47 protein-coding genes and 3 tRNA genes (2 of these 50 cut by a window edge) are annotated in these 57,671 nt (G+C 33.3%); 23 read left to right on the plus strand and 27 right to left on the minus strand.

The features are described 5' to 3' along the window. Positions 1-125 carry the 5' portion of a DUF2188 domain-containing protein gene (locus tag FEM21_RS06685; RefSeq protein WP_035659053.1) on the minus strand. It extends 64 nt beyond the left edge of the window, so only the first 125 of its 189 coding nucleotides appear in the window; its start codon is at positions 123-125; its stop codon lies beyond the left edge, outside the window. A gap of 295 nt (positions 126-420) precedes the next feature. Here FEM21_RS06685 and FEM21_RS06690 point away from each other — a divergent pair, with 295 nt between their 5' ends. The 3 genes from FEM21_RS06690 (at position 421) to FEM21_RS06700 (ending at position 1,957) form a co-directional block, all read left to right on the plus strand. Continuing rightward, the gene (locus FEM21_RS06690) at positions 421-693 is read left to right on the plus strand and encodes a YtxH domain-containing protein (protein ID WP_051627521.1); all 273 of its coding nucleotides are present in this window, start codon (positions 421-423) and stop codon (positions 691-693) included. A gap of 75 nt (positions 694-768) precedes the next feature. After that, positions 769-1,056 (plus strand): hypothetical protein, encoded by a 288-nt coding sequence (locus FEM21_RS06695; RefSeq protein ID WP_035659054.1) that lies wholly within the window; start codon positions 769-771, stop codon positions 1,054-1,056. A 310-nt stretch (positions 1,057-1,366) separates the two neighbouring features. After that, complete coding sequence (locus FEM21_RS06700; protein WP_051627522.1) at positions 1,367-1,957, plus strand: DUF4142 domain-containing protein; 591 nt, start codon at positions 1,367-1,369, stop codon at positions 1,955-1,957. Positions 1,958-2,016: 59 nt separating this feature from the next. Here the strand turns inward: FEM21_RS06700 and FEM21_RS06705 are convergent, their stop codons facing one another. After that, the gene (locus FEM21_RS06705) at positions 2,017-2,322 is read right to left on the minus strand and encodes a hypothetical protein (RefSeq protein ID WP_035659055.1); all 306 of its coding nucleotides are present in this window, start codon (positions 2,320-2,322) and stop codon (positions 2,017-2,019) included. Positions 2,323-2,562: 240 nt separating this feature from the next. Here FEM21_RS06705 and FEM21_RS06710 point away from each other — a divergent pair, with 240 nt between their 5' ends. Then, positions 2,563-5,007, plus strand: a complete 2,445-nt coding sequence (locus tag FEM21_RS06710) for a TonB-dependent receptor (protein ID WP_035659056.1) — start codon at positions 2,563-2,565, stop codon at positions 5,005-5,007. Between the two features lie 89 nt (positions 5,008-5,096). On the opposite strand, the gene FEM21_RS06715 is transcribed toward FEM21_RS06710, so the two are convergent. Further along, a complete protein-coding gene (locus tag FEM21_RS06715; protein ID WP_035659057.1) occupies positions 5,097-5,546 on the minus strand; it encodes an OsmC family protein in 450 nt (149 codons plus the stop codon). Positions 5,547-5,763: 217 nt separating this feature from the next. Here FEM21_RS06715 and FEM21_RS06720 point away from each other — a divergent pair, with 217 nt between their 5' ends. Both FEM21_RS06720 and msrB read left to right on the plus strand, forming a co-directional pair. After that, positions 5,764-6,213, plus strand: coding sequence for an META domain-containing protein (locus FEM21_RS06720; RefSeq protein WP_035659059.1), 450 nt, complete (start codon positions 5,764-5,766; stop codon positions 6,211-6,213). 6 nt (positions 6,214-6,219) lie between these two features. Next, the gene (gene msrB / locus FEM21_RS06725; RefSeq protein ID WP_035659060.1) at positions 6,220-6,666 is read left to right on the plus strand and encodes a peptide-methionine (R)-S-oxide reductase MsrB; all 447 of its coding nucleotides are present in this window, start codon (positions 6,220-6,222) and stop codon (positions 6,664-6,666) included. Positions 6,667-6,818: 152 nt separating this feature from the next. Here the strand turns inward: msrB and FEM21_RS06730 are convergent, their stop codons facing one another. From FEM21_RS06730 to FEM21_RS06815, 18 genes are all read right to left on the minus strand, one after another. Further along, positions 6,819-7,406: a LutC/YkgG family protein gene (locus tag FEM21_RS06730; protein ID WP_035659061.1), complete on the minus strand. Its 588-nt coding sequence runs from the start codon at positions 7,404-7,406 to the stop codon at positions 6,819-6,821. Then, positions 7,406-8,797 carry a lactate utilization protein B gene (locus FEM21_RS06735; RefSeq protein WP_035659062.1) on the minus strand — a complete coding sequence of 464 codons (1,392 nt, stop codon included), beginning with the start codon at positions 8,795-8,797 and terminating at the stop codon, positions 7,406-7,408. The genes FEM21_RS06730 and FEM21_RS06735 overlap by 1 nt, the downstream gene beginning before the upstream one ends. 67 nt (positions 8,798-8,864) lie before the next feature. Then, the gene (locus FEM21_RS06740) at positions 8,865-9,599 is read right to left on the minus strand and encodes a (Fe-S)-binding protein (RefSeq protein ID WP_035659064.1); all 735 of its coding nucleotides are present in this window, start codon (positions 9,597-9,599) and stop codon (positions 8,865-8,867) included. A gap of 175 nt (positions 9,600-9,774) precedes the next feature. Continuing rightward, positions 9,775-11,124: an FGGY-family carbohydrate kinase gene (locus tag FEM21_RS06745; protein WP_035659065.1), complete on the minus strand. Its 1,350-nt coding sequence runs from the start codon at positions 11,122-11,124 to the stop codon at positions 9,775-9,777. A gap of 140 nt (positions 11,125-11,264) precedes the next feature. After that, a complete protein-coding gene (locus tag FEM21_RS06750) occupies positions 11,265-12,539 on the minus strand; it encodes a TIM barrel protein (RefSeq protein WP_035659066.1) in 1,275 nt (424 codons plus the stop codon). A 14-nt stretch (positions 12,540-12,553) separates the two neighbouring features. Further along, entirely contained in the window at positions 12,554-12,868 is a 315-nt protein-coding gene (gene rhaM, locus FEM21_RS06755; protein ID WP_035659067.1) for an L-rhamnose mutarotase, read from the minus strand. Positions 12,869-13,046: 178 nt separating this feature from the next. Continuing rightward, positions 13,047-15,182, minus strand: coding sequence for a bifunctional rhamnulose-1-phosphate aldolase/short-chain dehydrogenase (locus tag FEM21_RS06760; RefSeq protein ID WP_035659069.1), 2,136 nt, complete (start codon positions 15,180-15,182; stop codon positions 13,047-13,049). Between the two features lie 32 nt (positions 15,183-15,214). Beyond that, positions 15,215-16,285: an L-rhamnose/proton symporter RhaT gene (rhaT, locus tag FEM21_RS06765; RefSeq protein ID WP_035659070.1), complete on the minus strand. Its 1,071-nt coding sequence runs from the start codon at positions 16,283-16,285 to the stop codon at positions 15,215-15,217. Between the two features lie 206 nt (positions 16,286-16,491). Next, the gene (locus tag FEM21_RS06770) at positions 16,492-17,523 is read right to left on the minus strand and encodes a winged helix-turn-helix domain-containing protein (RefSeq protein ID WP_035659072.1); all 1,032 of its coding nucleotides are present in this window, start codon (positions 17,521-17,523) and stop codon (positions 16,492-16,494) included. Positions 17,524-17,648: 125 nt separating this feature from the next. Then, the gene (locus FEM21_RS06775) at positions 17,649-19,016 is read right to left on the minus strand and encodes a TolB-like translocation protein (protein WP_035659073.1); all 1,368 of its coding nucleotides are present in this window, start codon (positions 19,014-19,016) and stop codon (positions 17,649-17,651) included. A gap of 11 nt (positions 19,017-19,027) precedes the next feature. Further along, complete coding sequence (locus FEM21_RS06780; RefSeq protein ID WP_236353556.1) at positions 19,028-20,521, minus strand: rhamnogalacturonidase; 1,494 nt, start codon at positions 20,519-20,521, stop codon at positions 19,028-19,030. A gap of 227 nt (positions 20,522-20,748) precedes the next feature. Further along, positions 20,749-22,770, minus strand: a complete 2,022-nt coding sequence (locus FEM21_RS06785; protein ID WP_035659074.1) for a DUF2264 domain-containing protein — start codon at positions 22,768-22,770, stop codon at positions 20,749-20,751. A gap of 148 nt (positions 22,771-22,918) precedes the next feature. Further along, positions 22,919-24,856, minus strand: coding sequence for a family 43 glycosylhydrolase (locus FEM21_RS06790; RefSeq protein ID WP_035659075.1), 1,938 nt, complete (start codon positions 24,854-24,856; stop codon positions 22,919-22,921). Next, complete coding sequence (locus FEM21_RS06795; protein WP_035659076.1) at positions 24,856-26,223, minus strand: glycoside hydrolase family 27 protein; 1,368 nt, start codon at positions 26,221-26,223, stop codon at positions 24,856-24,858. The genes FEM21_RS06790 and FEM21_RS06795 overlap by 1 nt, the downstream gene beginning before the upstream one ends. 95 nt (positions 26,224-26,318) lie before the next feature. Continuing rightward, positions 26,319-28,754, minus strand: a complete 2,436-nt coding sequence (locus tag FEM21_RS06800) for a sugar-binding domain-containing protein (RefSeq protein WP_035659078.1) — start codon at positions 28,752-28,754, stop codon at positions 26,319-26,321. 240 nt (positions 28,755-28,994) lie between these two features. Further along, on the minus strand, positions 28,995-33,050 hold the full coding sequence (locus FEM21_RS06805) for a hybrid sensor histidine kinase/response regulator transcription factor (protein WP_236353560.1): 4,056 nt from the start codon (positions 33,048-33,050) through the stop codon (positions 28,995-28,997). Between the two features lie 170 nt (positions 33,051-33,220). Beyond that, positions 33,221-34,906 (minus strand): sodium/sugar symporter, encoded by a 1,686-nt coding sequence (locus FEM21_RS06810; protein ID WP_035659081.1) that lies wholly within the window; start codon positions 34,904-34,906, stop codon positions 33,221-33,223. 421 nt (positions 34,907-35,327) lie between these two features. Further along, positions 35,328-36,056, minus strand: coding sequence for a biotin--[acetyl-CoA-carboxylase] ligase (locus FEM21_RS06815; RefSeq protein ID WP_035659082.1), 729 nt, complete (start codon positions 36,054-36,056; stop codon positions 35,328-35,330). A gap of 97 nt (positions 36,057-36,153) precedes the next feature. On the opposite strand from FEM21_RS06815, the gene rsfS reads away from it, so the two are divergent. The 12 genes from rsfS to FEM21_RS06875 all read left to right on the plus strand — a co-directional run bounded on the left by rsfS (position 36,154) and on the right by FEM21_RS06875 (position 48,680). Continuing rightward, positions 36,154-36,525, plus strand: a complete 372-nt coding sequence (rsfS, locus tag FEM21_RS06820; protein WP_035659084.1) for a ribosome silencing factor — start codon at positions 36,154-36,156, stop codon at positions 36,523-36,525. 15 nt (positions 36,526-36,540) lie between these two features. Then, complete coding sequence (gene ftsH / locus FEM21_RS06825; protein WP_035659085.1) at positions 36,541-38,466, plus strand: ATP-dependent zinc metalloprotease FtsH; 1,926 nt, start codon at positions 36,541-36,543, stop codon at positions 38,464-38,466. Positions 38,467-38,576: 110 nt separating this feature from the next. Then, a complete protein-coding gene (locus FEM21_RS06830; RefSeq protein WP_035659087.1) occupies positions 38,577-39,182 on the plus strand; it encodes a lactate utilization protein B/C in 606 nt (201 codons plus the stop codon). A gap of 1 nt (position 39,183) precedes the next feature. After that, complete coding sequence (locus FEM21_RS06835; protein WP_035659088.1) at positions 39,184-40,074, plus strand: phosphatidate cytidylyltransferase; 891 nt, start codon at positions 39,184-39,186, stop codon at positions 40,072-40,074. Continuing rightward, complete coding sequence (locus FEM21_RS06840; protein WP_035659090.1) at positions 40,064-40,723, plus strand: phosphatidylserine decarboxylase family protein; 660 nt, start codon at positions 40,064-40,066, stop codon at positions 40,721-40,723. Before FEM21_RS06835 ends, FEM21_RS06840 begins: the two co-directional genes overlap by 11 nt. Then, complete coding sequence (locus FEM21_RS06845) at positions 40,716-40,982, plus strand: acyl-CoA-binding protein (protein WP_035659092.1); 267 nt, start codon at positions 40,716-40,718, stop codon at positions 40,980-40,982. The genes FEM21_RS06840 and FEM21_RS06845 overlap by 8 nt, the downstream gene beginning before the upstream one ends. Positions 40,983-40,992: 10 nt before the next feature. Next, the gene (locus FEM21_RS06850) at positions 40,993-41,772 is read left to right on the plus strand and encodes a superoxide dismutase (RefSeq protein ID WP_035659093.1); all 780 of its coding nucleotides are present in this window, start codon (positions 40,993-40,995) and stop codon (positions 41,770-41,772) included. 172 nt (positions 41,773-41,944) lie between these two features. Continuing rightward, a complete protein-coding gene (locus FEM21_RS06855) occupies positions 41,945-43,579 on the plus strand; it encodes an OstA-like protein (protein ID WP_051627524.1) in 1,635 nt (544 codons plus the stop codon). Between the two features lie 97 nt (positions 43,580-43,676). After that, on the plus strand, positions 43,677-44,870 hold the full coding sequence (locus FEM21_RS06860; RefSeq protein ID WP_035659094.1) for an aspartate aminotransferase family protein: 1,194 nt from the start codon (positions 43,677-43,679) through the stop codon (positions 44,868-44,870). A gap of 126 nt (positions 44,871-44,996) precedes the next feature. After that, positions 44,997-46,394, plus strand: coding sequence for a tetratricopeptide repeat protein (locus FEM21_RS06865; protein WP_035659162.1), 1,398 nt, complete (start codon positions 44,997-44,999; stop codon positions 46,392-46,394). Then, positions 46,394-47,143 carry a shikimate dehydrogenase family protein gene (locus FEM21_RS06870; protein WP_035659096.1) on the plus strand — a complete coding sequence of 250 codons (750 nt, stop codon included), beginning with the start codon at positions 46,394-46,396 and terminating at the stop codon, positions 47,141-47,143. The genes FEM21_RS06865 and FEM21_RS06870 overlap by 1 nt, the downstream gene beginning before the upstream one ends. 76 nt (positions 47,144-47,219) lie before the next feature. Continuing rightward, the gene (locus FEM21_RS06875) at positions 47,220-48,680 is read left to right on the plus strand and encodes a sialate O-acetylesterase (RefSeq protein ID WP_081824660.1); all 1,461 of its coding nucleotides are present in this window, start codon (positions 47,220-47,222) and stop codon (positions 48,678-48,680) included. A gap of 77 nt (positions 48,681-48,757) precedes the next feature. On the opposite strand, the gene FEM21_RS06880 is transcribed toward FEM21_RS06875, so the two are convergent. The 5 genes from FEM21_RS06880 to FEM21_RS06900 all read right to left on the minus strand — a co-directional run bounded on the left by FEM21_RS06880 (position 48,758) and on the right by FEM21_RS06900 (position 51,240). Further along, positions 48,758-49,930, minus strand: a complete 1,173-nt coding sequence (locus FEM21_RS06880; RefSeq protein WP_051627525.1) for an iron-containing alcohol dehydrogenase — start codon at positions 49,928-49,930, stop codon at positions 48,758-48,760. A gap of 75 nt (positions 49,931-50,005) precedes the next feature. Next, the gene (locus FEM21_RS06885) at positions 50,006-50,878 is read right to left on the minus strand and encodes an AraC family transcriptional regulator (RefSeq protein ID WP_236353562.1); all 873 of its coding nucleotides are present in this window, start codon (positions 50,876-50,878) and stop codon (positions 50,006-50,008) included. An 80-nt stretch (positions 50,879-50,958) separates the two neighbouring features. Then, positions 50,959-51,032 (minus strand) — tRNA-Arg (locus FEM21_RS06890). Positions 51,033-51,065: 33 nt separating this feature from the next. Beyond that, positions 51,066-51,140, minus strand: a tRNA-Pro gene (locus FEM21_RS06895). Positions 51,141-51,156: 16 nt separating this feature from the next. After that, positions 51,157-51,240: transfer RNA gene (locus FEM21_RS06900), tRNA-Ser, on the minus strand. A gap of 247 nt (positions 51,241-51,487) precedes the next feature. Between FEM21_RS06900 and FEM21_RS06905 the strand changes: the two genes are divergently transcribed. Together FEM21_RS06905 and FEM21_RS06910 are read left to right on the plus strand one after the other, a co-directional pair. Next, positions 51,488-52,666, plus strand: a complete 1,179-nt coding sequence (locus FEM21_RS06905; RefSeq protein WP_035659098.1) for an acetyl-CoA C-acyltransferase — start codon at positions 51,488-51,490, stop codon at positions 52,664-52,666. Positions 52,667-52,679: 13 nt separating this feature from the next. Further along, entirely contained in the window at positions 52,680-53,441 is a 762-nt protein-coding gene (locus FEM21_RS06910) for a C40 family peptidase (RefSeq protein ID WP_035659167.1), read from the plus strand. 44 nt (positions 53,442-53,485) lie between these two features. On the opposite strand, the gene FEM21_RS06915 is transcribed toward FEM21_RS06910, so the two are convergent. Next, positions 53,486-54,139 carry a M15 family metallopeptidase gene (locus tag FEM21_RS06915; RefSeq protein ID WP_035659099.1) on the minus strand — a complete coding sequence of 218 codons (654 nt, stop codon included), beginning with the start codon at positions 54,137-54,139 and terminating at the stop codon, positions 53,486-53,488. Positions 54,140-54,261: 122 nt separating this feature from the next. Between FEM21_RS06915 and FEM21_RS06920 the strand changes: the two genes are divergently transcribed. The 3 genes from FEM21_RS06920 to FEM21_RS06930 form a co-directional block, all read left to right on the plus strand. After that, positions 54,262-55,065, plus strand: coding sequence for an endonuclease/exonuclease/phosphatase family protein (locus tag FEM21_RS06920; protein WP_035659100.1), 804 nt, complete (start codon positions 54,262-54,264; stop codon positions 55,063-55,065). Between the two features lie 130 nt (positions 55,066-55,195). After that, positions 55,196-55,645, plus strand: coding sequence for a YhcH/YjgK/YiaL family protein (locus tag FEM21_RS06925; protein ID WP_035659102.1), 450 nt, complete (start codon positions 55,196-55,198; stop codon positions 55,643-55,645). A gap of 248 nt (positions 55,646-55,893) precedes the next feature. After that, a protein-coding gene (locus tag FEM21_RS06930) for a PIG-L family deacetylase (RefSeq protein ID WP_035659103.1) crosses the window boundary here: on the plus strand, positions 55,894-57,671 show its 5' portion. It continues 751 nt past the right edge of the window; 1,778 of the gene's 2,529 nt are visible here — the first part of the coding sequence; it begins with the start codon at positions 55,894-55,896; its stop codon lies off the right edge, out of view.

Below are 57,671 nucleotides of genomic sequence, written 5' to 3' on the forward strand. Positions count from 1 at the left end.
ATCGCAGCTCCTTCATCTAATTTTCCATCTCTCAAAATAGCATTAGCAATTTCAATAGCTTTATTTCTAATTTTAACCGAAAGATTCTTCATTGCATCGGGATAATTTTTTTTTGTCCACGGCATAAGCTTAATTTTTAAATTAATACTAAAACCAAATATAATTGGAAGGAGTTTTATCAAATTACACAATTCATTTTGTCCTTTATATAATTAACACTTAAAGAGCTGTCTTTTCTCAATATGGAAATATTGAAATTTCTTTTAAAAATTATGAAACGAATTCTCTCTTAATGATTTATAATTTTACAAAACATCAAATTTGATTTTATAATGTTAGTAATAGATTATAATATTTAACTGAAATAGGAAATCATTTTTTTGAAATAAAAAATTAATAAACAATTAAAATCTAAAGATTATGAGCACAGCTAAAGTAGTATCAGGAGTAGCAGCAGGTCTTGCTATAGGAACAGTATTAGGAATTCTTTTTGCACCTGATAAAGGTTCAGAAACCCGCAACAAAATTATAGACAAGAAAAATAATCTTGTAGATAAAGCGAAATCTAAATACAATAATTTAGAAAGTTCTTTAAAGAATCAATTTCAAAACGTAAAAGAAAACGTAAAAGAAGAAGCTACAGACTTAGCTGAAAAAGCAACAGCTACTGTAGAAAAAAGAAATATTTATTAATATTTCTAACTACAATTAGTTGGAATTTTGTTCGTTATTAATAGAATACAATTAATGTAGTAAAAGATATAGATTATGACTGACAATGTAACAAATACAGCTACTTTTCTACAAAAAACAGAAAATTATAGTAAGGCATTTTTTGAAATGTTTCAACTAAACGCCATTGAGAAATCAGAAGATATAATTTATCTGCTAATTTTTCGATTTGCTGTTTTTATAACAATTGCATTGTCAGTTATAACTATTAGTTTTGGTATTACTTTATGGATTGATGAGCAATTAACAACATCTTTCCATGACTTTTTTATGACAGGATCAATCTTCACCTTATTATTAGCTGTAATCAATCTTTTTCGCTAATATCACTTTCATAAAATGTATTATCAATCAACATAGCTAATAAATAGTAGCACTATGTTATTCCTTAGTATAATCATATTCCATTTTACAAAAGAATAGTTTTCTCATTAAAACTGTAATCTTATTTTGTTCAAAACAGCAATATATTTCTTGATACTGCTGTCAATAATATTGAAAAATCTAATACGGTAATTTCACTAAAATAACATCTCTTAAAAATTGGAATATTATAAAACAATTGGCTAATTGTATAAATTCCTCATCAATAAATAGAATATTTTTATTCTATAACATAAAAATCTTAAATATTATGAAAAATTTATTTACTGTCCGCAAAAGTTTTTTAATAGCAGGACTTATCGCTTTAACATTTATTTCTTGTAAAGATGCTGCAAAACCAGAAGATACTAAAGATGCTGCTGAAGAAATTAACGAAACAAAATTTGAAGAAGTAGATTCTAAAGAAGATCAGGCATCGTTCTTTGTGGATATTGCTGAAATTAATCTGACTGAAATTGAATCAGCCAAATTAGCACAGGAAAAAGCGACTCATCCTGAAGTTAAAAAATTTGCTGCTATGTTAGTTACAGAACATGCTAAAGCAAGCAACGAATTAAAGATGTTAGCCGATAGCAAACAAATTACATTACCAACTTCATTGACTGATAAAGGTAAAAATGAGTATGACCAATTAAACAAAAAAACGGGTCATGATTTTGACAAAAAATTCATTGATGAAGTAATCAATGGTCATGAAAAAGCTATTAAAAAATTAGAAGATGCTTCGACTGATAATGATAATGACCAAAATGCAAAAACCTGGGCTTCAACTCAAATTACTGCATTAACAAAACATCTTCAGGAAGCTAAAATGATTAAAGAAAAATTAGATAAGAAATAATTTTTTTAGCTGAATTACCAAAAAAGGGAAAGTTTTAAACTTTCCCTTTTTTAATTTCCTTATTTCTGATCATCACCACTAGGATTTTGCCGCTCTATTCTCTGGTCCTTTTGAGGATGTTCATCGAGACTTCTATCCTTATCATTTTCTTTATCTCGCTCTTTTTCTTTAGGATTTTCTATTTCTCTGTCAGGTTGATTCTGTTCTTCACTGTTTAACTCAAAACTTTCATTTGCTTCATCAATATCTTTGAGTGCATCTTCATATTTATTATCGGATTCAATCTCATTATATTCTGTATTTCTTAATCCTTTGCTTTCTTCAGCACGATTATTTTGTTGTGATTTATCATATCTATTTTCCATAATAGTTTGTAGTTAAATGTTATACGTATTATAAATTTATTCAGATAATCAACTTAATTATTACAAAATTAACTACGATTTTTTCATAATTAGCACATCCATTATATAAAGCAATAACGCTACAAATAGACATTTAAAAACAAATTGTTTTTTTTAATTTTATTTAGAATAAGTAAAAATAATTTGTTTAAGAAAATTTTAGCATTTACTTTTGCCGAAATAATTCTAAACAAAAAATAAATGAAGATATCTTATCAGCAAAAAATTTTATTTACACTGTTTTTTTTAGTTTCATTGACTATGATGGGACAAAATTCAGGGAAAATTATTGGTAAAGTCACATTAAGTGATAATAGTCCTGCAGAAAATATTGCAGTTGCTTTAAGAAATACAAAATATAATACTGTTACTAATTTTAATGGCCAATATGAGTTTAAAAATGTTAAGCCGGGCAATTACATTTTAAGTATAAATGGTATTGCAATTAAAGCAATTACAGAAAATATAACGGTAAACAGTAACCAGACTATTACTAGAAATTTTAAATTAAATGAAAATAAGGAGGAGCTAAATGAAGTAATCATTAAGAAAAATAAATACAAACAAAATCAGCCTTCGTTGTCACTTCGTTTAAATACTCCAGTTTTAGAAATTCCACAAAACATCCAAATCATTAGTGGTCAAACCTTAAAAGACCAACAAATTACCAGTATGAGTGACGGTGTTATTCGTAATGTTAGTGGAGCAGTTCGTTTAGAACACTGGGGAGATATGTACACTAACATTAATATGCGTGGTTCTCAAATACAAGCTTTCCGTAATGGTTTTAACGTAGTATCCTCTTTCTGGGGACCACTTACTGAAGACATGAGTTTTGTAGATCATATCGAATTTGTAAAAGGACCTGCAGGATTTATGCTTTCAAGCGGAGATCCAAGCGGATTATATAATGTAGTTACCAAAAAACCAACAGGGATCACTAAAGGTGAAGTAAACGTTACAGGCGGAAGTTTTGACTTTTACAGAGCAAGTATTGATCTAGATGGAAAACTAGATAAAAAAGGGAAATTATTGTACCGCTTTAATGGTTCTGCTCAAAACAGAGGATCACATCGTAAATTTGAACACAATGATCGCTATGCAATTGCACCTGTAATTTCATATCAAGTTGATGATAAAACTAAAATTACTTTAGAATATAACTATCAACATGCTAACACTACCGAAGTAGGTTCGTATTATGTTTTTGGTCCTGCTAGTGGCGGATATGCAAATTTACCGGTAGGTTTTACTATGACACAACCTGGTGTACCAGATACAAAAATCAATGACCATAGTGCGTATTTAATGTTTGAACATAACTTTAATTCTAACTGGAAATTTACAGCTCAAACTTCTTATTTTAAATATCTACAACAAGGCTACAGTTCTTGGCCTAGTGCTGTAGGGCCACATTTTATTGATACCGATGACGATAAAATTCCAGATACACAAGTTTTAGACGCTGGAGAAGAAATTAGAAATGTTAGTATCTGGGATGCTGATGGTAATATGTATTTAGGGCAAATGTTCTTAAACGGAAAATTTAACACCGGTAAAGTTACTCATAAATTTTTAGGAGGAATTGATTTAGGTAGTAAAGATTACTTAGCTGATTGGGGACAATCACATGACCTTGATACATTTACTACACCATTTAATGTTTATAATCCAAATTATGGAACACCTGTTAATGGTTTACCTAATTTCGATCGTGAAACACCACTTAAAGAAAGAGCTGTAGCCACATATGGCTCTCAATATGCTGCAGCTTATGCTCAGGATGAACTGGGATTTTTTGAAAACAAATTAAGATTAACACTTGCAGCCCGTTATACCTGGATAAAACAAACAAGTACTTACAGTGATCCAGCCTCTGACGGTCATATCACTCCTCGAATAGGTTTAAGTTATTCAATTAATCCATCCACTTCTATGTACGCATTATACGACCAAGCTTTTTCTCCTCAGCCAGGGATTACCAGAAGTGGTAGTGTAAAACCTCTAACTGGTACAAACAGGGAGATAGGTATTAAAAAAGACTGGTTCAACGGAGCATGGAGCACTACTCTATCTGCTTATAGTATATTGAAGCAGAATGAATTAACAAGTGACCCTCAAAATACTCCCGGAGAAAATTACAGTGTAATTTTAGGTGAGAATAAAGCTGAAGGATTTGAGGTTGATTTAAGAGGTAAAATTGTAGAGGGTTTAAACTTAATTGCCAATTACGCTTTTACAGAATCTAAAGTAACTAAAATTTCAGATGCTATTTCTCAAGCTACAGGTATCAATAAAGGCGATATCATTCCTGGCTATTCAAAACATGTGGCAAACGCATGGTTAAACTATACATTCCCTAGCGGAATCTTAAAAGGTTTTGGCGCTTCTATTGGAGGAACTTATCTTGCCGGACGTCAAACTGATACCTGGAGTCCGGGATTAGAAAAATTACCAACCTATTTCAAAATGGATGGTGGTTTGTCTTATGAAACAAATAAATTTAAAGTAACAGCTAATGTATTCAACATTTTAGACAAATATTTATACAGCGGTTCCTTTTATCAATGGGTTAGTGAAGGAGTATACTATTGGCAAACCGAAGCTCCTAGAAACTTTAGAGTTGGTGTGACTTACAAATTTTAAAAATTACACTTTATAATGCTAAAAGGCTTGTTAATCTTATGGATTACAAGCCTTTTTTTCATAAAAGTAGTACTACTTCAGTTTTATACTTACTCTACCCTACATTCTGGAAAATGTAAAATGGGAAAATTACAAGAATTGGCTATAAAACAAAGTTCATTTGCTTTTGTGTGTAAACTTAAAGCTTCTTCTGTTTTTTCCTTTTCCTGAATAATTACTTTAGGAAACAAACGTATTTCTACAATTCGGCCTGAACCATTTTCTAAAACTTCAAGAGTTGCTTCGGCATTATCTTCATATGAAATTACAGTTATATTGTTTTGAGAACACACATACAAATAAGACATCATGTGACAGGAAGTTACACTGCTCAACAATAAGTCTTCGGGATTGTATAAATTAGGATCACCCTTGAATGCTTTGGCTGCCGAAACATCTAAAATAGCCTTTCCATCAATACTAATTTGGTGCGTTTTAATATATCTTTTGAAAACCAAATTCCAGTTTAATTTTGCCTTGAATAAATGCTTAAATCCCATATATCAAATATAAATCTACTTAACCGCAAAGGTCGCAATGTTTTTCGCAAAGGGCACAAAGATTTAAAAAAATTTAATCTGTACCAATTTCTTAAATCTGTTTAATCTGCGTTCCAATTTTTATACTAGACTTTGAAAAGAAAAATTAGGATATCATAAACAGCTAATCTGTATTTGCTTTATTATATTTGTAATAACAACCTTAAACTGCCCCAAAATGAAAAAGCACTTCAAAATAATTGGCTTATTCTCTTTTTCTATTTTATTATTTTCTTGTAATAGTACAAAAAATGTAAAAAACGAAAAAAGCTCTGAAATCACCGAAAAATATTGGAAATTGATTGAAATTAACGGTCAAAAAGTAACCGTAGAAAATTTTGCAGCCAAAGAACCTCATTTAATTTTAAAAAAAGAAGAAAATAGAGTTAACGGAAACGGTGGCTGTAATTCTTTTTTCGGAACTTATGAACTACAGGCAAATGTGAATCGTATTTCATTTTCAAAAATAGGTTCCACAAGAATGGCCTGTTTAAAGCCTACCGTTGAAAATGACTTTTTTAAAGTACTTGAAACAGTTGATAATTACACGATAAAAAACGATACTTTACAATTAAACAAAGCGAGAATGGCTCCTTTAGCCAAATTTGTAGCCGTATATCTTAAATAAAAAAATATGCTAAACTGGAACGACCTTATAAAATATGCCACACATGGCAATCCAACTCCACCAAAACGAGTAGAAAAAACTGCTCAGGAATGGAAAGCAATGTTAACTGACGAAGAATATTATGTAACGCGTCAGCAAGGAACTGAAAGAGCACATAGTTCAGAAATGTGTAATCTTTTTGAACCTGGAAAATATGCCTGTAAATGTTGTAAAACACCTCTATTTGATGCTACAACTAAATTTCAAAGCGGAACAGGCTGGCCTTCTTTTACGCAGCCAATGGTTGTTGAAAATGTTGCTTACAACAAAGATGTGAGTTATGGAATGATTCGAATTGAATGTGTTTGCAATATTTGTGATGCTCATCTAGGACATGTTTTTCCTGATGGACCTGAACCAAGCGGTTTACGTTATTGCATTAACGCAGTTTCTTTAGAAAAAATAAAAGAGTGAAAGTTCTTAAATCATTAAGAAATTTAGAGAATTAAGAGTTAAAAATTCCGAACATTAAAAACAAAGCCGACAGTCTTTAAAAAACTTGTCGGCTTATTTATTTTTAAAATAAAACTTAAATTACCTGAATTTCTTAATGGTTTAATAAACAATTAGTTCATTAAAAAAACAACTAATCCTCTGGCTCCATGAGCTCCAAGAACTAATGACTGTTCGATATCGGCAGTTTTAGAAGGTCCGGCTATAAAAGTACCAAAACCATAATCTAAATTACCAATACGCTCATAAGCCTGTTGCATTGTAGGCAAAATGTCTTTTTTATTTACAATAATAGATAAATATTGCGCGATAAAAGGAGAAACTCTTTGACCAAGAATTCCATCGGTCACCCAAAGTCCTGAATTTTCAGCCACACCAAAATGAGCTGTTACAATTGATAAATCAACATTAGCTAAACTATGCGGATCATCATTTGTCCAATCCGTTTCTGCAATATCTCCAAATTCCGGGATAGTGGTAATTATTCTTTTAGCGGTAGGATAATGAGTAGCAATGTAAGCTTTCACTTCTTCAATACTGTTCACTTCTTCACAAAAACCACCAATTCCCTTCAAAACCGTTTTATAAGTTTCAATTACATCTATCTTATCTAAACCTAAAAAGCTAAGACTAGGTAATTCATTTAGGTCTGTAGGCTGATTACTTTTTATTTTATTTAAAATACTATCTCTACTGCTCATTATTTCTTGTCTTTAGATTCTTTTGCTCTTTTAGCATACCATTCTCTAAATGATTCCTCTGGTGGTGCTGGCATTTCTCGTTGGTTGTACCAGGCATTCATACTATTATTAACCATAAACGGCATGTTTTTAATCACAAATCGGCCTGCTTTTCCTGCGATTTTAAAAACTGTAGGATTTGCTAAAACTGCCGACATTCCTTTCATAGCCATTGTTTTAGAAGATGGAGTATAACCTTCTTTAACTAAAACCTGACGCCATTTATACAACTGATCGTGAATATCAATTTTTACCGGACAAACATTAGTACAAGAACCACATAAAGTACTTGCAAATGGCAAATCGGCATTCTTTTTCATGTCTAAGTTTGGAGCCAAAATCGAACCAATAGGACCTGCAACGGCATTGTGATAACTGTGTCCTCCACTTCTTCGGTAAACCGGACAAGTATTCATACAAGCTCCACAACGGATACATTTTAATGAGTTTCTAAATTCTTCACGTCCTAATTGAGTACTTCTGCCATTATCAACAATTACAATGTGCATTTCCTGACCTTCTCTTGGTTTTTTAAAATGGCTTGAAAAAGTTGTAATAGGCTGTCCTGTAGCACTTCGGGCTAAAAGTCTTAAAAATACTCCCAGATGTTTACGTTCTGGAACCAGCTTTTCAAATCCCATACAGGCAATATGTACATCAGCAAGATGTGCACCCATATCGGCATTTCCTTCATTGGTACAAACCACAAACTCTCCTGTTTCGGCAACAGCAAAGTTTACTCCTGTCAAAGCTATTTTGCGCGTCAGAAACGTATTTCTTAATTCTTGTCGGGCAGCTTCGGTTAAATATTGAGGATCGTTATTCCCTTTTTCTGTATGTAAATGTTCATGAAAAGTATTACTTACATCTTCTTTTTTAAGATGAATTGCAGGCAATACGATATGACTTGGCGGTTCTTTTCTTAATTGAACAATAAATTCCCCTAAATCAGAATCAATTACTTCAATTCCATTGTCTGCTAAGTAATCATTCAAATGACATTCTTCGGTAAGCATTGATTTTGATTTTACCATTTGGGTAACACCATGCTTAGCAATGATCGAATGTACTATTTTGTTGTGTTCGGCTCCATCGGCAGCCCAGTGAACAATGATTCCGTTTTCTTTGGCTTTAGCTTCAAATTCCTGTAAATAATGATGCATGTTAGAAAGCACATTAAATTTTATTTTAGAAGCAGTATCACGTAATGCTTCCCATTCTGGTATAGCATGAGCTGATTTATCTCTTTTTGAACGAACAAACCAAAGTGTTTGATCGTGCCAGTTTACACGTTCTACATCTTTATTAAAAATAGCCGCTGCGTGACTATGATCTATTGTATTTTCTTTCATATATGTGAAAGTTTAATTTTTTATTGTCAAATATGGTATCACCTTGTATTTATTAATAGTGGCGATTTTATATTGAGTTTAAAATTTCTGCAATGTGAATTACTTTAATATTGCTTTTTTGTCTTCTTAGAATTCCTTCTAAATGCATTAAGCAAGACATGTCTCCTCCTGTAATGTAATCTACATTGTGTTCTTTGTGATCTTGTATACGATCTTGTCCCATTTTTACTGAAACTGCCTCTTCTGTAACACAAAAAGTTCCTCCAAAACCACAACATTCATCTTTTCTGTTTAAAGAAACTAATTCTAAACCTTTAATAGAACTTAATAACTGATTAGGTTTAGAAAAAGGAGCAGCATTAAGCTCACTCATTTGCGAAAGCTTTAATCCACGCTGCCCGTGACAACTTTGATGCATTCCTACTTTGTAAGGAAAATTTCCTTCAATCGATTCTACTTTTAATACATCGGTTAAAAATTCTGTCAATTCATACACATGCTTTCTAATATGCGTAGCAGCAGCTTCATTCTCTTTAGAATGAAGGTGTTCCTTCACATGCATAGTACAACTTCCGGAAGGACAAACGACATAATCAAATTCAGAAAAATTATTTACAAAATTAGTATCACATCCTCCTGTTAAATGAGCGTAACCGCTATTAGCCATTGGTTGACCACAGCAGGTTTGATCCATTGGGAAACTTACTTCACATCCAAATTTCTCTAACAACTCTAAGCTTGCAATACCTATTTGCGGATAAAATTGATCCACATAACAAGGTATAAAAAGTCCAACTTTCATAGTGCTGATTTTTATTTTTTTCAAAGATACTATGTAATTCGCATAACTACTATTGGAATTTACATCCAACTTTAGTTTATACTCATTCCATAGAGTTTTTATTTATTGTTTAACACTTTAATTAAAATTGCCTATCAATATTCTTTTAAATTGAATGATGATAGGCATATTTATATTAATGTTTGTAAAATTTTAAATCTATTAAATCATTTTGAATTGGTTTTGCATTCCAATTCTTATGAATGGCCAGAGCGGCTCCCAATGAACTGGCTTGTGCCATCGATGCGGCATAAACTTCCATTGTTGGGAAAGCTTCGGCTAATAAATTCATATAAATTGAGTTTTTACTAAATCCTCCGTCAACAAAAACTTTCTTTACCGGACTGTTGTGAATCACTAAGTTAGTAGAAACAATTTGTTGAGCGATTAGATCTAACATCAATTGGTGATAAGCTACATCATAGTTTTCAAAAACCGATAAATCTCTCGTGTTGAAAGGACAGTCTTTTAAAATACTACTGTCTCCCTGATACTGAACAAATTTAGCTCTTAATTCATTAATAATATCCTTATCATAAAGAACGTGCTTGTATGAATCAACGGCTACATTAAAATGTTTTGCCAGTTTTAACGATTGAATTTCGTGTTCATTTCCTGCAAACAAACGAGAAGCTTTTACTGGTTTACCTTTATAATGTAAAAAGCATAAGCAATCGTTTTGTAATTCATCAAAGGTTAGCTTTTTATCATTAAACGGGTTCATTGTAATTACCCAGGTTCCTGTTGATAATAACACAAACGGATCTTCAAAATTGATAATGTAAGGAATCAAAGCTGATGAACTGTCATGTAAACCAATTCCTACTGCAATATCGTTTTCGATAATAACAGCGTCTTCTGAACTATGAATTGGAGCTAACTTTTCAGTAATATTTTGCTTTCTAATCCATTTGTGGTATTTCATTTTATTGAAATTCCAAAGATTAGTATGACATCCTATACTTGTAATATCAGTAAATCCTTCTTTTGTTAAGAGAAAACTCATGTATTGTGGTAAATGCAAACAGTATTTTACCTTGTCAAAAACCTCTGGGTTTTCTTTTTTCAAACGGTAAATTTGCATTCCGGAATTTAAGCTTCCCAAAACTGGTGAAGCAGTTTTTACTGCAAAAACTTCTTCTCCTTTGTATTTAGTATAAAACTTATTCTTAAGATTTTCAGGATATGGTTTCAGGTAATTGTACAAAGGCGTTAAAGGATTTCCTTCTTCGTCAATATACACAAAACTAGCACCATAAGTACTAAAATTAACGGCTTTTAAGTTATATTGGGTTTGAGATTTCATCTGTTCCCAACAGCCCAAAAACCAGTCTTTTAGCGCTACAATATCTTCGCATGGAAATCCGTCTTCATCAACTGTCTCTGAAAGATTTACTGAATTTTCCCAGACAATTTGATAGCTTTCGTTAAATAGAAAGGCTTTTTTATTTGTTTTTCCAATATCGAAAATGGCTACTGCATTCATTATTTAATTATGTGTTATATGTTATGAGTTATGGGTTATGGGTTTATTATTTTAGTCCGAAAGGGCTCAATCATATACAGTCAGTTTTTTTAATAATAAAAAAACTTCATAACTCATAACTCATAACTCCTAATTCAAAATTATAATCCTGTTGCTACAGTTTTTAATCCTCTTTCTCCAATTAAGTTCTCACGAACTCCTAATTGACGGTATAAAGCCACTGGATTAAGAGCTGCACCAGAACGTAAACGAGCTTCAGCAACTAATGCACGAACATCTGTACGGAAAGCATTTTGTAAAATTTCCTGAGCTTTCACTACATCATTTTCGTTTTGAGCAATTTCTAAAGCTTTTCTGTCAACAGAAAGAGCCTGAGCATAAGCAATCATAATCGCCTCAACAGATTGTAATAAATCTTCCATTGGATCTTTTATATTGTGAGAAGCATCAATCATCCAACCTAAATCAGTTGCATGGTTCATTCCTCTGGCGTCCATTCCTTCAACTAATTCGCTAAAGATTAAGAATAACTGATAAGGTTTTAATGCACCTGCAGTTAAATCGTCATCTCCGTATTTAGAATCATTGAAGTGAAAACCTCCTAATTTATCATCCATCAATAAGATAGAAACAATTTGCTCAATATTAGCATTTGGAAGGTGGTGACCTAAATCAACTAAAGTTTTCGCTTTATCACCTAATTTTTTTACATAAGAGTAAGATTGTCCCCAGTCAGCTACTGTAGTTGAGTAGAAGTTAGGCTCAGCACATTTGTACTCTAAGAATAATTTCCAGTCAGCTGGTAATGCAGCATAAATTTCCTGTAAACTTTCTAAAGTATTTTCGTAAGCTTTACGGAAATTCAATTGTCCTGGAAAATTAGATCCATCAGCTAACCAGATTGTTAATGAATTAGAACCTAATTCAGCTCCTTGCTGGATCACATCAATATTATGTTGAACCGCTTGTTTACGGATTGCTTTGTTTACATTTTGTAATGAACCAAACTTGTAAGAATGCTCACTATTAGCCTGGTCTTGAAATGTATTAGAGTTAACAGCGTCAAATTTCAAATCGTGTTGAGCTGCTAAAGCTTTGATAGACTTATAATCAGTCACAGTATCCCAAGGAATGTGTAATGAAATAGCTCCTGAAGCTTTGTTTAAAGCGTGTAGCAAACCTACATCTTCGATTTTTTCTTCTAATGAACGAGGCTCTCCACCACCTGCAAAACGACCAAAACGAGTTCCTCCTGTTCCTAAAGCCCAAGATGGAATTGCAATTTGGAAATCAATTAATTTTTGAATGATGCTTTCACTTTGAGCAATTTCTGATGCTGTGAAAACTAATTTGTTTTTATGTGCAGTATAAAGCCCTTCGTTGTGAGCTGCAATTTTATTAGAATCTAATATCATGATAATTTAAATTTTTAAGGTAAATAAAAAACTTCTTTAAGTGAAATACTCACTGGAGAATTGTCAGGATTGGCATCCATAATGTCTCCCATATATTTCCACCATTTTTGCATAACAGCATGTTTAGGTAGTTCGTCTAATCGGCTAGGATCTTCAATTTTTAAAACACCAAAAAGGGCATGTGTATCATCATCAAAAAAAATGGAGTAATCTTCTACTCCTACACTTTTTAGTAATTCGGCTAATTCCGGCCACAATTCATCATGTCTTTTTTGGTACTCTTGAACCTTACCCTGATGCAATTGCATTTTAAATGCTACTTTTTTCATACTAAATGGAAGTTATAAATTAGGAAGTCCTAAACAATTTTGAAACCCTAAATTGTTATAAAAAATTATTTTAAAAAAGGATAAAAAAATTAAAGATGCAGTAATCAGATTAAGAAAAATCTAACGCCCGAAAAGAATCGGACGTTAGATGAATCAATCTAAAAACTAACATCTAAAATTATCTATAAAAGCCCATAGATACTCCACCGTCAACATTTAATGCATTCCCTGTTGATTTGCTTAACAAACCTCCAACAAAAGCATAACATGCGTTAGCGATATCGTCTGGTAATATAATTTCGTTTAATAAAGTACGCTTAGCGTAGTAAGCTGGCAATTCAGCTACAGTAATTCCGTAAGCTTTAGCACGTCCTTCAGCCCATCCACCTGACCAAATGTTTGAATCAGAGATTACAGCATCTGGGTTTACAGTGTTCACACGGATTTTATCAGCTCCTAATTCAGCAGCCATCAAACGAGTCAAGTGAGCCTGAGCCGCTTTAGCTGAACCGTATCCAGGGTTGTTTGGTCCTGCAACAACTGCATTTTTAGATACGATGTTTACGATATCTCCACCAAAACCTTGCTTACGCATTACTTCGATTCCAGCTTTAGAAACAATAAATTGTCCTTTAACTAAGATATCATATAATCTATCCCACTCCTCTAATGAATGCTCAGCAATTGATTTAGAAATACTGATTCCTGCATTGTTAACTACAATATCAACTCCTCCAAATGCTAAACAAGCAGCATCTAAAGCTAAAGCTGTACTAGCATCATCAGTAACGTTTAATAAAGTACTAGAAACAGCATCTTTACCAAAAGTTTTTACGAAATCAGCAGTTGCTCCTTCTAAACGCTCTTCGTTAATATCATTGATTACGATACAAGCACCTTCTTCAGCGAATTTTTTAGCGATAGCCTTACCAATTCCTCCTGCAGAACCAGTAATTAAAGCGATTCTTCCAGATAATGCTTTTGGTTTTGGCATACGTGATAATTTAGCTTCTTCTAACAACCAATACTCGATATCAAAAGCTTCCTGACGTGGTAATGCAATGTACTCAGAAACTGCCTCAGCTCCTTTCATTACATTTACAGCATTTGTATAATATTCAGATGCCAAACGAGCCATTGTTTTGTCTTTTGCAAAAGTAAACATACCAACTCCTGGATATAAAATTACAACCGGGTTTGGATCACGCATTGCTGGTGAGTTCGATTTTTTGCAAGTGTTATAGTACTCAGTGTACATTTGACGATACGCTTCAAAAGCAGGAGCTAACTTCGCTTTGATAGCATCAACATCAGATAAATCTTCGTTTGGAGCCAATTCGATTACTAAAGGACTAATTTTAGTTCTCAAGAAGTGGTCAGGACAAGAAGTTCCAAGAGGAGCTAATTTCTCTAAATCATTAGAGTTGATGAATTCTAAAACTCTTGCGTCATCAGTATAGTGACCAATCATTTTACGCTCAGAAGAACAGAAACCTCTCAAGATTGGAGCTAATTTAGCAGCCTGTACTTTACGAGCTTCAACATCTAAACTTTCGATTTTTTGACCTCCAAAAACAGGACGTGTTTTTCCGTAGTTAGACTCTAAATACTCAGCACATTTCTCGATTACTTCAAGAGTGTTGATATAACTTTCGTATGAAGTATCTCCCCAAGTAAATAAACCGTGAGATCCTAACATTACTCCTTTTAATTTTTTTCCTTTAGCAGCAGCTTCTTCAAGGCAGGCACGCATTTGCAAACCTAAGTCGAAACCTGGACGTTGCCATCCAACCCATCCAATCTCACCATTGAATAATTCTTCAGTGATTTTTTTACCGTCTTTTGCAGCAGCAATAGCAATAGCAGCATCCGGGTGTAAGTGATCGATGTGAGCAAATGGTAAGAAACCGTGTAATGGAGTATCGATTGAAGGCGCTTTTGAAGCTAAATCAAAAATACAGTGGTTGAATAATTCCACCATTTCGTCTTCATGCTCGATTCCTCTGTAAACGTTTTCTAAGTTGCGTAATCTTTCTAAGTAAAGAGCAGCACAACCTGATTTTGTTAATGTTCCAATATCACCACCAGAACCTTTAATCCACATTACTTCAGAATCAGCTCCTGTTAATGGATCTTTATCAGTAATTTTTACAGAAGTATTACCACCCCCGTAGTTCGTTAATCTCAAATCAGCTCCTAATAAATTAGAGCGATAGATAAAAAGTGCTACTTCATCTCCTGCTAGTTCAGCAGCTTTTGCATCATCCCAAAGGTAACTTACGTGTTTAAAAGTCATTGTGTTTGTATTTGACATTGTTATATTAAATTTAAAATTGTTAATCTATTTTATAGTGAATTCCCTATACCAACTAAAACAATTGACAAGAACATTAATGAAATTCCGAAAAAGAAAACTTTATAAGTCTTATCCGAAACACCTTTCCATTCTTTCAAATAGAAGCCCCAGAAATTAGCTGTCAAGATAATTGTTGACATGTGTAAAATCCAAGATCCTGCTCCATTCCCCATTTTACTTTCTCCCATTCCATAGAAGAAAAATTGTAAAAACCACATTGTTCCGGCAATAGCAGAAAATATAACGTTTTTAGCAATAGGAGTATTTGCATTAGTATAATCGCTAAATGTTTTATTTTTAAAATTAAGGTACATACACCATAAGAAATTGGTTGTAAGACCTCCCCAAAGCAACACTACATAAGTAACGTTATTTTGGTACAAAAATTCTCCCTGTCCTGGATTTAATACTTTCCAAGCCTCATTAGCTGTATCAGCCATTGCTTTTCCTGCTTCAATTCCGAAATTAAAGAACGAACTTAAAATACCTGAAATAATAGCAATGATAAGACCTTTAACCAAGTTAAAATCTTTGTCTTTGTCCTCATGTCCTACAGCAAAGTCTTTTTCTTTAAGTGTTCCTGCTTTTCCTAAGAATACAATTCCTAAAATACAAACTAATACCCCTAACAAAACTAATTGTCCTCCTGAAGTAGAAGCCATTTCAGTAAATGATTCTTTTCCTGTAGTAGGATTAAAATTATAATAAATAGGCGGTACTAAAGCTCCAAAAGCCGAGCAAAAACCTAAAGTAATCGAATTTCCTAATGACATTCCTAAATAACGAACACCTAAACCGTATGTTAATCCTCCAATTCCCCAAATTAATCCCATTGTATAAGTAACGGTTTTAATTGATGGCGAAGCAGCAGCAATAATATCAGTGAAATTTGGAATCGTTAAGTAAGCTGCCAATGGCGGAACAATCAACCATGAAAAAAAACCTCCTACAATCCAGTAGCTTTCCCAAGCCCAACCTTTGACCTTTTTAAAAGGCATATAAAAACTTCCGGAAGAAAATCCTCCAATTGAGTGAAAAAGAATACCAAGAATTGATTCCATAAATAAATTTAAGTTAAAGGTTAATTAAATAGAAGTGTAAAATAAAAAAAAAGGAAATTTAAAACTGTCCTGTACAGTCCTTGTATTGGCAAGATTTATGAGTATTTTAAACATTTATTACAGATTTTATACTAATTGTTAAAAATCGATCAAAATTATCAGCATAAAAGATAATTGAAAATAGAGCGGTTAAACAACCCAAACACCTACAAAGAACCTCTGAGAATCAATTTAAAAGGATTTTCAATATGCTCTTTATTATTTTCTAACACTAAATTTGCTGCTGTAATTCCCATCATTTTAAAATCTGTAGAAATAGTGGTCAGTCCATTCATTATATAATTTTTTAATGGCGTTTCATTGTAGGAAATCAAACCTACCTGCTTTCCTACCGTTAAATTCAGGCTAATGATTTTATCGAGAATTTTAACCAAATCTTCTTCCATCAGGTTAATATAGACTTCTCCTTCGCTTACTTTTTCTTCATCAAGATTATTAACGATTTTAAAGTTAAACGCATAATTGTAACAAAAATTCTCAAAGCCTTTTACAATCTCTTTCGAGAAATAACTATTAACAGGGAAAATCAATTTTAAAGTATGGTATTTACTCAAAGGCTCTAAAGCTTCACTTAAAGCATTGTAGATATCAAGTTCAAAATTTTCATAAACGGCAGCATAATCTCCGCTAATATTTTTGATTTTTTTACCAACTAGGATTAATTTATCTTTTGGAATATCTTCAATCAATAATCGATAAGCATCTGATTTTTCGATAAAATGGGGGATAATAACATAATGAGTATATTCTGTTTTTTGTTGCTTCAGTAATTTTTTGAACAAAGCATAATCATTATTATAAATGTAAAAATCAATTGCGGCTTTATCTCCCAGAGTTTCAACAAAGGCATCATAAATTATTTTTTTATGCGCACTTAGTTTATTAAACATTAAAAATATCTTAATATCCTGCGAAACATCAGTATTGGCAATAAAATAACCTTTACCATGAAAAGCTTCTAAAATTCCCATTTTTCGGAGAATATTATAGCCTTTTTCAACTGTAACTCTCGACATTTCGTATTGAAAACTGAGTTCATTAATAGAAGGCATTGCATCTCCTGTTTTCAAAACTCCCTGCTTAATAGCATTTAGAATAGCATTTACTAATTGCTGGTATTTTGGCGTAGCCGAAAATTCATCAATAGTGAGACTATCTATTTTTGAAGTTTTTTTCATCTATTATGCACTGAAATTAAAAATCAGACGTCAAATATAGTATTAAAAAAAACTCTAATCTATAAATTTAGTATCGAAAAAATTAAAAGACTATATTTTACACTTTAATTACTAAATAGTATCTATTAGTACTTTCTTTTTAACCACTCTTCTGGAACCGGAATTATACAAATATTCATACTGCGATTATCTTCGCTCAACATAGCCGACTGAATTTGGATTTTAGTTCCGTCAGGACTCATCGTAGGATGTGGATGATCAGATGCTGTTGTTTTATGACCTGTAGAAAGCAATAACATTTCATGAGTATGGCGATCAATCAGATAAATACTTCTAGAAAAATCATCTCCTACCGCCCATCGGCCGTCCGGCGAACCACTTACATGCCATAAACCGCTACCTTTCTCGGTTTGACCTTCTATTCTCATTTCTCTGGTTCGAAAATTTACAATACCCAATCCCGTTGGTTTTTCTCTTGTTCCCGAAATTCCCCAGGCTGCTTCCTGCCCAGGATTAGCTCCGCTTACTGCCGTACCAGTGGTATCTAAACCTTGAATTTTTCGGTGCCCCATAATCGCAAATGCTACTTCGTCTTTACTAATTACCGCTTCATGCGTTACCCATTCGTATTCTGATTCGGGATATAATGGTCGAAGTCCTGTTCCGTCACTCAACACAGTCCAGGTACGTTGTGGAGATTTCCCTCCTGTTTCCCAGCAAAAAACAATTTCGCCCGCTACCCAAGGATTGGTTTGTATGTGTCCTACTTGAAAAGGAACTGATATCACATGTTTTAACTCGGCAGTATGTACATTCATAGCTGCAATTCCTGAAGGCCCTGCTCCCATTTTTCTGGGACCATAACTTTCTTCCAATTTTGTATCAGGAGCCAAATGTCTCGCTGCTTCTTCTTTTCCTACTCTAAAATAAGCCCAGTTTTCATCACCATCCAAAGCCAAATCACCACCTGCTCCTATCTCTGGTTTTATGGTGCCGCAAATTCGCTGATAGTAATTTGCTTTTTTAAGTTTTCCAATTTCACTATCAGCGAATAATTTTTCCAAATCTACTTCTACAATTTGCATTGCTGCCGGTTCCGATTTATCAACTTTAGTTTTATTTACAGCCTTATCTGATGCTTTTCTCATAAAATAAAGCTTCATGCTATTACGTGCTACATTGAGCATGCCTACAAAACCACCTTCGGTTACCTGAACCATTTCACCAGTTTGCTCATTTACAGCCATCGCTTCACCTTCTACTCTATTCGAACGAAAAATAAGCCACTTCCCATCAGATGTCCATTGATTGTGTGTTTGATAAATTTTATTATCACCCATTGGTTTACTAGTCAAAAAAGTCAGCATCGTTCCCGTAACAGGATCTTTTACCACTTTTTGTTCCGAAGGAAATCGTTTTCCTATTTGCGCATTGGCATTCGCCGTTAGCAATAAAAAACTACTCAAAATGCTAATAATAGTAAACTGTTTCATATATGATAGTATTAATAGGTTTTGTTTTTTATTGTTTTCAATTCCAAATCTTTCAAAGGCTTGCTATCTTTTACTGAAAAATTATCAACGTTCTTCAACACAATTGATGACGAATTTTCTCCTTTATCCATGGTGACATTTCGAAGTTTAATTCCATTTACATCGTTTACTATTATCGCGGGACGTGTTTCATTCCCCATCAAATAGAGATTAATATTATTCAATTCTATGTTTTTAACATGCCGGATAAAAAATCCGTAGGCAGGAATTATTCCGAATTTTTGTGGCTCCGGATATGCTTTTTCAAATTCCGGAACTTGTTGCTGAATATTTTTTATCGAAAGAGAATCAAGCGGACGGTACCAAATACTGATATTACTCAAACGTACCTCTTCAATATCATGACCCGGAATTCCGCTAATTAGTGTTGCAAAACGGGAATCGGCATTGTACACATTGATGTTACTGATATTAATACGCTTCAAAGATCCTATTGGTGTGCCTTCTGGTGCCCGCATTCTACCACCAAGGCGTAAAAAAATAGGTGAATTAATAATATCCCGCATGGTAATATTAGTAATCGTAACATCTTCCAGCAAACCACCATCGACAGTTTCAAGTGCTAATCCGCGGCAATATTCGAAAATACAATTACTTATTGTAATATTTTTAAAACCACCATTCGATTCGGTTCCAAATTTAATACGGCCTGTTGGTCCTTCTTTATCTGGCACTAAATGAGCTTCATTACGCTGATACGTTCCATTGTAAAAAGTACCACGATCAAAACCGCTTACGCTACAATTAGTAATTGTTACATTTTCGGTTGGTCTGGCATAGCCCAAAGCAAAGGAACTTTTTAAACAAATTCCGTCATCCCAAGGAGAATTAACAGTGCAATTTGAAACACGAACATTTTTACAGCAATCAATATCAATTCCGTCCCGATTAGTATCAATCTTAAGATTATCAATTGTTAAATTATTTACTCCTGTTGCTAATATCCCAAAATGACCGCCATATAAAATCGTAAAATCTTTCAATATTACGTTTCGGCATAATTTTAAAGCAATGGCTTTGTTGCCTATTGGCGCCCGCAATGGTCCATGTCTGGTTAGTCCTTTACCATGAATTATTCCCGGACCAAGAATAGAAATGTCTTCTAAATTCTCGCCCCAAATTAAGCTGTTATGCCAATGACTGTGTCCAAAATCCTGAAAAGTATCATTAATTGCGGTTTCGGGTGCATCATAACCCAAATCTCCTGAAAGTGTTGCCGCTTCAATTGTAGCCCCCTGATCTAAATAAAGTGAAATATGACTTTTAAGCCGGATTGAAAAACTAAGATAAGTTCCCGCTGGAAAATAAACCGTACCTCCGCCTGCTTTGGCAGCAGCTTCAATAGTTTTATTAATAGCTTGGGTGTCTAAAGTTTTACTATCACCTTTAGCACCAAAATTCCTAACATTAAAAACAGTTTCCTGTGCCGCCTGAATAGTACTCAAACTTAAAAATATAAAACAGAAACACAGTAAATATTTCGGCAAAAATAGTTTGACAAAGCCAATGCTTTTTTTCATAACCCTAAAGAAAATTGATTGATAATTCTATGCAATTTACAAATTCAAAATAAATAGTCATCCTGCTTCATCCTGTATTGAAAAATGTTTTTAAATAAAAAAACTAGTAAACTTTATATTTACCGGCTATATTATACAATTCGAATGTAATTCTAATACTTCACAACTTTATTTTCTCCATTTGCAAAAGATACTTTTACTGTATTTTCTTCCGAAGAAAAATCAATCTTTTTAACAGCTAATAATTCTTTATCAGACCATTTTTCTCCTGACTTTTTCCAAAGCATTAAAGTAGCATAAATAGTGGATTGTTCTTTTTGAGGAACATAGTTATTCGAAAGATTAATAACCGAACTTTCATCAGCTTCGGGATGCAAACCTTTGGCTGTAACAACTTCTGATTTATCCCAACCCAGAAGCGGAATCATTGCTAATTGGTATTTTCCATTATCAATAATTGTCACTTCATGATTTTTTATTTTTCGAATAGTAGTTTTAATTTCACCATTCAATTTTGGTAAGGCATAATGTCCTAAACGCATTGCTAATGGCACAGTACTATTATTTTTATCCACTCTTAAAATTCCGTTTGCCAATGGAATATCAGCAAGATTGAATTTTACATTTGCATCGGTTTCTAAAACTACATCTCTGTAATAAATGCCATCTTCAAACTTTTTAAAATTGTACAAACGAAAAGCTTCCCATTTATCTGATTTATTTTTGATGACATAATTCATCGCTACTTCGCCATTTTCACCATCAGCCTGCCAGAGAAAAGCGCTGTTATACGAAAGTCGGTTGTAGTTTTCGGTCGATCTGAATTTTTGCCAGTCGTCTTTTACTTTGGCATTACACCAGGCTCTTACTTCCGAAGCGCCAATATTTGGATAATCAGTAATCAGAATTTCAGAAATGCCCTGAAATTTATTGTACACCTTATTTTTCCTGAATTCGGTTTCCCAGGCACCATTATTTTCTTTGGCTGTCCAAAACGGATTATCATCAGGAACTAATAAACCGAAAAATATTTTTCCCATCCAATACACACTTCCGCGACAGCTGTAAATTTGTACCGCAGGTTCGAAAGGTCCATAAACGCCCAATGTAGGAACATTATCCTGCATAAAATCAGGATGTGTAAAAAATTGTTTTATCACTCCCGAAGCTATTCTTCGCATCCAACCGTAATTAATCGATGCATCTTTTTGAAATCCCATTAATGGAAACGGAATCACAGCTCCTACTCTGTAACTCATGCTTCTGCCCCACACAATCATTTCGCCATTCTCACTAAATAAATACGGATAATTATTGTTTAAATCGCTAAAGTTTTTTTCAAATTTGGCAGCATATTCCGGGTAATATTTCTTTCCAAAATATTCTGACCACATCATACCATACATTTGAAAAGCCCACATACTGTAATAATCATACGCCGGACTGTCGTTGTACCAACCATTTCCACGATAATCTAACAACGATTTATCTAAATATTCGACCAATAATTTTTCGTTGACAGCATAACCGTGTTGTTTAAAGAAACTCAGCACAAAAATGTTGAAGAATTTCCAATTCGAATTCACCGTAGGTCCATCGCCATAACTCAACATTGATTTTGCCAAAGCATCTTTTTGTTCCTGAGTCAAAGGATTCCACAATACTTCAGGGTTAACCAATAACGAAATGGATAAAGCACCAAATTCTACTAAATTCTGACTTGGCCCGCCATTTTTAGAACGAGGAACAATATATGAAGCACTTTTAGGATTAGTTAATTGCGTAATTTGGTGTCGGTAATAATCGGCAACTTTTATGTTATTGATTACTAATTCCGGATTTTCTTTTAAAAGAGGAGCTGCTACAAATAGCGTTCTGCATAAGCCTTCCAGTTTTTCAGTTGGAACTTTAGACTCATCCTGCGGATAACTTTTCCCTTCTTGTTTTGGGAATTTCATTGGATCATCTAATGAATGAATGTAACCGAAAGCACCTTCCAGAAGATACATCGCAGCATCTTTCCAGTGCTGTTTTGTCATTCCTGTTTCAGGACTTAATTTAAAATCAGGATTCTTAATTTCGAATACTGAATTTGTTGGTTTTTCAACTGCTTGTTGCGCCCAGATGGGTAATCCAAAAAGTAATAGTAAAACTAAAAGTTGGTGATTTTTCATAAATTTTAAACGAAATTTTGGTTTGGTTGTTTCAAAGATAAAAAGTCAATCTATCTAATAGCACTACTTCCTACCAGTTTGTTACTAACTTTAAAAACAAAAAGCACTTATAAAAGTGCTCTCTGTTCTTTAGATGATAGTTGTATTTTTAATTCTTCTTCACAGGATTAATTCCCTCATGAGTAGGAACCACTTGCTTTATAGTTCCGTCAGCATTGAATTCTAATTTATCAATGGCGACTTCACGATGAAAACCTGCTGCGCCACCCATACTTATTCCTGTAGGATATGAAAAACGATGATACACAATATACCATTCGTCTTTTTTAGGTACTTTCACTACCGAATTATGTCCAGTTGCATAAATTCCATCTTCTTTTTTTCCTTGTATAACAATATTGTTTTCAGGAAATTCTAAAGGCCCAACAGGAGAATTTGAAACCGCATATCTCACTTTATAGTTTGGACTTCTGGTATCGTCTTCGCTCCACATAAAGTAATATTTACCATTTCTGTAAAACACATAGGTTCCTTCGCGGTAACTATTATTTACAGTAATTATTTTAGTACTTCCCGGTTTTAACGAAACCATATCCGGATTTAACTCAGCTACAGCCATGTACATATTTCCCCAGTACAAATAACTTTTTCCTGTTTTTGGATCAGTAAAAACATCGGGATCAATTTCCTGACCGTCTTTTATGCCTTCAGGTCGGGTAGCTACAATTGGTTTTCCGCTATCTTTAAATGGACCTGTAGGATTGTCTGAAACGGCAACACCTACTTTTTGTGCGCCTGTATAATAGTAGAAATACTGATATTTACCTTTTATTTTTTTCTCAATAATACAAGGTGCCCAGGCATTTCTTCCCGCCCAGGGAACATCTTTTTTAAGGTCTAAAATAACTCCTTCCGGTTTCCAATCGACTAAATTATCTGATGAAAAAGCTTTAAAATAGTAACCTCCCCAACCATCAAATCCGTCACTGGTTGGGTAGATATAATATTTCCCTGTTTTCTCAGCGTACAAAACTTCAGGATCAGCATGATAACCTTCCAGAACCGGATTATTGTTGATTTGTGGATAGTCTTTTGGCTTGCCCCATTTGGCAATTAATCGTTTTAATTCGGTACGGGTAATCGGTAAAATCGTTCCGTGACGCGGATGAAAATCCATGGATATTTCGCTATCAATTACGGTGAAATTTTCTAAATCTTTCGTTTTTGTAAATTGGTATTTTCCTTTGGTATAAACATCATACATCAGGATGTACTCGTCAGAATTATTTAGTTTGAATACACTAGAACCTTCGACCCCATCTTTTGTTTTTTGTAAATAATTATCGTTTTCTTTCCAATTTCCAGAAGTTAAATCAGTCGTTGTTGCCACTTTAATTCCTGGTGTATTGGTTTCTGTTTTATAAAAAAGATGGTAAACGCCGTCTTTCTCGATAATATCACCATCAATACAAGCATTTTTAGCCTTTGGAACAAACAATACTTTTGGCTCAGATTCTAAGGCTGTAAAATCCTTATTAGCATAAGCATAATAAATAATATCAGGGCCACCAGCGTGTTGCATACTGAAATAAATCATGTATTTACCCGCTTTAGCATCATAGATAGTTTGTGGCGCCCAGACACGTTTTAAGTTTTCGTTTCCAGGAAAAGTCTTTTGGATATTGACTATGTTGCTTTTCCAGTTAACCAAATCGGTGCTTTTTAATAACACCATCGCCCGATTAGAATCCCAACCTTTGGAAGAAGTCATATCAGTCAACACCATGTAAAATGTTTTGCCGTCGTCACCTCTTAAAATATGCGGATCACGAACACCACCTGTAGAACTGATTATTTTACTATCCAAAATAGGTTTGTTATCATTAAGATGATAATAATGATAGCCGTCTGCACTAATGGCGTAACGCACCGCTTCTTCTTCGACAGCATTTCCTGTGAAATACACAAACAAATAAGCTGTCAAATCTTTTTCGGCAATAACTGGCGGAACTCCGTTTTTATTTTGAGCTTTTGAAAAACTAATTACTAGTAAAAACAAAAGCAAACTGAATTGTACTTTACGCATTATTTTTTGACTTTTAATTTATACAAAACAGAAGCGTGTTTGTTTAATGTAGCCGAAACTTCATTAGTAACTGCACCTACTTTTTTCCCTGTCCATAGATTAGTAACTTCGGCATTTTTAATTCCTAAATCAGATAAAGAAACGGTAACATTTTCAGTCTTTTTATCTGAGATATTAAACAATGCTAAGTAAATACTTCCGTCTTTTGGATTTTTTGAAGTCACTGCCACTTTTCCGTCTTTTTGAAAAAGTTGTTTTACATCAGTACTTTCACGGTGCATTTTTAGGACTTCTTTATTGGTCAATAATGATAATGTAAACGCATCATTACTTGGTAAATCTCCACCAAAGAACAATGGCGATTTAAAGATGTTGAAAAAGGTAATCAAAGTATATTGTTCATCTTTAGTTAAACGGGACATTCTGTCTTCGCCACGTTCTCCTCTTAACGAAATTCTTCCTAATGGAATCATATCACAATCAGGCCAGGTTCCCGGAGCGATATACGGATACCATTTTTGAGCAACATCCATTAAATGCGTGATGTGTGGCCAGGTATCCCAAACATCATCCACCATACGCCACATATTAGCATTGGTACTTACATGAGCAGCAGCCGAAATTGGCGTTTCTCCTGGCGAAGTGCTTAAAACTATTTTACGCCCGCATTTATCAATGGCTTTTCTAATCAAATTGATTTCTGCTTCGTGATACGGTCTTGACAAATCGTCAATTTTGATAAAATCTACTCCCCATTGTGCGTACAATTCGAACAAAGAATCATAATATTCCTGAGCTCCCGGTTTATCAGCAAGAATAGTATAATTGTCTTTTAACCATTTACATTGTAAATCGGTAGTGTAAATTTGATCGGCAGTAATTCCGTTAGCACCTTTAATTGGTAACTTTTCTTGTACTGCTTTTTTAGGAATTCCACGCATAATATGGATTCCAAATTTCAATCCTTTACTATGAACATAATCTGCAAGAGGTTTAAATCCCTGTCCGTCTTTTGCAGAAGGAAAACGGTTTAATGCAGGCAGATACCTTCCGTATTGATCCATTACATAACGTGGATCTGTCTGATTGTAGCCTCCCGCTTTATCATTTTCTACAAACCATCTAATATCGACTACAATGTATTCCCAACCTGAACTTTTAAGGTTCTTCACCATATAATCAGTATTGGCTTTTACCTCATGTTCTTCGACTGTTGATCCATAACAATCCCAGCTGTTCCACCCCATAGGTGGCGTTTGAGCCCACTGTTTAAATTCTTCTTTTTTGAACACTGATTTTTGTGCATTGGTATTGACCGATACCAATACTACTCCTAGTGCAAGAGCAATTTTGTTTTTTAATTTCATTTTGGTTAATTAATATGTGTTAATATTACACTTCAAATATAATTAACTTTTTTTAGTATAAAAAGTTAAGCAAAAACTATATTGTAAAAAGTGCTTTATTTAACATTAATAGTTACTTCAACGGGTTTTAACCAAGGGCTTGAAAACTGAACTTTTATAGGTTCGTTAGCTCCATTAGCCTGAATATAAGCTAAAATATGTCCGTTAAAAACGCGTTGTACATTATCTGTATAATCAGTCATATCTGAATTATTTCCAGCTTCTAATCCTAATAAACTGGCTGAACCACTTAGAATTTTACAAGTAATTTCGTTATCAGAAACCATAACCGGAATTCCGTTTTCATCTACAATTTGCAACAAAATTTCGGCTACTCCTTTGTCTTTATTGATGACTTTATCAGCATTTTTTACAACAATAGCATGAGGCTGTTTTGACGAAGTAATAGCATAACGACTTACTTCTTTATTGTTTTTATCCAATCCTACTGCTTCCAGTTTTCCTGATTGAAACGGAATATCCCAAGAAATAATTCCAGTTTCCTGATCGTAGTTTTTCACTTCGCCAACAACTTTTCCGTCTAATTCAAGACGAGCTTTAGCTGCATTGGTATAACAAACCACTTTTACTTTTTGACCATCATTGTAATTCCACAATGACCAGGCATCCATTGATAAATCTTTTTTGTTTGGATTATTCGAAATATAAGTTCCAATATAAATCATTGGAGTATCCGACCAAAGTGACTGACGGAAATAACCTCTTGGCTTAATCAATCCAGCAAAATCAACCAATCCAGAATAAAATCCTCTTGATGGCCAGCGTCCTGATTCTCCTAAATAATCAATTCCTGTCCATAAAAATTGACCAAAAATATGTTCGTTGTTTTTTACCGCTAACCAGGCTTCATAATCATGACGGTTTTCGCTACCAAAAATTACTCTTTTAGGATATTTTTTATGATCGGATTGGTATTTACTTTCTGTATAATTATAACCTGTAATATCCAAAGCACCCGGATATTCCGTTTCATTAGACATTGCAACACCAGCTAAACCAGCCGTTGTAGGACGGGATTTGTCGTATTTTTTTACCGCTGCAACCAAACGTTTTGCAATTGCTCCCAAACGCATCGCATCCGGAGCATCTTTTTTATAACCACCATAAGCCGCTTGCGAAAATCCAGTATCACCACCACCAGCTAAAACCGGATGCGAATATGGATCATTAGGATAATCTACCTCGTTACCAATACTCCATGCAAAAACAGAAAGATGATTGCGATCACGACGTACAAAATCTTCCAAATCTTTTTCGGCCCAATCGGCAAAAATATCAAACGAACCTTCAAATCCCGGAGTGCCCTGATTCCAGCCTTCTAACCATTTACGCTTAGGGAATTCCCATTCGTCATAAGCTTCGTTTAAAACTAACAATCCTAATTGGTCGCACAATTCATAAAAATCCGGAGCTTGTGGATTATGACTTGTACGCACTGCGTTTACTCCTATTTCTTTCAGCGTTTTTAATCTGCCTTCCCAAACTTCACGAGGAACTGCTGATCCTAAAACTCCTGCATCATGGTGCAAACAAACTCCTTTTATTTTCATCCAATTGCCATTTAAAGCAAAACCTTTATTAGCATCGAAAGTAAAATTTCTAAAACCGGTTTGCGTTGTAGAATGATCAATTACTTGTCCGTCTTTTAAAACTGTCGTTTTTAACTGATACAAATTAGGATTTTCTAAATTCCATAATTTAGGATTATTTACGTTTAATTTTGCGGCAATTTTTCCTGATTGATTAGCTGCTATAGCAACATTATTACTAGTCTTCGCAACCGTTTTTCCATCATTCGAAATCAATTCATTAACAACAGTCAAATTTGATTTTTCAGCAGAACCGTTTTCTACAGCAACTTCAACATTCAAAGTTCCTTTGTTTTTATTTACTTCCGGATAAGCGTAAACTCCCCATTGCTCAATATGCACGGGATTAGCATATACTACCCAAACATCTCTGTAAATTCCTGAGCCTGTATACCAGCGAGAATCAGCACTTTTACTATGATCAACACGAACAGCTATCGTATTTTTTTCTCCATATTTAATGTATTGAGTAGCATCATAAGCGAAAGAAATGTAACCATTAGGACGTTTTCCTAAAGAATGTCCGTTGATAAAAACTTCGCTTCTATTGTAAACTCCTTCAAAATACAAGTACACTTTTTGCCCTTTCTTTGCCGATGGCACTTCCAAATTTTTTCTATACCAGGCAATTCCTCCCGGTAAAAATCCTGTTGCACTTGCCAGAGTAGGACTCAATTGCCCTTTAATACTCCAATCATGCGGAAGTTGTACCGATTGCCATTTATTGTCATTAAAAGAAGCATCCTGAAATTCTTTATTGTCCTGCAGAATAAACTTCCATTGATTATTAATTTTTTGAGAATCTCCAAATGCTATCTGGCTAAAAGCTGATGCATACGAAAACATAAGAATGGCTAATGCACTTTTTTTGATTGTAAACATATATTGTATTTTTAATAGAATGAACTCAAAACAGATTCAAAATTTTTATTCGAATAGCAAAGAAATGATTTAAAGCCTAGAATTATGAGGGGCAAATTCGCAAAAAATGAGGATAAATTCGTCAAAAACGACTTTTTATTAAAAAATAAGCTTACTTTTTTTGTTAAGCATAAAAAAACTCAAAATTATCATTCAATAATTCTGAGTTTTTATCAATTAGTTATTTATTTATAAAATGGACTATTTTATAATATTCAAATCTTTATTAAAAGAATCTTTATATTTTTTTACATACAAAGAAGGCGTCATTCCAAAGAGTTTGACAAATTGCTGTCTGAAATATTTTTGATCTTCAAATCCTACTTCGGTACTGGCTTGTGCAATATTCATATTTTCGGTAAGTAACAACAAAGCAGCTCTTCTTAATCGAATAGAACGAATAAAAGCATTCAAAGTTTCTCCCGAAATAATCTTGATTTTTTTATACAAACTACTATGACTCATTCCCATTTCGTTAGCAAAAATTTTAATTGAAAAATCCCTGTTTCCAATATTCGCCTCTACAATATCAATACATCTTTTTAGGAAATCCTGATATTCTGCCGGAACTTTTTGAGCATTTTCTTTTAATGTTATGCTGTCTAAAAAGTACTTTCTCAAATTGCTTCTGTTTCTCAATAAAGTATCAACACGGGCCATTAAAATAGCATCATCAAATGGTTTTGTAATATAATCATCGGCACCATCAGTTATTCCTTGTAAATGGGTTTCCGGATTATTAGAAGCCGTTAACAAAATCACCGGAATATGCGACAACTCTTCACTTTCTTTGATTCTTTTACACAATTCCAGACCATCCATGACTTCCATTGCAATATCAGAAATTACAATATCCGGCATGTGTTTTTTAGTCAGTTTTAATCCTTCGTGACCATTTATAGCGCTGTAAACCAAATGAGTTTCCGCAAACAACTGAATCAAATAATTTCTAATTTCGGCATTATCATCAATTATTAAAACTGATTTTTTTTCGGTAAGCAATTCTTTGTTCAGTTCTTCATCTAAATTAGCAGTATTTGAATCTTTGTTTTCATTCAAATCTTCGATCAAAAGTTCTTCAACTAATCCACTCATTTTAGGAACATTTGGATTAATTGATAAATTATCAAAATGCGTGTTTCCTTTTAAAAATGTTAATGTAAACGCACTTCCTTTACCTGGTTCGCTTTCGCAAAAAACAGTTCCCTTATGTTTATCTACAAAATATTTCACAATGTAAAGGCCAATTCCGAAACCGGTACTAATGGAAACATTCGAATCTAATTGCTTGAATTTTTCGAAAATAGCTTCGATATTTTTTTGCTCAATTCCGGTTCCTGTATCCGAAATAACTACAGAAATTTCAGTTTCAGTTTCGCTTAACTTCACAGCAATTGCTCCTCCGTCAGGCGTATATTTAAAAGCATTGGAAACCAAATTGAATAACGAAATTTCTATTTTTTCGTAATCCCCAATGATTATAAGTGTTTCCTGAGGAGCTTCAATTGTATAAGCAATATTTTTGTCTTTAGCCTGCGTTACAAAACATTGATAGACTTCCTGACACAAATGATTCATATTGATTTCAGACAATCGTAAAACATCAGCATCATTTTCGGCTTTTCGAAAAAGCAATAATTGATCTACCAAACTTAAAAGTCGCCTTGCATTGCGATAAGCAATTTGCAAATCAGCTTTTGAAGGATCATTTTCCGGACTTTCTTTCTTAATTACTTTTTTTAGCGGATTTATAATTAACGAAAGCGGCGTGCGGAATTCATGAGAAATATAAGTAAACATTGACGATTGTTTTTCGGCAATTTCTTTTTCTTTTTCCCTTTCTAATTCGGCTATTTTAACCTTGTATTTTAAACGCTCCTTATATTTATTGTACTGAATATAATTGTAAATAATTGCGATTCCGATAAACAGATACAACAGATAAGCCCACCAGCTGCGGTACCAGGGCGGTAAAACTAGAATTCGGATTAAGGTTTCTGCTTTGCTTGATTTATCCTGAAAATTAGAATTTTTTACTTTAAAAAGATAAGTTCCTTCGGAAAGATGCGGATAATTTGCCTGTCTATTTTGTCCTACATTACTCCAGTTATTATCCCAGCCTTCCAAAAAATAAGCGTAATTAATGCCATTTGCATTCGAATAATCCAAAGCTACAAACTCTATTGCCAATGTAGTTTGATCGTATGGTAATCGAATTTCTTTGATTTGATTTTGATTATTCCATTCGGAAATTAACTCTGGTTTGGTTTCGATAGGCTCATTATTTACATTTAAACCTGAAAGAAGAATTTTAGAATTAGAAACCGTCTCTTTTATTGTTTCCGGATAAAACAAATTAAAACCATTAATCCCTCCAAATAAAAATTCGCCCGAATTCAGTTTCAAAGCGGCATTAAAACTAAACTGATTGCTTTGTAAACCATCATTGGTAGAAAAATTTCTAAATGTTTTTGTCTTGTAATTTAACCTGCTCAAACCATTGTAAGTACTCAACCATAAGTTCCCTTTTTTATCTTCTAATATTCTTAAAATAGTATTCGAAGGCAAACCATTGGCAGTAGTATATCTTTTAAAAGTATTTGTCTTTCGATTAAACAAAAGCAATCCACCTTCCTGAGTTGCCACCCAAAGTTGTTTATTTTTATCTTCAAGAATACAGCGCACAGGATAAGAAACATTTATTTTTCCGTGTTTTTTATTGTTCTTATCAATCCAGATAATCGAAGTATAATTTCCTCCCCACAATTTTCCATCACTGGTTTGGGTTAAACATTGTAAGTTAGTAATGGTTTTATCATAAAGCTGAAAAGCATTTTTATTTCGATCAAAAAGATACAAACAACCTTCATTTGTAGCACTTGCCCAAAGGTTTTTTTGAGCATCTTCATAAACCAGCCAAATGTTTTTTTCGACTTGTTTTGAATAAGGATTGTAACAGGAATAATGGCTTATCGTATTCGTTTTTGGATTAATTCGGTTTACTCCTCCTGCCCAGGTTGACAGCCAAATTTCATTATTACTATCACGAATAATATTGGTTATAAAATTACTCGAAATTGGATTAGGAGAATTAGTATTGTAAACGCTATAAATATTCTTTTTTCTGTTCCAAAAACGCAATCCTGCTCCATCCGTTCCAATCCATAAATTTTGGTTTTCATCTTCACAAGCTGACAAAATAAAGTTCTGAGCCAGATTATTGTCTTTTGCATTGTACTTTATGGTTTTAAAATATTTGGGAACAGCACTAATCATACTAATTCCGCCCCGAAGCGTTCCTAACCAAATATTTCCAAAATGATCCTCATAAACACTCCAAACCGAGCTGCTTTTGATAATTTGCTGCTGATTGTCTTTTCGATAAGGAACAAGCTGTTGGTTTGATTTATTTAAAGTATAAAGTCCCGATCCATCAGTAGCTACCCAAAGCTGGTCTTTTTTATCTCTAAAAATATTTGAAACAATACATTTAGTAGTAAAATAATTTTTTGAAATAGAATAAGTAGTTGTATCAAATAAAAAAAGTCCGTCGTCTGTTCCTAACCAGAGATTTCCTTTGCCATCCGTTTCCATACACTTTACTTCCATAAGTAAAGGTGTAATTAATTTGATTTTTTTAGAACTATAATTGTAATTACAAATTCCTAAGTTTCTAACATATAACCAAAAACCAACTCCTTTTTTATCCTTTTGAATTCCTAAAACATCATAATTATAAGGATTAGCCGAATTGATTATGGGAATGATTTTTCCAATAAAAGAACCTTTTTCAAAAGCTATTAAGCCCGAATTTTGTGTCGCCAATAATACCAAATCATCAGAAACCGACTTGATTTGGTGCACCACGTTTTTTAAAACTATTGGTTGCTGCCCTTCTTTCTCTTTGAATTTTACAGAATAAAATAAGGCTTTTGATTTATCATAAACACTGGCTCCTTTATTTCCACCTACCCAAATATGATGGTTTGCATCACCTTCTAAGCAATAAACCGTATTATTAGAAAGCGATTTTTCATTATTGATTTCGTTTTTAAAGACCTTGAATGAATATCCATCATAGCGATTCAATCCATCGTAAGTTCCAAACCACATATACCCTTCTTTATCCTGATAAATAGTAGTAACCGAATTGTTTGACAAACCATCCAACATATCCAGAAATCTCACTGAATTTTCTTGAGAAAAACTGATAAAGGGATAAAAAACAAATGCTAATAATAAGGCTAGCTGTTTCAAAATGAAAAATTTAATATTTTTTAATTCACTGGAGTCTAAAATTTTATAAAATTAATCAATCTTATAAAATTGTAAATACAACAATAAATACAATCTTTATTTTAGAATAAAAAAAAGTGCGAAATAATAAAATTAAATCGCACTTTTTATAATATAATTTTAAAAATCTGCTACCAGAACTTCACGTATAAAGCAGCGATAATTAATAAAGTAATGATGATTAATACTGTTGTTTGTGGTTTTACCTTGAACATTTCAGTATCTAATTCGAATGCTTTAGGGTTTACTTTTGGTCCTGCAAAACTAATTCCAATCATCAATAACATCGTAAACAAGAATGATAATCCCATACAAATGTGGAACGGAATTTCGAAACCACCTTTACCATTTGGCCATGCCGTGTATAAGAATGTTTCGTTGCCAAACAATGCAGGAGCAAATTCATTAAATAAAACCGATAATAAGAATCCTGCAATTACACCAACAATAGCGGCTGTTCCTGTTGTTCTCTTCCAGAACATTCCTAAGAAAAACATAGCAAATACTCCAGGGCTAATAAATCCTGTATATTTTTGGATATAGGTAAATCCTCCTACTCCGCCAATTCCTAAAACGTCATTCCAAGTAAACAATACAGCCAAAACCATTGAAGCAAAAACCGCATAACGACCAATGTTTACCTGAGCTCTGTCTGAAGCTTCTTTTTGAATGTATTTTTTATGAACGTCTAAAGTATAGATAGTGGAAATACTATTTACTTTTCCAGCTAATGAAGCTACGATAGCAGCAGTTAAAGCAGCAACTGACAATCCTTTTAATCCTGTAGGTAAGAATGTCAACATCGCTGAATAAGCTCCATCTTTTCCTCCAACTAATTGTGGTAAATGTCCTCCTTCGTATAAAACATAAGCTGCAATACCAGGTAACATTACAATTACAGGCATTAATAATTTTAATAATCCTGCAAATAAAATACCTGTACGAGCCGTTGTTAAATCAGCTCCAAGAGCTCTTTGCGTGATGTATTGGTTACATCCCCAATAGTTTAAGTTGATGATCCAGATACCCGCTAAATAAGATAAAATTCCAGGAAAAGTAAGGTATTTGTCAATCTCTAATTGAGTAGAATTCTCATTTGGTCTTGGAATAATCATTTTAAAATGTTCCGGTGCTTTTTCCATCAAAACATTGAATCCCGCAATAGCGTCCTGACCTACACCAAAATATTGTCCAACAGTTGTCAAGGCAATATAAGAAGTTACTAAACCTCCAATAATCAAAACCGCTACCTGAATAACATCAGTATAAGCTACCACTTTCATACCTCCAAGAGAGATAATCAAAGCAAAAATAGCTAATCCTAACATGATTACATGAAGATAATCGCCTCCTGCTAATCCGTTGATAGCAACTGCTCCTAAGTATAGAATCGAAGTTAAATTCACAAAAACATATAAAAACAACCAGAAAACAGCCATAATCAATGCTGTTGACTCATTATAACGTGTTTTTAAGAACTGCGGCATGGTGTAAATCTTGTTCTTTAAATAAACAGGAATAAACCAAATGGCAATAATAATCAAAGCAATAGCAGCAACCCATTCGTAAGCAGCAACAGCAATTCCTAAGAAGAAACCTTCTCCACTCATTCCAATAAATTGTTCTGCTGAAATGTTAGAAGCAATAAGTGAAGCTCCAATTGCCCACCATGTTAAAGTTCCTTCGGCTAAGAAATACGCCTTAGCATCGTGTTCGTTTTTCTCGCGTTTGCGATAAACGATATATCCGTAAATAGATACAATTAAAAAATAGATGATAAATACTGCATAATCTGCAAATTCGAGACTTGAGCTCATAAGAAAACGTTTTTTTTAGTTAGTTAATAATAGATTTTAGTTGATAATTTATATTTTTTTATGATAACTCAGTGTAATAATCATTCTAAAAACGCAATGAGAATAATTTATTCGTAATGATTTATCACCTTAGAATTTCGTTGCAAATACTGTTATAAAATAGTACATCAATTATATTTTTGTACATTTTTTATGAAAAACGAAATCCAAAAGTAAAATAAAAAAGCTTACCTACATCATTTTTTTAAATGTAATTCCAACATTTAATAAACAAACAGAACATAAAAACCTAAAAAACAACAATTTAACAATTAAAAAAACTGGTATGGTTCATTAAAATTTAACTAAAAACAGTCTAAATAATTTTAAAAAATCTTACATTATTTAATTGAAAACATAAAGAATTGCCGTTATTAAGAAATCAATACAACATTTGAATTTCTTTAATTCCATATTCTTCAATACGATCGTTTTCTAATAAAAGCACTAACTTTCCTCTATTCGAAACTCCTTTTATAATTCCCATAAAAGGTTTTTGATTAGCAATTGAAAAAGCCATTGGAATTCCTTTTTTAAAAAGTAAGTCTAAATAACTTTTCCATAAAACATCAGGATTAGTGCTAAGAAGTTCGAAATTTACTTTTAATCTTTCTACTATCAGTACTACCAATTCGTCTTTATCAAAAGTAGCATTAGCCACAACTGCCATCGACGAAGCTTTGGGTAAATTATCAAAATCAGTTTGATTAACATTTAAACCAATTCCAATAATTGTAGTAATGGAACCATCGCTTTTAAAACTATTTTCAATTAAAATGCCAGCCAATTTAAAATTATCTGACATAATGTCGTTAGGCCATTTAATGCTTAAATTCTTTATACTAAAAGTTTTCAGCACTTCAATCACTGCTAATGCGGTGGCAATATTGAGTTTATAAATTTCATCTGAATTCACTAACAAATCCTTTACAAAAACACTCATTATTAGATTTTTAGACTTTTCAGAATTCCAAACTGCCCCCATTTGCCCCTTGCCTTTTGTTTGATTTTCAGCAGTAACAACTGTGTAGTTTTCAAGTTCCTGTGTAGCTGATATTCCTTTGAGAAAATCATTTGTAGAATCTATGGCATCGAGTTTGATTAGTTTCATTAGCAATTATTTTTGTAACATATTTTAATATTATGTTAAGGTTCAAAAATAATGACAAAAAATGGTAACTTTACACACTTATTATTAAAAATAATTCATGGCAAAAAAAACTGTAAATAATGATGCCTTATTAGCAAACATTATCAAAGGAATAGAAGAAGTAAAAGGAAATGATATAGATATTCTCGATCTTAGAGAAATTGACACCGCAGTTTGCGACTATTTTGTTATCTGCAACGGAAATTCAAATACTCAGGTTAACGCAATTGTTAACTCCATTCAAAAAGTTGTTTCAAAAGAAATTAAAGATAAACCATGGCATGTTGAAGGAACTGACAATGCCGAATGGGTACTTATGGACTATGTAAACATTGTAGTGCATGTTTTCCAAAAACAAATTAGAGAATATTACAATATCGAAAGTTTGTGGGGAGACGCAAAAATAACTACAATTGTAAATAAATACTAAAGAAGACAATAAATAATGGCTAAAGACAACAACCCAAATCCTAATAAATTTAGAATAAGTCCATGGTTAGTATACACTGCCATTTTGCTTATTTTCTTATTTATCAGCTTTGTAACTGGCAGTTCCAGCTTACAAGAGCCGGCTCAATTAAAGTCCTCTAACATTGACAATATGTTAGCCAAAGGGCAAATTAAAAATGTTATTATTTTTAACAACAAAGATGCTGAAATTTACCTTTCGGATGCAGGATTAAAAGATCCGGCAAATAAAAGCGTAGCTAAAGATATCTTTGACAGACCAAACAAAGGACCACATTACACCACAAAATTTGGTGATTTAAAATCTTTTCAGGAAAAATTAGATCAGGCAAAAGCCGAGAAAAAATTAGTTGATTACGATTTTAAAGAAGCAAGCAACTGGTCTGACATCCTTATCAGTTTACTTCCTGTAATTATCATCATTGGAGTTTGGATTTTTATAATGCGTAAAATGTCAGGTGGTGGCGCTGGTGGTGGCGGACAAATTTTCAACATCGGAAAATCAAAAGCAAGACTTTTTGACGAAAAAAACGATGTAAAAACTACTTTTAAAGATGTTGCCGGATTAGAAGGTGCTAAAGAAGAAATCCAGGAAATTGTTGAATTTCTTAAAAACCCTGAAAAATTCACTAATCTTGGAGGTAAAATACCAAAAGGTGCTTTACTTGTAGGGCCTCCGGGAACAGGAAAAACATTGTTGGCTAAAGCTGTAGCCGGTGAAGCTCAGGTACCATTTTTCTCTTTATCAGGTTCTGATTTTGTCGAAATGTTTGTTGGTGTTGGTGCTTCGAGAGTACGTGATTTATTCAAGCAAGCTAAAGAAAAATCGCCAGCCATTATTTTCATTGACGAAATTGACGCTGTAGGTAGAGCTCGTGGAAAAAACAACATGTCAGGCGGAAACGACGAAAGAGAAAACACTTTGAACCAATTGCTAACCGAAATGGATGGTTTTGGCAGTAAAACCAATGTGATTGTCTTAGCAGCAACCAATAGAGCCGATGTACTAGACAAAGCTTTAATGCGTGCAGGTCGTTTTGACAGACAAATTTATGTAGACTTACCGGACGTTCGTGAACGTGCCGAAATTTTTCAGGTACATCTTGCTCCTTTGAAAAAAGTAGAAGGCTTAGATCTTGACTTTTTAGCAAAACAAACTCCAGGTTTTTCAGGAGCTGATATTGCTAACGTATGTAACGAAGCGGCGTTAATTGCTGCACGTAACAATAAAACCGCTGTTGACAAACAAGATTTCCTTGATGCTGTTGACAGAATTGTAGGTGGATTAGAAAAGAAAAATAAAATCATCACTGCTGAAGAGAAGAAAGCAATCGCTATTCACGAAGCAGGTCACGCCACTGTGAGCTGGATGTTAGAGCACGCTGCACCATTAATCAAAGTAACTATTGTTCCTCGTGGGCAGAGTTTAGGAGCTGCATGGTATTTACCGGAAGAACGTCAAATTGTACGTCCTGACCAAATGCTGGACGAAATGTGCGCTACTATGGGAGGAAGAGCTGCTGAAAAAGTAACTTTCAACCGTATTTCGACCGGTGCTTTAAGCGATTTAGAAAAAGTGACTAAACAAGCTCGCGCTATGGTTACTATCTATGGTTTGAATGACAAAATAGGAAACGTTACTTATTATGATTCATCAGGACAAAGCGAATATAGTTTCTCAAAACCGTATTCTGATGAGACCGCAAAAATCATAGATAGCGAAATATCAGCACTTATCGAAAGTCAATACGAAAGAGCGATTCAAATCTTAGAAGAAAACAAAGATAAATTAAATCAGCTTGCTGATATTCTTATCGAAAAAGAAGTAATTTTTAAAGACGATTTAGAAGCTATTTTTGGAAAAAGAAGCTTTGACAAAAATTTAGAAGAAGTAGTCTCTTAATTAAGTACTTAGTATAAATTATTTAAAATCTTAATTCAAAACAGCGTTTTGAATTAAGATTTTTTTATCTTTGAACGGTTACTAACACTATATTAAGTCACCTACAAAATATGAGTCTTTTTAGAAAACTTTTTGGATCTAGTATTTCGGCATCAGATGAGGAAAAAGAAACTCAGGAAAACAACTTCTTTCCTGAAAACAATAATATATCTGTAGACGAGCGATTTATCTTCAATTTTAAAAAAAATGGAGGTAAATTTTTATACTGTGAAAATGCTCAGGAAGTAAAAGACCAATTTGAAAACATACTCGAAGAAAATGACTGGTTTGAGAGCGAAGTACTTTGCTACGACTCCAACTTATTTGGATTATTAGACGAAAATAAACTAAGTTACAATAAACCATCAAATCCTAAATTCCTTTTATCGAGTTGTGAAAATTTAATTGCCGAAGAAGGTTCTATACTTTTTTCGTCAAAACAAATCAAACAACACAAGCCAAACGAACTACCAACCGACATTGTAGTTCTGGCAACAACAAGCCAAATCCTTGCCATGAAAAGCGACGGATTGAGCGCTATAAAAAAGAAATACGAACGAGATTACCCTACCAATATTACAGCTATTAAATATTTTGAAAAAGCAAAAGAAGAAGACTTTACCCAATATGGAAGTTCGGCTAAAAATCTTTATTTATTGCTTTTAGAAGATCTTTAAAATGAATGAAACTTTAAAAAGATCAATATCGGGTGCTATTTATATCCTTTTATTGATAGCTTCTATATTATTTTCGACCGAAAGTTTTTTTATACTTTTTGGTATATTTTTAATTATTGCCATTTACGAGTTTTGTAATCTTACACAAGTCAACAAAATACTACCATTAATTGCCGGAACTTTATTGTATTGCACCATAACATTAATTAGTCATTACAATAAAATAACTGCCGCCACAATTAGCGAATATCTAGGGACAAATATTGAAATCACAGTCAATATTCAGCAGCTCAACATTATATTATTAGCAGTTACATTAGTTGTTTCGGTAAAATGTATTCTTTTCCTTTTTTATGATAATGTTCAAAAAATAAGTACTTCGTCTAAATATCTTTATTTAGTGGGATACATTATATTACCGTTTGTATTTATAACTAAGATTTCTTTCGGAATAAAAGATTATAACCCAAAAATCATTCTTGGATTATTCATTTTAATTTGGACCAATGATTCCTTCGCATACATTGTTGGAAAATCCATTGGAAAAAACAAATTATTCGAACGCATATCTCCTAAAAAAACTATTGAAGGATTCTTAGGAGGATTAGTTTTTGCTGTTTTTGCAGGTTATTTAATCTCTAAATATTACATAAAAGCAAAACCTGAATTTAGTCAACAATCCATATTAATTTGGACATCAATCGCTGCTATTGTTGGTATATTTGGCACCATTGGCGATTTGATAGAATCTAAATTCAAACGAATTGCCGGCGTAAAAGACAGCGGAAATATTATGCCCGGACACGGAGGTGTACTAGATAGACTAGATAGTGTTATATTTGTAGCGCCATTTATATTTTTATTTTACCAAATTTTAAATTATGTTTCATAAAGAAGGAGCCCCATCAATTTCATTAGGTATAGTATTTACTGTTGCTGTACTATTACTTGCTGATAAATTTATCGATATCTATTGGTTGCAAAAATCGGTTCAAATCTTTGGCCTTTTAGTTTTAATCATCATTTTACAATTCTTTAGAAATCCTAAAAGAAAAGTAACTATCAACGAAAATCAAATCATTGCTCCAGTTGATGGAAAAGTAGTGGTTATTGAAGAAGTTTACGAAGGTGAATATTTTAAAGACAAACGTTTACAGGTTTCTATCTTCATGTCGCCTATCAATGTTCACGTAACTCGATATGCTATGAACGGAATTATTAAGTTTAGTAAATACCATCCCGGTAAATTTTTAGTAGCCTGGCATCCAAAAGCAAGCGAAGAAAATGAAAGAACCACTGTGGTGATTGAAAACAATACTTTTGGTGCTATTTTATACCGTCAGATTGCCGGAGCTTTAGCACGCCGAATTGTAAATTATGCACAGGAAGGAATGCAGGTAGTACAGGGAACTGATGCCGGATTTATTAAATTTGGCTCAAGAGTAGATTTATTTTTACCTTTAGGAACTCCAATAAATGTAGTATTGAATCAAAAAGCAATTGGAGGAAAAACAATTATTGCAACAAAAGATAATGACTAAAAAAGATTTAGAGACTCGATTTAATGAAGCTGTCGAAAAAGCTTCACAAATGACTCAGGCATCTTTACCACAAGATGTTCAACTACGTCTTTATGCTTTTTATAAGCAGGCAACTATTGGCACCATGGAAATTAGACAAACTTCTAATTTTCACTTAAGAGATGCTTTTAAAACCAATGCCTGGATGCAAATTAGCCATATTTCTGCCGATGAAGCTAAAGAAAGTTATATTGAAATTATTAATTCTCTCGAAAAATAATAGCATCACAATGAAAAGATTATTTTTTACAATTACAAACTTGCTGCTTTTCGTTTTTTTAACTTCATGCAATAACAAAAAACTTACTGAAGTCGTAGAAGTTCCGCTTCCATCGGCTCAGGAAAAAATAACTATTGGTTTCCCTGACGATGTAAAAGCCGATCCGGGATCTTTTTTAGTAGAAAAATTACCTTATCCTTATGATGCCTTAGCACCGGCTATTTCTCCTTTAACTCTGGAAATGCATTATTCTAAGCATTATTTAACTTATACTAATAACTTAAATAAAGCAATTGCCGGGACCGAATATGAAAATTTGTCTATTGAAGAAATATTAAAAAAATTAAATATTAACGACACCGAATTAAGAAACAATGCCGGTGGTTATTACAATCATTCCCTTTACTGGAAATCGATGGCTCCCAACGCCGGCGGAACTCCTACAGACACCATTGCGTCTGTAATTACCAGAGATTTTGGTTCGTTTGAAGATTTTAAAACCGCTTTTAAAGCCGAAGCTAATAATCAATTTGGTTCTGCTTGGGTTTGGTTAATTGTTGACAGAGCAGGAAAACTTCAAATCACTAATTCACAAGATCAGGATAATCCATTAATGCGAAATGCAGCTGTTCCAGGAACTCCTATTTTAGCTTTAGATCTTTGGGAACATTCTTATTATTTAGGATACCAATACCGAAGAGGTAATTATATTGATGCTTTTTTTAATGTAATCAATTGGGCAAAAGTCAATGAAAATTATGAAAATACGTTTATTAAGAAGCGTTATTAAACTCTTTATACAAACAATTACAAAAGCTGATGCATTACTTTAAGTAGACATCAGCTTTTTTTATGCAATCAAAAATCATGATTACAAAAAGCGACTTTTCTAAATCATAAATAAATAGTAATATTTATTAGGATTGTTTCCTTTTTCATAAATTTGGCAAAAATATACACCCTTGAATAAATTACTTATTTTCATCTGTTTTAGTCTGTTTTTAATTACTTCGATAAAAGTAAATGCACAAAAAACACCTAAAAAAATAATTATTGAACATTCTGATTTCGCTGATGTAAATCAAGCTGAAATGCCCGATGCTTTTTTACTTACAGGAAACGTAGTAGTAAATCATGATGGTGTGGTACTTACCTGTAATAAAGCTTATTTCTTCCAAAAAGAAAACTACATTAAAGCTTTTGGAAACGTACAATTAGTTCAAGGAGATACACTCTATTTGAATAGTAAATATGCTGAATACAACGGAAATGTAAAAAAAGCATTTGCCACTGGTGATGCCGTAATGACTTCTCCGGATGCAACTCTTTCGACAGATACCATCAATTTTGACCGAAACGTTCAGGAAGTTTTTTATAATACTAAAGGAACTATAGTCAACAAAGAAAACACTTTAGTTAGTAAATCTGGAAGGTATTATGTTGCTCAAAAAAAATTCCAGTTTTTAACCGAAGTTGTTGTTACTAATCCTAAATATGTCATGAAATCCAATCATTTGGATTATTACAGCAATTCGGGACATTCCTATCTTTTTGGACCATCAACAATAACGAGTGCGGCCAATTTTATTTATACCGAAAAAGGATTTTATGATTCCAAGAAAAACCTGTCTCATTTTCTCAAACGATCCTATATAAAATACGACAACCGACTCATAGAAGGCGACAGTTTGTATTATGATCGAAATAAAGAATTTGCTTCAGCAACACGAAATGTAAAAATTACGGATTCGATTAATCAGGGAATTGTAAAAGGTCATTATGCCGAAGTTTTCCAGAAAAAAGATTCGATGTATGTAACTAAAAGAGCCGTTGCTGTCAATTTTGTAGATAATGATTCTGTGTATATTCATGGAAAAAAACTCATGGTAACAGGAAAAGAAGGTGATCGAATTATTCGCGCTTTTAATAATGTTCGCTTTTACAAAACCGACATGAGCGGAAAATGCGATTCTATTCATTCGAGTTCTAAAATTGCATTAACAAAACTAATTGGAAATCCTATTTTATGGAATGGCGAAAGCCAGATTACGGGCGATATTATGCATCTTATAGGCGATAATAAAACTAAAAAACTGGATTCACTGAAAGTCCTCGGTAATACTTTTATTATTTCAAAAGATACCCTCGGAACAGGTTATAATCAAATTAAAGGTTTAAATCTCTTTGGTAAATTCAAAGAAGGAAAACTCCACGATGTTGATATTGTAAAAAATGCCGAAGTAATTTATTACATGCGAAATGACGATCATGAGCTCATTGGTATTAATAAAAACGTAAGCAGTAAAATCAATATTCTTTTTGACCAAAATACAATCGAAACCATTACTTTTTTTCAGCAGGTTGACGGAGATATTTTCCCTGAAGACGAACTTGACGAACATGATCGAAAATTTAGAGGATTCAAATGGCGTGGCGATGAAAGAATTAAATCGAAAGACGATATTTTCCCTGAAGAAGAAAATATTTATCACGACAAGATGATTGAGGAAACTAAAAAAGACGATGCAAAAGAAAATGTCCCGATGAAAGTGAGAAAAGAAACACTTGATTACGATAAAAAGAAGAAGAAAAAATAGTAATCAGTGGTCAATTTTTAGTGGTCAGTCAACTTCAATAAAAAAACTTCGTAAACTTTGCGAAATGCTTTGCAGACTTTGCGGTAAATAAAAAAAAGTGAACAACGATTTCATAAAATATCAGGCACAAACTTCTCCCTATCCTTTAGGTATGGAAGTTTCGCATGCGATAGGTTCTTATATCTACGATACCAACAATAAAAAATACCTGGATTTTGTAGCAGGAGTTTCGGCTTGTACGCTAGGTCATCAGCATCCAAGAGTAAATCAGGCTATTAAAGACCAATTAGACAAATATTCGCACGTAATGGTTTATGGTGAATATTCACAAAGTCCGGCGGTAGAATATTGCAAGCTAATGGCCTCACTCCTTCCCGCTCCTTTAGATAAAACTTATTTGGTCAATTCAGGAACCGAAGCCATTGAAGGTTCGCTAAAACTAGCTAAAAGAGTAACCGGCAGAAGCCAATTGATTTCCTGCCATAATGCGTATCACGGAAACACCATGGGTTCTATGAGCGTAATGGGATTTGAAGAACGCAAACAGGCTTTTAGACCATTGCTTCCGGATGTAGAATTTATCACTTTCAATAACGAAGCCGATTTAGAAAAAATCACCACTAAAACAGCCGGAATTTTATTAGAAACTATTCAGGGTGGAGCAGGATTTATTCAGCCTCATAATGATTTTCTAAAAAAAGTACGTGCACGTTGTACTGAAGTTGGAGCGATAATGATTCTGGACGAAATCCAACCGGGTTTTGGACGAACAGGAACTTTATTTGGTTTCCAGAATTATGATGTAGTTCCTGATATTGTTGCCATGGGAAAAGGTATGGGCGGCGGAATGCCTGTAGGTGCTTTTACAGCTTCATCCGCTATGATGGATTTATTGACTGAAAATCCAAAATTAGGACATATCACTACCTTTGGCGGACATCCTGTCATTGCGGCAGCTTGTTTGGCTACTTTAAAAGAAATAACCGAAACCAACCTGATGAACGAAGCTTTAGAAAAAGAAAAGCTTTTCAGATCACTTTTGGTACATCCTTTGATACAGGATATTAGAGGAAAAGGATTGATGCTGGCCGCAATGACTGCAGATGCTGAAATCACGAATGAAGTTATTTTAAGATGTCAGGACAAAGGACTTATATTATTCTGGCTACTCTTTGAAGGATGTGCCATCAGAATTACGCCTCCTTTAACCATTTCTAACGAAGAAATACGTGAAGGATGTGCCATAATACTAGAAGTAATGGACGAAGTAATGACTTTATCAAAAAAATAAATACAACACTACAATTAACCAAGCCCCTTTGTTAATTAAATTGTTCACAATAATTCATTTTTTTCTTCAAAAATAACACTAAGGATGCCTAACTTTAAGGTAGGCCAAATTCTAAACACAGAAAGTATGCAACTAAGCAACGAAGAAGAAGATTATAACTTATCTCTATCCAAATTTGAGTCTATGTTGAAAACCAACAAAGTACTCTTTTTTGACTCTGAAGAATTTGAAGAAATCATACTTCATTATCTTGATACAGGTAAGGCCGCTTTAGCGAAAAAAGCGCTTAAACTAGCACTAGAACAACATCCAAAGTCTACGGGCTTAAAACTGGTACAAGTTGAAATGCTGGTTTATGATGATAAACTGGATATAGCTGAGAAGTTACTTAACGAGCTATATGCCATTGAGCCCAATAATGAAGAAATTTATATTCAAAAGGCAAACATTTACTCTAAAAGAGACCAACATGAAAAAGCCGTTGAATTACTAAAAATTGCTTTACAATACACCGATGATTATGCCGATGTGTATAATTTAATAGGAATGGAATATCTTTTTATGGACAATCTCGAATTAGCCAAAGAAAGTTTTATTAAATGCTTAGAAGAAGATATCGAAGACCAGTCTGCCTTATACAATGTAGTATATTGCTATGAGTTTTTAGATCAAAATGAACAAGCAATCATTTACTTAGATAACTATATCGAAAAAAATCCATATAGTGAAATCGCCTGGCACCAAAAAGGAAGATTACACTATGGCTTAAAAGATTATGAAAATGCCATTCGTGCTTTTGATTATGCCACGCTTATTGACGAAGAATTCTTAGGTGCTTTTATGGAAAAAGCTAAAGCCTTAGAGCGTTTAGGTAAATATGATGAAGCCATTGAAAGTTACAGCAGAACCATCGAATTAGACGATGCCACTTCGTATGCTTTGCTTCGAATAGGAAAATGTCATGAAAAATTAGGTAATAAAGTATTAGCGCTTAAATTTTACAACGAAACCGTACATGAAGATCCGCTTTTAGACAAAGGATGGATTGCTATTACTGATTTCTATTTGCGTGAGCAAAACTTTCAAAAAGCCTTATTTTATGTAAATAAAGCGCTTGCAATAGATAATCAAAATCGTTTGTACTGGAAAAGATATGCCACGATTAATAAACAAATGAACTTTTTTGAAGAAGCCGAATTTGGTTTTAGAAAAGCAGTAGAATTTGGAGATACTGAACTCGACACCTGGTTATTCTGGGTTGATATTTTACAGTTCCTTGGCGAATTTGAAAGTGCTATTCACACTTTATTGCAAGCAGCAGAATATTTCCCGGAAGCAAATGAAATCGAGTATCGTTTAGCAGGACTTTATTTTATGATACAAGATACCAGAAAAGCTAAATTTCATCTAAGCAATGCGCTTCGATTAAATTTTGACAATTATATCTTAATCGAAGATTTATTTCCTGTAGTCTGGACAAATAAAATGGTGCAAAATTATATCGAAAAACATAAAAAACAATAATGACACAAAATTCTAAAAAGCGCTTCGGGTTACTGGGGCGCAATATCAGTTATTCCTTTTCAAAAGGACACTTTACAACTAAATTCGAAAAAGAAAAATACCAAGGTTACACTTACGAAAATTTTGATATTCAGGAAATTAATGTATTTCCTGAAATTATTCAAAATACTGAGTATTTAAAAGGATTAAATGTTACTATTCCGTATAAGGAAGATGTGATTCCTTTTTTAGATAAATTATCAAAAAAGGCAAAAAAAATTGGTGCTGTAAACACTATTAAAATTACCAAAAAAGGAAAATTAAAAGGCTACAATACTGATTATTTCGGCTTTCTAAAATCATTAAAACCTTTATTGAAATCACACCATAAAAAAGCCTTGATTTTAGGAACAGGCGGTGCTTCAAAAGGAGTTGCATTTGCTTTAGAAGAATTAGGTATCGAATATCAATTTGTTTCCCGAAATGCTTCCGAAAAAGCTATTGATTACAGTCAGTTAAATTCGGATGTTTTTAAGGAATACCAAATTATCATTAATTCGACGCCAATAGGAACAAGTCCAAATATAACCTCTTGTCCTGATATTCCTTATGAATTATTTACAGAACAGCATATTGCTTACGATTTAATTTACAATCCGGCAGAAACGCAGTTCTTAAAAAATGCAAAAGAACGAGGCGCACAAATAAAAAACGGTTTAGATATGCTTATTTTTCAGGCCGAAAAAGCTTGGGAAATTTGGAACAAATAACAACTTTGTAATCAGCTTAAATCACGGATTCCTTCAAAAAGAATCCGTGATTTTTTTATACTATAAAATTCTAAAAATGAAAAAAATCAGGAAATATATCTTGCCCATAATAACACTATTTGCATTTATTCCAAATCTTTTTGCCGATGTAACACTGCCTAAAATTTTAGGACACAATATGGTTTTGCAGCAAAACAAACAAGTAGCAATATGGGGAACAGCTGCGCCAAAAGAAAAAATATCAGTTTCTTTTGCCGGACAAAATAAAACCACAATTGCTGATAATACAGGAAAATGGTCGATAAACTTAAATCCGATGAAGGCTTCATTCTCTGCACGCGAAATGATCATCAAAGGAAAAAATACAATTGTATTAAAAAATATCTTAGTAGGCGAAGTTTGGTTATGCTCTGGTCAGTCAAATATGGAATTTGCCTTACGTAAATACAGCAAATACGATTCTTTAGCAAAAGGAAAAAGACCTCCGGTAAATGATTTAAAAACGGCTAACAATCCTAATATTCGTATTTTTCTTGATCGTCGAAAATACATGTCGCCAAGTCCTGAACATCTGGGTTGGGATGAAGCTATCGGTAGATCTCTGGTTGATTTTTCTGCTGTAGGTTATTATTTTGCCAAAGATTTGTACACTAAACTGAATGTTCCTATTGGAATAATTTCAGCAGCAGTTCCAGGCAGCCGTATAGAACCCTGGATTCAATCTGAAAAACTACAAATAGAGCCTAAATTAAAAAATGGAAAAATACTTGATAAGCTAAGCAATGATGACGGCGACGCAGGTAAATTTTACGACACCATGATTCAGCCACTAATTCCATTTACGCTTAAAGGTTTTTTATGGTATCAGGGAGAGTCTAATTGCTTTTTGGGCGAAAACATTCGATATGCTTATAAATTAAAAACACTTATAGAAAGTTGGCGTAATGACTGGCAAGACAAGAAAATGCCTTTTTATTTGGTTCAAATTGCACCTTACAATTATTCGGCTTCCAAAGACAGACCATTGAGTTCCGAAACACTTCCTGAATTTTGGGAATCACAATCACTCGTACTAAAATTAAAAAATACGGCTTTAATTTCAATTACTGATTTGGTCGAAAGCACAACCGAATTACATCCTGTAAACAAATGGGAAATTGGTAAACGTTTAAGCTTACTCGCAACAAATAAAACTTATAATCAAACAAATGTCATTTATTCCGGACCAGTTTACCAAAATATGAAAATTGTAAACAATACCATTGAAGTTACATTTTCTAATACAGGAAGCGGACTTGCAAGCCGAGATGAAAAACCGCTTACTCATTTTACTATAGCTGGTACCGATGGGAAATTTGTACCTGCTAAAGCAGAAATAAAAGATAATAAAGTAATTATTTCTTCAACAAAAGTACAACATCCTTATAATGTTCGTTTTGGATGGAATGAAGCAGCACAATCTAATTTCATCAATAACGAAGGACTTCCTGCTGTTCCCTTTAGAACAGATAATCCGTGGAAAAAGCTTTTTAAATAAAATAGCTCTTAAATTAAAAAACCCCATTTTGATATTTAATATTGAAATGGGATTTTTTAAAATCTAGAAGCTCAAAATTAATTAACTGAACTTAAAACATTTTCCTGATACACAACTCCGTCATAACAAGCGTTGTAAATTTCTTTTAATTCATCAACAGTTGGTTTTCTAGGATTGAAACCAGTACATGGATCTAAAAACGCATTGTTTGCAATAAAATCAAGATTTTTATCCCAATCTTCACGCGAAATTCCGAAATCTTTAATTGCTGACTGATTGTTTACTTCAGTTCTTAAAGTTTCTATAGCTTGTGCTAAATCTTCGGCTGTTTCTTTTCCGATTACTTTTGCCAAATCTGGAAAACGATTACTTTCTTTTGCATTAAAACGAATCACATTTGGTAAAAAGATTGCGTTAGATGCTCCATGAGGAATTCCGTATAATGCTCCTACCTGATGTGATAATGAGTGAACAATTCCTAACCATGCATTATTAAAAGCAAGTCCTGCCATAAAAGAAGCATCATGCATATTTTGACGTGCCTGAATATTTGACGGATTTTGTACCGCTTCTTTTAGATTATTAAAAACAATTTCCAATCCTCCTTTAGACAATACATCTGCATAATTATTTTCAATATTAGAAACATAAGCTTCTACGCAATGTGTCAAAGCATCCAATCCTGTATTTGATGTTACGTGAGCTGGCATAGATGCACAAATCTCACCATCAACAATTGCGATATCCGGTGTAAGTTCATAAGAAACAATTGGATATTTCACTCCTTTTTCACGATCTGTAATAACTGCTAAACCAGTAGTTTCTGTACCTGTTCCGCTTGTAGATGGAATAGCAATAAATTTAGCTTTATTACGTAAAACCGGTACATTAAACGGTTTGATCATGGCTTCGAAATCGGCATCCGGATATTCGTAAAAAACCCACATCATTTTTGCCGCATCAATAGCTGAGCATCCACCCAAACCAATAATCCAGTCAGGTTGAAAGCTTTTCATTAATTCCGCCCCTTTAAAACAAGTAGCCGATGACGGATCTTCTTCTACTCCTTCAAAAATTTTAGTTTCTATTCCAGCTTCTTTAAGATAAGCTGCTGCTTTATCCAACGATCCGCTGTTTTTCATTGAACTTCCGCCTGTAACGATTACAGCTTTGCTCCCTTTAATATTTTTTAATTCCTCAAGACTTCCTGCGCCATGAAAAACTTCTCCTGCAATAAATAATTTACTCATTTTATACTCTATTTTTATGTTTAAATACAGTACAAAAGTATTTCAGTCATTACGGACAATGTTATACAATCGGGTCTATTTGATATAAATTTGAGCCAGTTCCTTTTGAAGTTCCGTAGGCGTTTCGTCCAGTTTACTTTTAACAAATTTATTAAGAGCCGAAGGCGAACTAAATCCAAGTTCGAGGGAAATCTGTTTATGAGAAAGATCAGAAAACAATAGTAATCTTTTAATTTCCTGAAGAATACGGTTATGAATAGCATTACTAACGGTTTCTCCGCAATGTTTTTTAGTAATACTATTTAGTTTTTTAGAAGTAACTGCTAAATTGGAAGCATAATATTGAACTGTCTTTTCATTCTTGTAGCGTTCGTTAAGCATTTTTTTGAAACGAATATAAAGCACTTTATCACTTTCATGTTGAAAAACAGGATGCTGGCCGTGAACAGATTCTATTAATCCCAAAAGCAAAATTTTGATATAAAATCTTCCCTGTTCTTTACGAATAAGACTTGGATCTGAATAAATATTTTCAATAAATGAAGCCGTAGCTTTTACATGTTGAAATTCCGACGGAGACAAAAATAGACACTTCAAATGTGTCGAAAGATTGACATTATAAGACAATAATTCGTTTTTTAAAATATCCGAACAAAAGAGTATTTCTTCAAATAAAATTATTTTACCAGAAAGTTCAGAAGATAAAAATGAAACAGACGAAATCTGCTCTGGAAATATCATAGAAATTTTACCCGTTTTAAGATGTAAAATTTCTTCTTCTAAATGAACCTTAACCTCTCCAGATTCAATAATTAAGATACAAAAATGATCTTTTTTATGAGGCTCTAAATAATTTTGCAAATGCTCATGGGTGAGATCATAAACACGAAAAGAAAGACTTTGATCTTCTTTTTTTTGAATAATTTGTTTGATTTCAAGCCTTTTCAAATTGATGCAGTTTTCGTTTTATAATTTCAGTATTTCTATGGTACTAAAAACAAAAAAGCCACTCAATTGAGTGGCTTTTGTGATCCCAGAAGGATTCGAACCTTCGACCTACGCATTAGAAGTGCGTTGCTCTATCCAGCTGAGCTATGGAACCATAATATTTTTTACAAAAAAATATTAAAAAAAGTCGGGGTGGCAGGATTCGAACCTGCGGCCTCCTGCTCCCAAAGCAGGCGCGATAACCGGGCTACGCTACACCCCGAAGACAAAGTATTAAGCGGAGAGACAGGGACTCGAACCCTGGCGACGGTTACCCGTCGACAGATTAGCAATCTGCTCCATTACCGCTCTGGCACCTCTCCAAGCTCAAAGAACGTGTCTTGTTTTGCGGTTGCAAATGTAACACATCATCTCATTTCTCACAACTATTTTTGCAGTTTTTTTTATTATTTTTTTCACTTAATTCAAAAAACACTAACAATCAAACACATAGATTCAAATAAAATTAAAACTATTTTTAGACAAAGAGAATCAACAACTGAAAATATAAATTTTGTACAAAAAAGAGTAAATTTGCTACACCTATACAATCCAAATAGTATTTAAGTCATGAACAAAAAAGTAGTTATCGTTTCTGCCGCAAGAACTCCAATAGGAAGTTTTATGGGCGGTTTATCTAGTGTTTCAGCTCCTCAACTTGGCGCAACAGCCATCAAAGGTGCTTTAAATAAAATAAACTTAGATCCTGCTCTGGTTGACGAAGTACTTATGGGTAATGTAATTCAGGCTGGTGCGGGACAAGCTCCTGCGCGTCAGGCAGCACTTTTTGCAGGATTAAATAATCTTGTTTCGTGTACTACTGTAAATAAAGTCTGTGCTTCCGGAATGAAGGCCGTAATGATGGCGGCTCAGGCAATACAATCTGATGATGCCGAAGTGGTAATTGCTGGCGGTATGGAAAATATGAGTTTGATTCCGCATTATACCAATTTGAGAAACGGAACTAAATTTGGCCCAACTACTCTTATCGACGGAATGCAAAAAGACGGATTAACTGATGCTTATGACAATCAGGCGATGGGTGTGTATGCTGATCTTTGCGCTACGGAATACAACATTAGCCGAGAAGAACAAGATAATTATGCTATTGAATCTTACAATCGTTCTGCTCAAGCCTGGGCATCCGGTAAATTTGATGCTGAAGTTGTTCCTGTAGAAGTTCCACAAAGACGTGGCGAACCAATTATAATTGCTAAAGACGAGGAATTTGCCAATGTCAAACTAGACAAAATTCCAAGTTTGAATGCTGTTTTTACAAAAGACGGAACCGTAACTGCTGCTAATGCTTCAACAATAAATGATGGTGCCGCAGCTTTAATTGTAATGTCGGAAGAAAAAGCACTTGAGTTAGGATTAAAACCTTTAGCTTACATAAAAGGCTATGCCGATGCTGCACAAGAACCAAAATGGTTTACTACAAGTCCGGCAAAAGCCTTACCTAAAGCCTTAGCCAAAGCTGGAATAACAATAGATGATGTTGATTTTTTCGAATTTAACGAAGCTTTCTCTGTTGTAGGTTTGGCTAATATCAAAATCCTTGATTTAGATAGTAACAAAGTAAATGTAAACGGAGGCGCCGTTTCCTTAGGACATCCTCTGGGATGTTCTGGTGCCAGAATCTTAGTAAGTTTACTTCATATTTTAGAACAAAATAATGCCAAAATTGGAGCTGCAGCTATTTGTAATGGTGGTGGTGGCGCTTCGGCAATTGTTATTGAAAGAATCTAAAAAAATAAAATTAATGTTCGGAATTTGTAATCTAGCCATCATCCCTCTTCGATTTGAAGCAAGTGATAAAAGTGAAATTGTCTCTCAGGTTTTATTTGGAGAACATTTTGAAATCCTTGAAAAATTCAAACAATGGTCCCGTATTAAGCTACAATACGATGGTTACGAAGGTTGGGTAGATTCTAAACAATATCAGGAAATATCCAAGACTAATTTCGAACAATTATCTAAAGAAACACTTATATTAAATTCAGATTTAATCGAATATATCACTACATCTTCTAATTTGTTAATCCCTATTCCGTTGGGTTCTTCTTTATCTTTTTTAAATAATAGCGAAATCAACACTCAAAATTACGAATTCGAAGGCACAAAAGTAAACGGAACTAAAGACAAAAAAAACATTATCAATACTGCCTATTTATATTTAAATGCGCCTTATTTATGGGGCGGAAAAACACCTTTTGGAGTCGATTGTTCTGGTTTTACTCAAATGGTTTATAAGCTTAACGGATACAAACTTTTAAGAGATGCTTCGCAACAGGCTACACAAGGCGAAGCTTTAAGTTTTATTGAAGAAAGTGAACCTGGGGATTTGGCTTTTTTTGATAATGATGAAGGAAATATTATCCACGTGGGCATCATTATGGAAAACAACTACATCATTCACGCCAGTGGTAAAGTACGAATAGACCGTATCGATCATTTAGGAATTTTTAATCCTGAAACCAATAAACATACACACAAACTAAGAGTGATAAAAAAGATAATTTAAAAAATTTGACATTTTAATTGGCATTTGATATTGTCATTGAAAACCTATTTACACTCCCATTTTTCATTGGCAACCTTATCCTTTAAAGCTGATTGTAAATTGTAATGCCACCATTCTGAATCAAGTGCTTTAAAGCCATTTTTAAGCATAATTCTTTTAAGCAATTTACGATTGTTTTTTACATCTTTAGATAATTTATCATATTTATGACTGGCTTCGATCCCAAAAAAATCAAATCCAGTTCCCATATCCAGTTCCTTTCCATCTTTATCAACCAGCGTAATATCAACCGCTCCTCCCCGATTATGAATCGAACCTTTAGCAGGATTCGCAACATAACTAGGATTTGAAACAATCTCCCACATCTTTTTTTGAATATCTAACGGACGATAACAATCAAATAATTTAATTCGGAAACCTTTTTTTACAAAAACATTATTAGCCTCAATAAGCGCTTTTACAGTTTTTAGCCTCAAATAACATTCGGCGCAATCATAGACTTTGGCTTTCAAAAAATTATCCTCAGTTGCATATTTCATATCATAAATAAAATCAGCACTATAGTCTTTCAAATTCACAAAAGTAGTATCATCAATTGTAGTAATTTTATTTTCTTTTACAACTGAATTTTGCGATTTACAAGATAAAAATACCGCTAAAAATAAAACAAGCATTATCGTTTTTAAAGAAGAAATCATTGGCAGAATTTTGAATTAATGAGGATCGAAAAACAAATGTACAAAAATATAAAAGGGCATTTCTAAATTGATTTTATCTAATTTTGGCACTTTTTCGAAAACATATCCTGCTACCATAATTCATGAAAACCCTATTATTTACCTTTTTTCTCTTTTTTCCAACATTAATTTTCAGTCAAGTCAAACTCCTTTCCTGGAATATCGAAAACTTAGGAAAATCAAAAACAAATGAAGAAATTTCGTTTATTGCCGAAACCATCAAAAACCACGATATTATTGCTATACAGGAAGTCGTAGCAGGTTTTGGCGGACCACAAGCAGTAGCAAAATTGGCTGAGGAATTAAATCGAAAAGGCAATAAATGGGATTATAGTATTAGCGAACCAACATCCAGCAGCGCTTATAAAACCGAGCGTTATGCTTTTATCTGGAAAACTTCAAGTGTGAAAAAAATTGGAGACGCCTGGCTCGAAAAAAAGTACCATTTAGAAATTGACAGAGAACCTTATTTTGGCACTTTCGAATATAAAAACAAACAATTTACAGTAGTAAATTTTCATGCCATCACAAAAAACAAACAGCCTGAAACAGAAATCAAGTATTTTAAATTTTTACCTGCTGAATATCCGACATTGAACTTAATTTTTGCTGGTGATTTTAATTGTCCCCAATCACACAATGTTTTTAATCCTTTGAAAAAAACGGGTTATAAATCAGCTTTTGTGAATCAAAAAACTTCTTTAAAGAAAACGCAAGTCAACAATGAAGTGCTGGCTTCTGAATTTGACAACATCTTTTATTTGTCTTCAAAAGTAAATGTTTCTAATGCCGAAGCACTACATTTTTATAAAAAGTTTCCAACTCTCGAAAAAGCCAGAGAAATATCCGATCATATTCCTATTGCAATTACTTTTTCGATGAATTAAGAGCTGATGCGTTAAAAAAAGTCTTTTTATACTATTTTCATTCGGCTATTAAATTTAAAAATGTATTTTTATTTTTTGTTACTTAAAAAGTGACTTTTACATCACCAATAAAATTAAAAACAACATTAAAATGATTGTAGATTCATTACAAAATGCCGCAAAATATTATAGCTTACATCCTGCTTTTGAAAAGGCATTTCAATTTTTAAATGAAAACGAATTAGCAAATTTAGCTGATGGCGTAACCCAATACTCTGACGATTTAAAGATTATTGTTAACTCTGGAAACGGAAATTCAAAAGAGCAAAGTTTAGCTCATTTTGAGTGTCATGATAAAAATATTGATATTCAGGTTTGTGTAGCCGGGCCAGAAACGTATGCGTGGAAACCAAGAGAAAAATGTGTTAGTCCAAATGGTGAATACAATGAGGAGAAAGATGTTCGTTTTTTCTTCGATCAGCCTGATATGTTTTTTGAATTAAATCCGGGACAATTTACAATCTTATTTCCTGAAGATGCACACGCTGCCATGATTAGCAACGGAAAAATCAAAAAAATCATTATCAAGGTTAAAATATAAATTAGCTATTGAATCAAACAAAAACTACTTTTCGAAGTAGTTTTTTCTTTTTACAAAACATCGATTCTTCATTTATTTGGCTTCAAAAAACTATCTTTTTTGAAGCCAAATGATTATCGGTACATATTTTGTGAGACATTCTTACTTAAAATATCCCAATAACTGAAAATTGTAGCGGAATTTAGGAAAGATTTTATTCCAAAAAATAATTACTACATTTGAAGTTATTGCCTTTAAACCCAACCAAAATGCACAAAAATAGGACATTTTTTATTTTCAGCTTTCTTTTGTTTTTTCAATTCATAACAGCACAAAAACCTCAAAAACCAAATGCTGTCGAAATTTACAATCAAATTCAGAAATTAAATTTCCTTGGAAGTGTCCTTTACGTTGCTGCTCATCCTGATGATGAAAACACACGATTAATTTCATATTATTCGAATGAAAAAAGAGCCAGAACTGCTTATTTATCTTTAACCCGTGGTGATGGGGGGCAAAATTTAATTGGTTCAGAATTAAGAGAATTATTAGGTGTTATTCGAACTCAGGAACTGATTGAAGCCCGAAAAATTGATGGCGGAGAACAGTTTTTTTCCCGAGCAAATGATTTTGGTTTTTCTAAAAATCCAGATGAAACTTTCGAAATTTGGAACAGAGAAAAAGTACTCGCTGATTTGATTTGGACCATTCGAAAATTCCAACCCGATGTAATTATCAATCGTTTTGATCATCGTTCGCCAGGAACAACTCACGGACATCACACAGCTTCGGCAATTTTAAGTGTAGAAAGTTTTAATTTATCGAATAATCCTAAGCGTTTTCCTGAGCAATTAAAATGGTACAATCCGTGGCAGGCAAAACGTATTTTCTTTAATCCTTCGGTGTGGTATTATGGCAATCAGGAAAAATTTGATGCTGCAGATAAGTCAAAATTCATTACGCTGGAAACAGGCGTTTATTATCCCGAATTAGGAAAATCAAATCAGGAAATAGCTGCTTTAAGCCGAAGCAGTCATAAATCACAAGGTTTTGGAAGTACTGGAACACGTGGTAAAGAAACCGAATATTTAGAACTAATTAAAGGACAAAAATTAAATAGTAAGAGTGATATTTTTGATGGAATTGACACCAGCTGGAATCGTGTAAAAGGCGGAAAACCAATTGGTGAATTGATTAGCGAAATTGCTTCCAAATTTAATTTTGCGCATCCATCGGCTTCTATTCCTGATTTGCTAAAAGCGTACGAAATGATTCAAAAACTTGATGATGATCATTGGAAATCAATAAAATTAAACGAAGTTAAAAATACTATCGCTAACTGTGCCGGATTATACCTAGAAGCCGTTGCTATAGAACAGCAAGCTACTCCGGGAAGCATTATTCGATTAAAAGTGGAAGCGATTAACAGAAGCCCAATTGTTATGGAATTAGTTAGTATTACTAGTTTTCCTGATCAAAAAATCACCGAAATCAACCAATATTTAGACAACAATACTTTAGAAAATAAAACCATCAATATAGAATTGCCGGAAGATTTAGAATACAGTCAGCCGTATTGGTTACAAGAAAAAGCTTCTGTTGGAATGTATCAGGTTAGCAATCAGGAAAACATTGGAATTCCTGATATTATAAGAGATACTAAACTACAATTTAACATCAAAATCAATGAAATTGTGATTCCTTATGAACGAACAGTTGTTTACAAACATACTGATAAAGTTAAAGGAGAAATGTACAGTTATCTTGATATTATTCCTGAAGTAAGTACTAAAATTTTAGATCAGATTTCTTTTTTTAATGATGGTAAAACGCAGAAAATTGCCGTTCTGGTAAAAGCAGGAAAAGATAATATTAGCGGTACCGTACAATTAGAATTAACTGAAAACTGGACAGTTGCACCAGCAACAATTGATTTTAGTTTAGAAAAAAAAGACAGCGAAAAAATTGTCTATTTTGATGTTACACCGCCTAATGAAGCTTCAGAAATAATTGCAAAAAGCATTGTATCAATCAACAATAAAAAACA

This window comes from Flavobacterium seoulense (assembly GCF_000695795.1).
Lineage (GTDB): Bacteria > Bacteroidota > Bacteroidia > Flavobacteriales > Flavobacteriaceae > Flavobacterium > Flavobacterium seoulense.

Coding starts and splice junctions, on each gene's coding strand:
- ftsH (WP_035659085.1), top strand. CDS start 36,541: ATGGCTAAAGACAACAACCCAAATCCTAATAAATTTAGAATAAGTCCA.
- FEM21_RS06865 (WP_035659162.1), top strand. CDS start 44,997: ATGCAACTAAGCAACGAAGAAGAAGATTATAACTTATCTCTATCCAAA.
- FEM21_RS06705 (WP_035659055.1), bottom strand. CDS start 2,322: ATGGAAAATAGATATGATAAATCACAACAAAATAATCGTGCTGAAGAA.
- FEM21_RS06700 (WP_051627522.1), top strand. CDS start 1,367: ATGAAAAATTTATTTACTGTCCGCAAAAGTTTTTTAATAGCAGGACTT.
- FEM21_RS06770 (WP_035659072.1), bottom strand. CDS start 17,523: ATGAAAAAAACTTCAAAAATAGATAGTCTCACTATTGATGAATTTTCG.
- FEM21_RS06835 (WP_035659088.1), top strand. CDS start 39,184: ATGAATGAAACTTTAAAAAGATCAATATCGGGTGCTATTTATATCCTT.
- FEM21_RS06695 (WP_035659054.1), top strand. CDS start 769: ATGACTGACAATGTAACAAATACAGCTACTTTTCTACAAAAAACAGAA.
- FEM21_RS06910 (WP_035659167.1), top strand. CDS start 52,680: ATGTTCGGAATTTGTAATCTAGCCATCATCCCTCTTCGATTTGAAGCA.
- FEM21_RS06715 (WP_035659057.1), bottom strand. CDS start 5,546: ATGGGATTTAAGCATTTATTCAAGGCAAAATTAAACTGGAATTTGGTT.
- FEM21_RS06870 (WP_035659096.1), top strand. CDS start 46,394: ATGACACAAAATTCTAAAAAGCGCTTCGGGTTACTGGGGCGCAATATC.
- rhaM (WP_035659067.1), bottom strand. CDS start 12,868: ATGAAAAAAGTAGCATTTAAAATGCAATTGCATCAGGGTAAGGTTCAA.
- FEM21_RS06830 (WP_035659087.1), top strand. CDS start 38,577: ATGAGTCTTTTTAGAAAACTTTTTGGATCTAGTATTTCGGCATCAGAT.
- FEM21_RS06760 (WP_035659069.1), bottom strand. CDS start 15,182: ATGTCAAATACAAACACAATGACTTTTAAACACGTAAGTTACCTTTGG.
- rhaT (WP_035659070.1), bottom strand. CDS start 16,285: ATGGAATCAATTCTTGGTATTCTTTTTCACTCAATTGGAGGATTTTCT.
- FEM21_RS06810 (WP_035659081.1), bottom strand. CDS start 34,906: ATGAGCTCAAGTCTCGAATTTGCAGATTATGCAGTATTTATCATCTAT.
- FEM21_RS06785 (WP_035659074.1), bottom strand. CDS start 22,770: ATGAAAAATCACCAACTTTTAGTTTTACTATTACTTTTTGGATTACCC.
- FEM21_RS06920 (WP_035659100.1), top strand. CDS start 54,262: ATGAAAACCCTATTATTTACCTTTTTTCTCTTTTTTCCAACATTAATT.
- FEM21_RS06750 (WP_035659066.1), bottom strand. CDS start 12,539: ATGATATTAGATTCTAATAAAATTGCAGCTCACAACGAAGGGCTTTAT.
- FEM21_RS06790 (WP_035659075.1), bottom strand. CDS start 24,856: ATGCGTAAAGTACAATTCAGTTTGCTTTTGTTTTTACTAGTAATTAGT.
- FEM21_RS06875 (WP_081824660.1), top strand. CDS start 47,220: ATGAAAAAAATCAGGAAATATATCTTGCCCATAATAACACTATTTGCA.
- FEM21_RS06905 (WP_035659098.1), top strand. CDS start 51,488: ATGAACAAAAAAGTAGTTATCGTTTCTGCCGCAAGAACTCCAATAGGA.
- FEM21_RS06775 (WP_035659073.1), bottom strand. CDS start 19,016: ATGAAACAGTTTACTATTATTAGCATTTTGAGTAGTTTTTTATTGCTA.
- FEM21_RS06840 (WP_035659090.1), top strand. CDS start 40,064: ATGTTTCATAAAGAAGGAGCCCCATCAATTTCATTAGGTATAGTATTT.
- FEM21_RS06730 (WP_035659061.1), bottom strand. CDS start 7,406: ATGAGCAGTAGAGATAGTATTTTAAATAAAATAAAAAGTAATCAGCCT.
- FEM21_RS06850 (WP_035659093.1), top strand. CDS start 40,993: ATGAAAAGATTATTTTTTACAATTACAAACTTGCTGCTTTTCGTTTTT.
- FEM21_RS06800 (WP_035659078.1), bottom strand. CDS start 28,754: ATGTTTACAATCAAAAAAAGTGCATTAGCCATTCTTATGTTTTCGTAT.
- FEM21_RS06690 (WP_051627521.1), top strand. CDS start 421: ATGAGCACAGCTAAAGTAGTATCAGGAGTAGCAGCAGGTCTTGCTATA.
- FEM21_RS06720 (WP_035659059.1), top strand. CDS start 5,764: ATGAAAAAGCACTTCAAAATAATTGGCTTATTCTCTTTTTCTATTTTA.
- FEM21_RS06925 (WP_035659102.1), top strand. CDS start 55,196: ATGATTGTAGATTCATTACAAAATGCCGCAAAATATTATAGCTTACAT.
- FEM21_RS06735 (WP_035659062.1), bottom strand. CDS start 8,797: ATGAAAGAAAATACAATAGATCATAGTCACGCAGCGGCTATTTTTAAT.
- FEM21_RS06710 (WP_035659056.1), top strand. CDS start 2,563: ATGAAGATATCTTATCAGCAAAAAATTTTATTTACACTGTTTTTTTTA.
- msrB (WP_035659060.1), top strand. CDS start 6,220: ATGCTAAACTGGAACGACCTTATAAAATATGCCACACATGGCAATCCA.
- FEM21_RS06795 (WP_035659076.1), bottom strand. CDS start 26,223: ATGAAATTAAAAAACAAAATTGCTCTTGCACTAGGAGTAGTATTGGTA.
- FEM21_RS06880 (WP_051627525.1), bottom strand. CDS start 49,930: ATGAGTAAATTATTTATTGCAGGAGAAGTTTTTCATGGCGCAGGAAGT.
- FEM21_RS06845 (WP_035659092.1), top strand. CDS start 40,716: ATGACTAAAAAAGATTTAGAGACTCGATTTAATGAAGCTGTCGAAAAA.
- FEM21_RS06740 (WP_035659064.1), bottom strand. CDS start 9,599: ATGAAAGTTGGACTTTTTATACCTTGTTATGTGGATCAATTTTATCCG.
- FEM21_RS06745 (WP_035659065.1), bottom strand. CDS start 11,124: ATGAATGCAGTAGCCATTTTCGATATTGGAAAAACAAATAAAAAAGCC.
- FEM21_RS06915 (WP_035659099.1), bottom strand. CDS start 54,139: ATGATTTCTTCTTTAAAAACGATAATGCTTGTTTTATTTTTAGCGGTA.
- rsfS (WP_035659084.1), top strand. CDS start 36,154: ATGGCAAAAAAAACTGTAAATAATGATGCCTTATTAGCAAACATTATC.
- FEM21_RS06815 (WP_035659082.1), bottom strand. CDS start 36,056: ATGAAACTAATCAAACTCGATGCCATAGATTCTACAAATGATTTTCTC.